Origin of the sequence: Streptomyces sp. enrichment culture (assembly GCF_964272855.1) — a bacterium.
In the GTDB taxonomy this organism is placed as follows: Bacteria; Actinomycetota; Actinomycetes; order Streptomycetales; family Streptomycetaceae; genus Streptomyces.
In genome coordinates this window covers 1,376,405-1,432,752 of sequence record NZ_OZ186847.1, presented here as the reverse complement: position 1 = coordinate 1,432,752, position 56,348 = coordinate 1,376,405, and the positions used below count along the sequence as shown (strand labels likewise).

49 protein-coding genes, 1 tRNA gene, 4 pseudogenes and 1 riboswitch (1 of these 55 cut by a window edge) are annotated in these 56,348 nt (G+C 73.4%); of the genes and pseudogenes, 33 read left to right on the top strand and 21 right to left on the bottom strand.

Annotation, left to right across the window (positions count from 1 at the left end; all coding sequences use genetic code 11):
* From ACSU6L_RS06180 to ACSU6L_RS06150, 7 genes and pseudogenes are all read left to right on the top strand, one after another.
* Positions 1–6 (top strand) — tRNA-Leu (locus ACSU6L_RS06180); it begins 79 nt to the left of the window's first position.
* A gap of 69 nt (positions 7–75) precedes the next feature.
* The gene (locus ACSU6L_RS06175; protein WP_437054328.1) at positions 76–558 is read left to right on the top strand and encodes an AAA family ATPase; all 483 of its coding nucleotides are present in this window, start codon (positions 76–78) and stop codon (positions 556–558) included.
* 149 nt (positions 559–707) lie between these two features.
* Positions 708–1,814: a Ku protein gene (locus tag ACSU6L_RS06170; protein ID WP_437054326.1), complete on the top strand. Its 1,107-nt coding sequence runs from the start codon at positions 708–710 to the stop codon at positions 1,812–1,814.
* A gap of 113 nt (positions 1,815–1,927) precedes the next feature.
* Positions 1,928–2,776, top strand: coding sequence for an MBL fold metallo-hydrolase (locus tag ACSU6L_RS06165; RefSeq protein ID WP_437054324.1), 849 nt, complete (start codon positions 1,928–1,930; stop codon positions 2,774–2,776).
* A gap of 151 nt (positions 2,777–2,927) precedes the next feature.
* Positions 2,928–3,959, top strand: coding sequence for a hypothetical protein (locus ACSU6L_RS06160; RefSeq protein WP_437054322.1), 1,032 nt, complete (start codon positions 2,928–2,930; stop codon positions 3,957–3,959).
* Between the two features lie 166 nt (positions 3,960–4,125).
* Positions 4,126–4,382 (top strand): annotated as a pseudogene (locus tag ACSU6L_RS06155) (DUF6895 family protein); the annotation flags it as partial.
* A 58-nt stretch (positions 4,383–4,440) separates the two neighbouring features.
* A pseudogene (locus ACSU6L_RS06150) lies at positions 4,441–5,217 on the top strand (serine hydrolase domain-containing protein); the annotation flags it as partial.
* Between the two features lie 47 nt (positions 5,218–5,264).
* On the opposite strand, the gene ACSU6L_RS06145 reads toward ACSU6L_RS06150, so the two are convergent.
* Positions 5,265–6,635: a carbohydrate-binding protein gene (locus ACSU6L_RS06145; protein ID WP_437054320.1), complete on the bottom strand. Its 1,371-nt coding sequence runs from the start codon at positions 6,633–6,635 to the stop codon at positions 5,265–5,267.
* Between the two features lie 224 nt (positions 6,636–6,859).
* Positions 6,860–7,978, bottom strand: a pseudogene (locus ACSU6L_RS06140) (alkaline phosphatase D family protein); the annotation flags it as partial.
* A gap of 248 nt (positions 7,979–8,226) precedes the next feature.
* Here ACSU6L_RS06140 and ACSU6L_RS06135 point away from each other — a divergent pair.
* The 13 genes from ACSU6L_RS06135 to ACSU6L_RS06075 all read left to right on the top strand — a co-directional run bounded on the left by ACSU6L_RS06135 (position 8,227) and on the right by ACSU6L_RS06075 (position 24,166).
* Positions 8,227–9,570, top strand: a complete 1,344-nt coding sequence (locus ACSU6L_RS06135; RefSeq protein WP_437054318.1) for a hemolysin family protein — start codon at positions 8,227–8,229, stop codon at positions 9,568–9,570.
* Positions 9,567–10,580, top strand: coding sequence for a hemolysin family protein (locus ACSU6L_RS06130; RefSeq protein ID WP_437054316.1), 1,014 nt, complete (start codon positions 9,567–9,569; stop codon positions 10,578–10,580). The genes ACSU6L_RS06135 and ACSU6L_RS06130 overlap by 4 nt, the downstream gene beginning before the upstream one ends.
* A 199-nt stretch (positions 10,581–10,779) precedes the next feature.
* Positions 10,780–12,117, top strand: a complete 1,338-nt coding sequence (locus ACSU6L_RS06125; protein ID WP_437054314.1) for a hemolysin family protein — start codon at positions 10,780–10,782, stop codon at positions 12,115–12,117.
* Positions 12,114–13,133 carry a hemolysin family protein gene (locus ACSU6L_RS06120; protein WP_437054312.1) on the top strand — a complete coding sequence of 340 codons (1,020 nt, stop codon included), beginning with the start codon at positions 12,114–12,116 and terminating at the stop codon, positions 13,131–13,133. Before ACSU6L_RS06125 ends, ACSU6L_RS06120 begins: the two co-directional genes overlap by 4 nt.
* Positions 13,134–13,279: 146 nt before the next feature.
* Positions 13,280–14,866 (top strand): ABC transporter substrate-binding protein, encoded by a 1,587-nt coding sequence (locus tag ACSU6L_RS06115; protein WP_437054310.1) that lies wholly within the window; start codon positions 13,280–13,282, stop codon positions 14,864–14,866.
* Between the two features lie 20 nt (positions 14,867–14,886).
* On the top strand, positions 14,887–15,855 hold the full coding sequence (locus ACSU6L_RS06110) for an ABC transporter permease (RefSeq protein WP_437064786.1): 969 nt from the start codon (positions 14,887–14,889) through the stop codon (positions 15,853–15,855).
* A gap of 100 nt (positions 15,856–15,955) precedes the next feature.
* A complete protein-coding gene (locus tag ACSU6L_RS06105; protein ID WP_437064784.1) occupies positions 15,956–16,756 on the top strand; it encodes an ABC transporter permease in 801 nt (266 codons plus the stop codon).
* A gap of 107 nt (positions 16,757–16,863) precedes the next feature.
* A complete protein-coding gene (locus ACSU6L_RS06100; RefSeq protein ID WP_437064782.1) occupies positions 16,864–17,790 on the top strand; it encodes an ABC transporter ATP-binding protein in 927 nt (308 codons plus the stop codon).
* On the top strand, positions 17,783–18,466 hold the full coding sequence (locus ACSU6L_RS06095; RefSeq protein WP_437054308.1) for an ABC transporter ATP-binding protein: 684 nt from the start codon (positions 17,783–17,785) through the stop codon (positions 18,464–18,466). The genes ACSU6L_RS06100 and ACSU6L_RS06095 overlap by 8 nt, the downstream gene beginning before the upstream one ends.
* A gap of 235 nt (positions 18,467–18,701) precedes the next feature.
* Entirely contained in the window at positions 18,702–20,591 is a 1,890-nt protein-coding gene (locus tag ACSU6L_RS06090) for an ATP-binding cassette domain-containing protein (protein ID WP_437054305.1), read from the top strand.
* Positions 20,592–20,724: 133 nt separating this feature from the next.
* Complete coding sequence (locus tag ACSU6L_RS06085) at positions 20,725–20,949, top strand: hypothetical protein (protein WP_073942680.1); 225 nt, start codon at positions 20,725–20,727, stop codon at positions 20,947–20,949.
* Between the two features lie 43 nt (positions 20,950–20,992).
* The gene (locus ACSU6L_RS06080; RefSeq protein WP_437054303.1) at positions 20,993–21,655 is read left to right on the top strand and encodes a hypothetical protein; all 663 of its coding nucleotides are present in this window, start codon (positions 20,993–20,995) and stop codon (positions 21,653–21,655) included.
* Between the two features lie 69 nt (positions 21,656–21,724).
* On the top strand, positions 21,725–24,166 hold the full coding sequence (locus ACSU6L_RS06075; RefSeq protein WP_437054301.1) for a WD40/YVTN/BNR-like repeat-containing protein: 2,442 nt from the start codon (positions 21,725–21,727) through the stop codon (positions 24,164–24,166).
* 76 nt (positions 24,167–24,242) lie between these two features.
* On the opposite strand, the gene ACSU6L_RS06070 is transcribed toward ACSU6L_RS06075, so the two are convergent.
* The 5 genes from ACSU6L_RS06070 to ACSU6L_RS06050 all read right to left on the bottom strand — a co-directional run bounded on the left by ACSU6L_RS06070 (position 24,243) and on the right by ACSU6L_RS06050 (position 27,676).
* Entirely contained in the window at positions 24,243–25,097 is an 855-nt protein-coding gene (locus ACSU6L_RS06070; RefSeq protein WP_437054299.1) for an energy-coupling factor ABC transporter ATP-binding protein, read from the bottom strand.
* A complete protein-coding gene (cbiQ, locus tag ACSU6L_RS06065; RefSeq protein ID WP_437054297.1) occupies positions 25,094–25,843 on the bottom strand; it encodes a cobalt ECF transporter T component CbiQ in 750 nt (249 codons plus the stop codon). Before cbiQ ends, ACSU6L_RS06070 begins: the two co-directional genes overlap by 4 nt.
* Positions 25,844–25,849: 6 nt before the next feature.
* Positions 25,850–26,203, bottom strand: a complete 354-nt coding sequence (locus ACSU6L_RS06060; RefSeq protein ID WP_437054295.1) for an energy-coupling factor ABC transporter substrate-binding protein — start codon at positions 26,201–26,203, stop codon at positions 25,850–25,852.
* A complete protein-coding gene (locus tag ACSU6L_RS06055) occupies positions 26,203–26,910 on the bottom strand; it encodes an energy-coupling factor ABC transporter permease (protein ID WP_437054293.1) in 708 nt (235 codons plus the stop codon). The genes ACSU6L_RS06060 and ACSU6L_RS06055 overlap by 1 nt, the downstream gene beginning before the upstream one ends.
* A 31-nt stretch (positions 26,911–26,941) precedes the next feature.
* Positions 26,942–27,126: riboswitch (cobalamin riboswitch) on the bottom strand.
* Between the two features lie 82 nt (positions 27,127–27,208).
* Positions 27,209–27,676 carry a winged helix-turn-helix transcriptional regulator gene (locus ACSU6L_RS06050; RefSeq protein WP_437054292.1) on the bottom strand — a complete coding sequence of 156 codons (468 nt, stop codon included), beginning with the start codon at positions 27,674–27,676 and terminating at the stop codon, positions 27,209–27,211.
* A gap of 115 nt (positions 27,677–27,791) precedes the next feature.
* Here ACSU6L_RS06050 and ACSU6L_RS06045 point away from each other — a divergent pair, with 115 nt between their 5' ends.
* Entirely contained in the window at positions 27,792–28,286 is a 495-nt protein-coding gene (locus ACSU6L_RS06045) for a PaaI family thioesterase (protein WP_437054290.1), read from the top strand.
* 197 nt (positions 28,287–28,483) lie between these two features.
* Here the strand turns inward: ACSU6L_RS06045 and ACSU6L_RS06040 are convergent, their stop codons facing one another.
* Entirely contained in the window at positions 28,484–29,575 is a 1,092-nt protein-coding gene (locus tag ACSU6L_RS06040) for a glycerophosphodiester phosphodiesterase family protein (protein WP_437054288.1), read from the bottom strand.
* A gap of 290 nt (positions 29,576–29,865) precedes the next feature.
* Between ACSU6L_RS06040 and ACSU6L_RS06035 the strand changes: the two genes are divergently transcribed.
* On the top strand, positions 29,866–30,531 hold the full coding sequence (locus ACSU6L_RS06035; RefSeq protein WP_437054286.1) for a hypothetical protein: 666 nt from the start codon (positions 29,866–29,868) through the stop codon (positions 30,529–30,531).
* Between the two features lie 16 nt (positions 30,532–30,547).
* On the opposite strand, the gene ACSU6L_RS06030 is transcribed toward ACSU6L_RS06035, so the two are convergent.
* Positions 30,548–31,264 (bottom strand): TetR/AcrR family transcriptional regulator, encoded by a 717-nt coding sequence (locus ACSU6L_RS06030; RefSeq protein ID WP_437054284.1) that lies wholly within the window; start codon positions 31,262–31,264, stop codon positions 30,548–30,550.
* A gap of 154 nt (positions 31,265–31,418) precedes the next feature.
* Between ACSU6L_RS06030 and ACSU6L_RS06025 the strand changes: the two genes are divergently transcribed.
* Complete coding sequence (locus tag ACSU6L_RS06025; protein ID WP_437054282.1) at positions 31,419–32,642, top strand: saccharopine dehydrogenase family protein; 1,224 nt, start codon at positions 31,419–31,421, stop codon at positions 32,640–32,642.
* A gap of 62 nt (positions 32,643–32,704) precedes the next feature.
* On the opposite strand, the gene ACSU6L_RS06020 is transcribed toward ACSU6L_RS06025, so the two are convergent.
* The 6 genes from ACSU6L_RS06020 to ACSU6L_RS05995 form a co-directional block, all read right to left on the bottom strand.
* A complete protein-coding gene (locus ACSU6L_RS06020; protein WP_437054279.1) occupies positions 32,705–33,385 on the bottom strand; it encodes a GntR family transcriptional regulator in 681 nt (226 codons plus the stop codon).
* Between the two features lie 46 nt (positions 33,386–33,431).
* A complete protein-coding gene (locus tag ACSU6L_RS06015; protein ID WP_437054277.1) occupies positions 33,432–34,433 on the bottom strand; it encodes a proline racemase family protein in 1,002 nt (333 codons plus the stop codon).
* A 12-nt stretch (positions 34,434–34,445) separates the two neighbouring features.
* Positions 34,446–35,384, bottom strand: coding sequence for a dihydrodipicolinate synthase family protein (locus ACSU6L_RS06010; protein WP_437054275.1), 939 nt, complete (start codon positions 35,382–35,384; stop codon positions 34,446–34,448).
* A gap of 234 nt (positions 35,385–35,618) precedes the next feature.
* The gene (locus tag ACSU6L_RS06005; protein ID WP_437054273.1) at positions 35,619–37,094 is read right to left on the bottom strand and encodes an FAD-dependent oxidoreductase; all 1,476 of its coding nucleotides are present in this window, start codon (positions 37,092–37,094) and stop codon (positions 35,619–35,621) included.
* On the bottom strand, positions 37,087–37,422 hold the full coding sequence (locus ACSU6L_RS06000) for a (2Fe-2S)-binding protein (protein ID WP_437054271.1): 336 nt from the start codon (positions 37,420–37,422) through the stop codon (positions 37,087–37,089). Before ACSU6L_RS06000 ends, ACSU6L_RS06005 begins: the two co-directional genes overlap by 8 nt.
* Before the next feature lie 59 nt (positions 37,423–37,481).
* Positions 37,482–38,651, bottom strand: a complete 1,170-nt coding sequence (locus ACSU6L_RS05995) for an NAD(P)/FAD-dependent oxidoreductase (RefSeq protein ID WP_437054269.1) — start codon at positions 38,649–38,651, stop codon at positions 37,482–37,484.
* A 78-nt stretch (positions 38,652–38,729) separates the two neighbouring features.
* Between ACSU6L_RS05995 and ACSU6L_RS05990 the strand changes: the two genes are divergently transcribed.
* From ACSU6L_RS05990 to ACSU6L_RS05975, 4 genes are all read left to right on the top strand, one after another.
* Positions 38,730–39,470 (top strand): nucleotidyltransferase domain-containing protein, encoded by a 741-nt coding sequence (locus ACSU6L_RS05990; RefSeq protein ID WP_437054267.1) that lies wholly within the window; start codon positions 38,730–38,732, stop codon positions 39,468–39,470.
* Between the two features lie 493 nt (positions 39,471–39,963).
* Positions 39,964–42,039, top strand: a complete 2,076-nt coding sequence (gene fusA, locus ACSU6L_RS05985) for an elongation factor G (RefSeq protein WP_437054265.1) — start codon at positions 39,964–39,966, stop codon at positions 42,037–42,039.
* A gap of 284 nt (positions 42,040–42,323) precedes the next feature.
* Positions 42,324–44,240, top strand: coding sequence for a discoidin domain-containing protein (locus ACSU6L_RS05980; RefSeq protein ID WP_437054263.1), 1,917 nt, complete (start codon positions 42,324–42,326; stop codon positions 44,238–44,240).
* Positions 44,241–44,774: 534 nt separating this feature from the next.
* Entirely contained in the window at positions 44,775–45,149 is a 375-nt protein-coding gene (locus ACSU6L_RS05975; RefSeq protein WP_437054261.1) for a hypothetical protein, read from the top strand.
* Here the strand turns inward: ACSU6L_RS05975 and ACSU6L_RS05970 are convergent.
* The 4 genes from ACSU6L_RS05970 to ACSU6L_RS05955 all read right to left on the bottom strand — a co-directional run bounded on the left by ACSU6L_RS05970 (position 45,136) and on the right by ACSU6L_RS05955 (position 48,780).
* Positions 45,136–45,900: an amino acid ABC transporter ATP-binding protein gene (locus ACSU6L_RS05970; RefSeq protein WP_437054259.1), complete on the bottom strand. Its 765-nt coding sequence runs from the start codon at positions 45,898–45,900 to the stop codon at positions 45,136–45,138. The genes ACSU6L_RS05975 and ACSU6L_RS05970 overlap by 14 nt on opposite strands.
* The gene (locus ACSU6L_RS05965; protein ID WP_437054257.1) at positions 45,897–46,817 is read right to left on the bottom strand and encodes an amino acid ABC transporter permease; all 921 of its coding nucleotides are present in this window, start codon (positions 46,815–46,817) and stop codon (positions 45,897–45,899) included. The genes ACSU6L_RS05970 and ACSU6L_RS05965 overlap by 4 nt, the downstream gene beginning before the upstream one ends.
* Positions 46,814–47,698 carry an ABC transporter substrate-binding protein gene (locus tag ACSU6L_RS05960; RefSeq protein WP_437054255.1) on the bottom strand — a complete coding sequence of 295 codons (885 nt, stop codon included), beginning with the start codon at positions 47,696–47,698 and terminating at the stop codon, positions 46,814–46,816. Before ACSU6L_RS05960 ends, ACSU6L_RS05965 begins: the two co-directional genes overlap by 4 nt.
* A gap of 305 nt (positions 47,699–48,003) precedes the next feature.
* Positions 48,004–48,780, bottom strand: a complete 777-nt coding sequence (locus ACSU6L_RS05955; RefSeq protein WP_437054253.1) for a CDP-alcohol phosphatidyltransferase family protein — start codon at positions 48,778–48,780, stop codon at positions 48,004–48,006.
* A 109-nt stretch (positions 48,781–48,889) separates the two neighbouring features.
* Here ACSU6L_RS05955 and ACSU6L_RS05950 point away from each other — a divergent pair, with 109 nt between their 5' ends.
* The 5 genes and pseudogenes from ACSU6L_RS05950 to ACSU6L_RS05930 all read left to right on the top strand — a co-directional run.
* On the top strand, positions 48,890–49,867 hold the full coding sequence (locus ACSU6L_RS05950) for a zinc-dependent alcohol dehydrogenase (protein WP_437054251.1): 978 nt from the start codon (positions 48,890–48,892) through the stop codon (positions 49,865–49,867).
* A gap of 73 nt (positions 49,868–49,940) precedes the next feature.
* Positions 49,941–50,339 (top strand): 6-pyruvoyl trahydropterin synthase family protein, encoded by a 399-nt coding sequence (locus ACSU6L_RS05945; protein WP_437054249.1) that lies wholly within the window; start codon positions 49,941–49,943, stop codon positions 50,337–50,339.
* Positions 50,336–51,523: a glycosyltransferase family 4 protein gene (locus ACSU6L_RS05940; protein ID WP_437054247.1), complete on the top strand. Its 1,188-nt coding sequence runs from the start codon at positions 50,336–50,338 to the stop codon at positions 51,521–51,523. The genes ACSU6L_RS05945 and ACSU6L_RS05940 overlap by 4 nt, the downstream gene beginning before the upstream one ends.
* Positions 51,524–51,588: 65 nt before the next feature.
* The gene (locus tag ACSU6L_RS05935) at positions 51,589–52,524 is read left to right on the top strand and encodes a class I SAM-dependent methyltransferase (protein ID WP_437064780.1); all 936 of its coding nucleotides are present in this window, start codon (positions 51,589–51,591) and stop codon (positions 52,522–52,524) included.
* A pseudogene (locus tag ACSU6L_RS05930) lies at positions 52,521–53,327 on the top strand (lysylphosphatidylglycerol synthase transmembrane domain-containing protein); the annotation flags it as partial. The gene ACSU6L_RS05935 and the pseudogene ACSU6L_RS05930, both read left to right, overlap by 4 nt.
* A 167-nt stretch (positions 53,328–53,494) precedes the next feature.
* Here ACSU6L_RS05930 and ACSU6L_RS05925 read toward each other — a convergent pair.
* A complete protein-coding gene (locus ACSU6L_RS05925; protein ID WP_437054245.1) occupies positions 53,495–54,274 on the bottom strand; it encodes a creatininase family protein in 780 nt (259 codons plus the stop codon).
* Between the two features lie 57 nt (positions 54,275–54,331).
* Between ACSU6L_RS05925 and ribA the strand changes: the two genes are divergently transcribed.
* Positions 54,332–54,994 carry a GTP cyclohydrolase II gene (ribA, locus tag ACSU6L_RS05920; protein WP_437054243.1) on the top strand — a complete coding sequence of 221 codons (663 nt, stop codon included), beginning with the start codon at positions 54,332–54,334 and terminating at the stop codon, positions 54,992–54,994.
* A 98-nt stretch (positions 54,995–55,092) separates the two neighbouring features.
* Here the strand turns inward: ribA and ACSU6L_RS05915 are convergent, their stop codons facing one another.
* Positions 55,093–56,346: a serine hydrolase domain-containing protein gene (locus ACSU6L_RS05915; RefSeq protein ID WP_437054241.1), complete on the bottom strand. Its 1,254-nt coding sequence runs from the start codon at positions 56,344–56,346 to the stop codon at positions 55,093–55,095.
* Positions 56,347–56,348 lie beyond the last annotated feature (2 nt).

Genomic DNA, 56,348 nt, shown 5'->3' with positions numbered 1-56,348 from the left:
CGGACACAGATCACGAAATGGTGGTCGGGAGCGATCCCGGCCACCATTTCGTGTCTTCGTGTCATGGTGGCTGGTATGACGACGGGACTGGATGTCGCGGTGCTCGTCGGGCTGCAGGCGTCCGGGAAGTCGACCTTCTACCGGCGGCGGCTGTCCGGCCGGTACGCGCTGGTGAGCAAGGATCTCTTCCCGCGAGGCGCCCGCAACAAGCAGCGGCGGCAGATGCGGCTGGTGGCGGAAGCCCTGGCGGCGGGCAGGCCCGTGGCGGTGGACAACACCAACCCGTCCCCGGAGGAGTGGACCCCGCTGGTGGAGGCGGCCCGCGCCCACGGTGCCACGGCGACGGCGTACTGGTTCCCCCCGGACCTCACCGGGTCGCTGCGCCGCAACGCCGCCCGCGAGGGCCGCGACCGCGTGCCCGACGTCGGTGTCCTCGCGACGCTGACGCGTCTGCGTGAGCCGTCGCCCGACGACGGCTTCGATGCCGTGCTGGAGGTGCGGTTCGACGGGCGCGGGGACTTCGACGTGCGGGCGGCCGGGGAGCGCAGCCACCAGTAGGCCCGGCCGAGCCCGGTTCCCGGCCCTCTCGCCCACAGCTTGCCCCGTGCGGCCCACCCGGCGCGCGCCCGTGGGAAGGGTGGGCCAGCGTGGAGGGCAGGCAGGGAGCACCCGTGCGGGGTGCTCCGGGAACCCTGAGGAGCGGACGGATGGCCCGGGCGATGTGGACCGGCGTGATCACGTTCGGGCTGGTCAGCGTGCCGGTCGGCCTGTACGCGGCGACCGAGGAGCACGCCGTCCGCTTCCACCAGCTGCAGCGCGGCACCTCCGACCGCATCCGCAACCGCAGGGTCAACGAGCGCACCGGCGAGGAAGTCGCCGGTGACGACATCGTCAAGGGCTTCGAGGTGGGGGAGGGCGAGTACGTCGTCATCGAACCCGACGAACTGGACGAGATCGCGCCCGGCCGCTCCCGGACCATCGAGATCTCCGACTTCGTCGAGCTGGAGGAGATCGAGTCGGTCTACTTCGACCGCACCTACTACGTCGCCCCGCGCGGTGGAGAGTACCTGAAGGTGTACGAGCTGCTGCGCGCGGCGCTGGCCGAGTCCGGCAAGGTGGGGATCGCCACCCTCGTGATGCGCGGCAGGCAGTATCTGACCGCTCTGCGGGCGGAGGCGAAGGTGCTGGTCCTGCAGACCCTGCACTGGGCCGACGAGGTCCGCGACCCCGGCCGGGAGCTGCCCGAACTGCCCTCGGGCCGCGCCGGGCGCGGCAAGGAGCTGGACATGGCGCTGCAACTGGTCGAGGCGCTGAGCGGGCCGTGGGACCCGTCCCGCTATCACGACACCTACCAGGAGAAGGTCCGGGAACTGGTGCGGGCGAAGGCGGAGGGGCAGGAGATCACGCCCGCGGCGACCGACGTCATCGACCTGATGCAGGTCCTCCAGGGCAGCATCGACCGCGCACGTGACGGCGGCGGCCGGCGGAAAGAGCGCGGCGAACCCCAGGCGGCGGCGTCCCGCAGGAAGACGCGGAAGCCGAAGGAGACCGGTGGGAAGGCCGGTACGTCCCGCGCTTCGAAGAGTCCCGGCGTGGCTTCGAAGAGTCCCGGTGCGGCCTCGAAGAATCGCGGCGTGGCTTCGAAGGGCTCCGGCAGCGCGTCGAAGAGCGAGCTGGGCAAGCTGAGCAAGGCGGAGCTGTACCAGCGGGCCACCGATCAGGACGTCGCCGGCCGGTCGAAGATCAGCCGGGATCAGCTGATCGACGCGCTCGCCCGAGCCGGGCGCCGAAGAAGGAAGACGGCGGCGGCCTGAACCAGGGCGCCGCCCACTCACACTGACGAACCGACGCGGCGACCGACGGTTGGCGGCCGACGGCCGGCGCAGACCCGAATGATCACGCCCGACAGGGGGTACTCCGTGTGCCCGTGGACGACGACATCACCGACGGCGCGGTCGATCTCCACTTCATCGGCAACGCGACCGTTCTACTGCGCTACGGCGGGCTCACCCTGCTCACCGACCCCAATTTCCTGCACCGCGGAGAGTACGCGTATCTCGGTTACGGGCTGCTGAGCCGCCGCCTGACCGAGCCGGCGCTCGGCGCGGACGAGCTTCCACCGCTGGACGGGGTCGTCCTGTCGCACCTGCACGGTGACCACTGGGACCGCCGGACCAACAGGCGGCTGGACCACACCGTGCCCGTGCTGACCACGCCGCACGCCGCCCGCCGTCTCCGGGTCGTGCACCGCTTCCCCCGCACCGCGGGGCTGCGCACCTGGCAGGGGCTCACTGTCCAGCACGGCGACGCGCAGGTCCGGGTGACGGCGCTGCCGGGACGCCACGCGGGGCATCCCGTGCTGCGCGGCCTGCTGCCTCCGGTGATGGGCAGCATGCTGGAGTTCGGCCCCGTGGGAGGGCCGGTCCGGCTGCGGCTGTACATCTCCGGCGACACGCTGGTCTACGACGGCCTCGACGAGATCGCCCGCCGTTTCCCGGCCGCCGACCTGGCCGTTCTGCACCTGGGCGGCACACGCCTTCCCGGTGGCTTCGTGGTGACCATGGACGGTGTCCAGGGCGCGGAACTGGCCCGGCGCCTCGACCCCCGCCGCATCCTGCCGATCCACTACGGGGACTACACGGTGATGCGGTCGCCCCTGTCCGCGTTCCTCACCGAGACGGAGGCCATCGGACTCGGCGACCGCCTCGTCCACTGCCACCACGGCGAACGCGCACGGATCAGCCCCGCACGCGGGGCGGCGCCGACGGTCCTCTGAACCGGTCCCCCGAACGCCGGGACCGCCGACGAACGCGCCCCGCCCGACGGCTGTGTGTCCGGCAGGGCTACAGTCGGTCGGCCGCCGACGCGCGGCGCGGCTGGAACTCAGGGGATCGGACGGGAGCACAGTGGTGGCGCCGAGAAGACGAGTGAGCATCGGGATCGCCACCGGGGTGGTCGTGCTGGCGGTCGTCGGGTGCACGATGGCCGTCGTCGGGGACGACGGCCGGCGGTTGCATTCCCGTGCCTCGTACGACCCGTTCCGCGGCTCGGCCGCCGCTGAGGAGTGGGTCGCCCACGGCGACCACGCCGCCGTCATCCACGTCACCGGGGAGAAGGCGGGGGAGCCCGACCCGAGGGACGGCGACTACATCCCCCGGACGGTCACCGCGAACGTCACCGGGGTCGTCTGGTCGCGGCCCGGGGCGCCCCGGCTGCCAGAGCGGATCACGCTGCGGGTGACCGGCTGGTACGGCACCCTCTGGGGCGGCAGGGAGGAGGCCGCACGCCAGGGGGCGTCCCGTCTGGAGCCCGGTCACACCTACCTCGTGGGGCTCGCCGGCCTGGAGCGCGGGGTGGAACTGATCGGTGACGACGCGGCCCTGCCCTACGACGCGGGGACCTTCGGCCGGGGCGAGTTCGAGGGCCGCTCCATCGGCCCCGACGCGTATCGCCGGGCCGTCCGGGGGCTGCCCGAGGACGCGGTCGCCGAGTTCGCCGTCGGGGAGACGTACAACCGCCGGACCCTGCGGGACGTTCAGCGGCTGCTGGAGAGCACTTCGCCGCTGAACGTCTACCGGCAGGCGGCGTTGGACGGCCTGTACGCCGACCTGAACCTGGACCGCGAGCCGGACGACCACGCGGACGAGGGGGTCGGTGACCTCCCCGGGCGGATCCGCCGTCAGGTCTCGGGGCTCGACTCCGGCACCGACCACTTCCTGTCGGTCGTCTGCCGCGGGCGGGGCACGGCCGTCAAGGTCCGACTGACCGTCAACGGGACGACGGACACCCGCGAACTGCCGTGCAACACGGGCAACGAGCTGATGGCCGTCAAGCGGCCGCGGGGCGAGGTGACGTTCGAGATCGCCTCCGTGGGGACCGACGCGGGCGCCGTCGCCTGGAACGTCTCGGAGGCCCCCGGCGGCGCCGGTACGCGACAGCCCGACGGGCGCCCGGAGTAGAGCGTTCCGGACATGTGGTGACGGCCGCTCGGGGGTCGAACTCGTCCCGACGGCGCACCGGTGCCGGACACTCGGGCGTGGTCTCCGCCACGAAGGGCAGACCACACCGGAGGCAAGGTTCTGCACCGCGCCCCGGTGCTGTTCGGCACCCCGCCCGACGTCGCGGGAACGCTGGGACCTGCTCGGCGAACTCCTCGTCGTCGACGCCTGCCTGTCCGGCCCCAGCCTCGACGAGCGCGCCTGGGAGAGCTTCGCCACCGCCCAGCGCTCCGACGGCGCCATGCCCGCCGTACGGACCATGCCCGAGGGGGCGGTCCCGACGAGGTGTTCGACGTCGTCTACCACCCGACGCTGGTCGCCGCCTTCGCCTCCGTCATGGCGACCTCACGCGTCCTCACCGAGCTGGCCCGGCCCGCGTCATGAGCGACGGGACCACGCCCTGGCCGGGCGACCCCGACGACCTCCAACTCGTCCGGCGCGCCTGCTGACGGGCGGCGAACCGGCCGCCGCCTCCCTGGACCCCGGCCGGCGCGACGGCCGGGACCCGGTGACGCCGGCCCACCTCGTCACGCACACCGCGGGACTGCCCGCCCTGCCCCGCGACTTCCACGTCCGCGGCCTGCCCGCCTGGCGCACCAACCCCTACGCCCGCTACCCGGCCGACCGGGTCACCGGCGCCTTGCTGCGGCACCGGACCGGGCACCGGCCCGGCACCCGCTGGCACTACTCCGACTTCGGTGTCGCCGTGCTCGGCCACGCCGTGGCCGCGGCGACCGGCACGCCGTGGGAGGACCTCCTCGCCGCGCACGTGCTGCGCCCGCTCGGACTGCACGGCACCGCGCTGCGGGCGGCGGACGACCCGGGGACCGACGCGGCCGGGGGCGCCGGGGACGGGCGTACGCCCGTCCCCGCGTTCGACGCCGGCGGATTCACGGCGGCCGGGGCGGTCCGGGCCACCCCGCACGACCTGCTGACCTTCCTCGAAGCCCATCTCGACCCGAACGGCGTGCCGCGGGCGGTGCGCACACCGGTGCTGCGCCGGGGGCTGGGGCACCGGCATGTGGACACCGTGGCCCGGTTCCGGCATCCGGCGCCGGGCGGACCGATGTACTTCCACTGCGGCGCGACCCTCGGCCAGCAGGCGTTACTCGGTTTCCGGCCCGACACCGGCACGGCTCTGGCCGCGCTGTGCACCCGCCGCTTCCGGCACCGCGACCCGTTCGTGACCACGGCGTACGGCCTCCTCACGGAGCCATGACACGAGGTCCGGTCCGGGGGACCCCCCCCGCACCGGACGCACGCCTCCTAGAGGCGCTGCCAGAGAGCCGGTGTCGTCTCCGGCGCCCACCCGCCCTGCGCCTGGTGCGGCTGAAGGCACTGGTACCGCACTCCCGCGTGGGTCACGGTCGAGCCGATCGCGTAGACACGGCCCGTGGTCCACGCGTCGACCGCGTTGTCCTGCGGGGTGGGCGCGCTCTGCGCGGCGGCCGTCTTCAGGGTGAGGCCGAAGCCGTCGAGGATCGGGTTCACCGGCTGGAAGAAGGTGGTCCCGCCGGTGGCGCAGTCGCCGCTCCCGCCGGAGGTCACGCCCTGCGCCTGGACGCCCGCGACGTAGGGGCCGCCGGAGTCGCCCGGCTCGGCGCACACCGTCGTCCGGGTGAGGCCGTCGACGGTGCCCTCCGGGTAGCTGACGCTCGTGCCGTGCTGCTCGACCGTCCCGCAGTGCCACCCGCTGGTCGACCCGGAACGGCACACGGACGCCCCGACGAGCGCCTGGACCGACCCCGTGACCTGCACCTTCTGGCCGCCCGCCGCCTTCACGTCGGGGGTCGCGGTCCAGTTGCCGTTGACGCCCACCCACGCCATGTCCCGGCCGGGGAACGTGGAGCTCCGGAACGTGCCCTGGGCGGCCTGGTTGAAGCCGGTGGTGACGGCGCCCGGCGAGCCGCAGTGGCCCGCGGTGACGAAGCCCTGCTGCTCGCCCTTGGTGACGGAGAAGCCTACCGAGCAGCGCGAGGCGGCGTCGATGTAGAAGGCGTCACCGCCGGTGATGTTCTCGTACAGCCGCGGCCGGTTCGCCGTCACCCGCACCGTGACCCACCGCGGGTCCAGCCCGGACACCTTGACGAAGCCGTCGCCGGAGGCCTGGTCGGTGGCCTCCAGCACGACCCGGTTGCCGGGCACGTCGACGTACCACAGCGGTGTGTTCCGGGTGTCGGTCAGCAGGGACGCCTTGTCCAGCTGGGCCTTCACGGCACGCAGCCGGGCCAGCGGGTTGGTGACGACCGCGGCCTTCGCGCCGCCGGCCTCGATCGCCGGCACGTCCCTGGCGTCGGTGGTCGCGACGGTCAGCTCCTCGGCGGCCGAGCCCCGCACCCAGGCACCGGCGAACCGCTCGCCCAGCGCGTTGCGCAGCCGGCCCGCGCGGGTGCCGGCCTCAGCCTCGTTGACCAGCCGTGTCCGCGCCTGGGCCGGCGTCAGCCCGAGGTCGCGTTCCAGGGCGAGCAGCATCTCCTTGGACGGCTTGGCGGCGCCGAGCGTCTGCGCCGCGCTGGGGGCGGGCCCGGCGGCGGGCGCGGGATCGGCCCCGGCGGCGGACGGGAGTCCGGCGAGGACCAGTGCGCCGAGGACGCTGAGGGCGGCGCGAGGCCGGGTGACGGTTCGTCTGCGGGCCATGCGGGCTGTCTCCTTCGCTCGAGGGGAGGGGGCAGGGGCGGGGCGGAAGGGGAAGGGGGAGGGGGAGGGGGAGGGCAGGACGGGGTAGGCCTTGCCCCGCCGGTCGGCGGCGATGTCGTCGGTGACGTGCTTTCGCGCTTTTGGTGCGGCGCGGGGCGCCATGTGCAGTAGGCCGTGTCAGGGGGTGCGGCGGGTGAACGGGAGGGCGGCGGCCTCATGGAGAGGGTGAGGGTGCGCGCCGGGTCGTCCGACTCGGGGCCCGGAACGCTGGGCCGGTCGCCGTAGGCCTGGTCGGAGCGGTACTGCCGGGTGTCGAGCACGTCGAACTGGGCGAGGGTGCCCCAGCGGAGCCGGCGGTACAGCCGCGCGTCCGGGCCCTGCGGCAGCTGTGCGGCGCGCAGCGGCTGGTTCTCCCAGTACGCGCGGTAGGCGGCGGCCCGCCGCAGCAGGAACTGCTCGGGCGGGGACGTCGTTCTCGGCGACGGAGTTCGCGTAGTTGTTCTCGGTCTCGTGGTCGTCCCAGGCGACGACGAAGGGGTGGGCGGCGTGGCAGGCCCGCAGGTCCGGGTCGCTCTTGAACAGCGCGTACCGCATCCGGTAGTCCGCCAGGGTCGTCGTCTCCCGGTCGAAGACGTCCGGGAGCGTGCCGGCGGCGTACCCGCGCTCCCCGGCGGAGGAGTCGACGGGGTACTCGTACAGATAGTCGCCGAGGTGGAAGACCAGGTCGACGTCCTCCTGCGCCAGATGCCGGTGGGCGGTGCAGAAGCCGTCGGAGTACGCCTGGCAGGCGACCGCGGCCAGCCGGACCCGCGGCGTGGCGGCACCCTGGGCGGGTGCGGTGCGGGGCGGCCCGCCGGACTGATCCAGGTGCCGGTGCGGAACCGGTAGTAGTAGTGGGTGTCCGGGTCGATGCCCTGAACGTCGACGTGCACGCTGTGCGCGTACTCCGGGTGGGCGACGGCGGTGCCGGTGCGGACCACGATGGCGAAGAACTCGTCGACGGCCAGCTCCCATTCCACGGTGATCCGCTGCTGCCCGAGCCCGCCGTCGGGCTCGTAGGGCGTGGGCGCGAGCCGGGTCCACAGCACCACCGAGCCGGGCAGCGGGTCGCCCGAGGCGACGCCCAGGGTGAACGGGTCCTAGGTGCTCCGGGCGGCGTCGAGCCGGGGCGCGGCCATCGCGCCCCTGGCCGGCAGGCCGGTGCCGAAGGCGAGCGCGGTGGCCGCGGCGGCCACGGTGAGGAAACGACGGCGGGCGAGATGCGGGGCGGCGGAACGCCAGACGGCGTCGGCGGGGGCGGAAGGATGCTCGGGCAGGCCTGGGTGACGGCCTGTGGGCGCCATCTGATGTCCTCTCATCACGCGGATCGTCACACGGAGTCACGCGGAGTGCACATGCTGAGCAGGCAAGAAGTGCAATTCGTGGGTGGCTTGCGAGTGACGTGGTCCCGCCTTTGCGAGTCCTTTACAGTGGACGCGCAAGCAGGTGACCCTATGAGAAGGAGCGACGGACCCCCGATGGGTGAGCCTCCCAGTACCAGCCGTGCCCTCCCCCGCCGGACTCCCGGAGCCGAGGGAAAGGGGGTGGCACGGTGACCGAACTCCTGCTGCTCCTGCTCGCCCTGCTGCTCACGCTGGCCTGCGCGGTCTTCGTCGCCGCCGAGTTCTCGCTGACCACCGTCGAACGGGCCGACCTGGAGCGGGCCGTGGAGGCGGGCGAGCGCGGCGCCGACGGCGCGCTGAAGGCCGTACGCCGGCTGACCCTGCAACTCTCCGGCGCCCAGCTCGGCATCACCGTCACCTCTCTGGTCATCGGCATGCTGGCGGAACCGTCCCTCGCCGCACTGCTGCGCGGACCGCTGCGCGCGGCCGGCCTGGGCGGCGCCGCCTCGCCGGTGGCGACGCTGCTCGGTGTGGCCGTGTCGACCGTCGTGCTGATGGTGGCCGGTGAACTGGTGCCGAAGAACTGGGCGATCTCCCGTCCGCTGGCCGTCGCCAAGGTGGTCGCGGGTCCGCAGCGCGGCTTCACCGCCGCGTTCGGCCCGTTCATCCGCCACCTCAACGACACCGCGAACCGTGTCGTACGCCGCTTCGGCCTGGAGCCCGCCGACGAACTGGCCTCCGCCCGCACCCCGGACGAACTGGTCGCGCTCGCCCGGCACTCGGCCGCCGAGGGCGCCCTGGAGGCGGACTCCGCCGAGCTGTTCGTGCGCACCCTGCACCTGGGCGAGCTGACGGCGGAGAACGTGATGACACCGCGCGTCGACGTCAGGGCTCTGGAGGCGCACGCGACTGCCGCCGACGCCGCCCGCCTCAGCCACGCCACCGGACTGTCCCGCTTCCCCGTCTACCGCCACACCCTCGACGAGGTCGTCGGCACCGTCCACATCCGCGACGTCCTCGCCCTGCCGCCAGGGCGTCGGGCCGCCACCCCCGTCACGGAACTGACCACCGAGCCGCTGCTGGTGCCCGACAGCCTGCCCGCGGACCGCCTGCTGGAGCGGCTGCGCGCGAGCCGCACCATGGCCGTGATCATCGACGAGTACGGCGGTACGGCCGGGGTGGCCACCGTGGAGGACATCGTCGAGGAGGTCGTCGGCGAGGTCCGCGACGAGCACGACCCCGTCGAGCCCCCCGGCCTGCTGCCCGCCCCGCACACCGGGGACGGCCGCGCGGTGTGGGAGGCGGACGGCGGCGTACGCCTCGACCAGCTCGCGGAGACCGGGCTCGCCGCGCCCGACGGGCCGTACGAGACCCTGGCCGGACTGATCGCTACCCGGCTCGCCCGCATCCCCGTCAAGGGCGACACCCTCGACCTCGACGGCTGGCGGCTGGAGGTCCTGGAGGTCGACCACCACCGCGCCGACCGGATACGCGTCACCGGCCCGGCCGGCTCCGCCACCCTCCCCGCATCTCTCACCAAGGACGCGCGATGACCGCCCTGCAGCTCGCCGTCGGCGCCCTCACCCTCCTCACCAACGCCTTCTTCGTCGGCGCCGAGTTCGCGCTGATCTCCGTGCGCCGCAGCCAGATCGAACCCCGCGCGCAGGCGGGCGACACCCGGGCCCGGATGACCCTGTGGGGTCTGAAGCACCTCTCCGCGATGATGGCGACCGCCCAGCTGGGCATCACCGTCTCGTCCCTGGTGCTGGGCGCGGTCGCCGAGCCCGCCATCGCCCGGCTGCTGGAACCCGGCTTCGAGGCGGTCCACCTCCCGCACGGCCTGGTCCACCCCGTCGCCTTCGTCGTCGCCCTGGCCGCCGCCACCTATCTGCACATGCTGATCGGCGAGATGGTCCCGAAGAACGTCGCCCTGGCCGCCCCGGTGGGCACCGCCCTGCTGCTCGGCCCGCCGCTGGTCGCGCTCACCCGCGCGCTGCGGCCGGTCGTGTTCGGCGTCAACGCCTTCGCCAACGCCCTGCTGAGGCTGCTGCGCGTCGAGCCGAAGGACGAGGTCGCGTCCGTCTTCACCGACGACCAGCTGGCCCGCATGGTCGTCGACGCCAGCGAGGCCGGACTGCTCAGCCCCGCCGACGGCCGGCGGCTGCGCGACGCGCTGGAGCTGGGCGCCCGGCCGGTCGGCGAGATCCTCGTCCCGGCCCGCGGCATGCGCACGGTCGACGCCTCGATCACCCCCGCCCGGCTGGAACGGGTGGCCGCCGAGGCCGGATTCTCCCGCTTCCCCGTCACCGGACCCGGAGGCACCCTGCTGGGCTACCTCCACATCAAGGACACCCTCGGCGTCACCGACCGTGACCGGCCCTTCCCGCGCACCGCCCTGCACCGCGTCACCCGGGTGCGGATCGACACCCCGCTCGACGACACCCTCACCGCGCTGCGCGCCGACGGCGGCCATCTCGCGGCCGTGGTCGGCGAGCGCGGCCAGGTGATCGGGTTCGTGACCATGGAGGACGTGCTGTCCGAGCTGGTCGGCCCCGCGGCCTGAGGCATCCGCGGGACCGGACACACCCGCCGGGACGGCCCGGCGGGTGCGGGAACAACGTTCCGGCCGGAATCGTTGTCCGGATATCCACCGAGATGAGGAGTCACTGCTTGTCCGCCAGATCGACGGACCCCTCGGGGCACAGTCCCCGACCATCCCGCCAGGAACCTCCTGAGCACGGCACGCGGCGGGGTGGTGTTCGATGAGTGCCGTGGAGGCCTGGCTGGGCGTGCTGGCCGTGTTCGTGCTGACCGCGGGCACCGGCTACTTCGTCGCCCAGGAGTTCGCCTACGTCTCCGCCGACCGGCTCGCCCTCGCGAGGGACGCCGAGGCCGGGGACCGCGGGGCCGCCCGCGCCCTGAAGGTGCTGGAGCGCCTGTCGTTCATGCTCTCCGGCGCCCAGCTCGGCATCACCGTCACCGGACTGGTCGTCGGCTTCATCGCCGAGCCGTCCGTCTCCGCGCTGCTGCGGCCCGCGCTGACCGGCGTCGGCATCCCCGACGGCGCCGTCACCGGCATCTCCGTCGTGCTCGCGTTCGTGCTGGCCACGGCCGTGCAGATGGTGCTGGGCGAGCTGGCCCCGAAGAATCTCGCCATCGCCGTGCCGGAACGCCTCGCGAAGACGCTGGCCGCCTCGACGCTCGGCTATCTGAAGGTCGTCGGACCGGTGGTGCGGATCTTCGACGGGGCGGCGAACCGGCTGCTGCGCAAGGCGGGCATCGAACCCGTCGAGGAGCTCCACCACGGCGCCACCCTGGAGGAGCTGGGCCACCTCATCGGCGAGTCGCACGAGCAGGGCCACCTGCCGCGCGGCACCGCCGACCTGCTCGACCACGCCCTGGAGTTCTCCGAGCGGACCCTCGACGAGGTGATCGTGCCGCGCGCCGACGCCGTCTTCGTCCGCAGGGACGCCACCGCCGCCGAGGCCGTCGACCTCATCGGCAGGCACGGCCACTCCAACTACCCCGTCCTCGGCGACCACCCCGACGACGTCGCGGGCGTCCTCGGCGTCCGCGAGCTGATGGCGCTGCCCGCCGGCCGGCTCGCCGGGACCACGGCGGGCGCTCTCGCCCGGCGGCCGCTGCTGCTGCCGGACACCCTGCCGCTGCCGGACGCCGTGGAGCGGATGCGTGAGCGGGACGACGAGTTCGCCGTCGTCCTCGACGAGCACGGCGGCGTCGCCGGCCTCGTCACCTACGAGGACATCGCCGAGGAACTGGTCGGCGACATCGCCGACGAGTCCGACACCGTCACCCAGGTCGCCGTCGCCGACGGCGCCGGCTGGCTGGTGGACGCCGGACGCCGCCTGGACGAGGTGGCCGAGGCGACCGGTGTCGCACTGCCCGAGGAGGACGACTACGACACCGTGGCCGGTCTGGTCGTCGACCGGCTGGGCCGCTTCCCGGCCATCGGCGACCGGATCACGGTTCAGCTGCCCGACGGCGGCGGCGCGGTGATCGACGTACGCACCCTCGACCGGCACGTCCCGGAGCGGGTCCGGATCGAACGGCTCGCCCCGGCCACGGAGGAACAGGCATGAGTTTCCCGACGGCGCTCTTCGTCACCGTCCTGCTGCTGATCGGCAGCGGCTTCTTCGTGGCGGCCGAGTTCGCGCTGGTCGCCGCCAAACGGCACCGCATGGAGAAGGCGGCGGCCGAGGGGCGGCGCGGCGCCGGGGCGGCGCTCGCCGGCATGCGTGAGCTGTCGCTGATGCTGGCCGGCGCCCAGCTCGGCATCACCGTGTGCACCCTGGGCCTCGGCTCGGTGTCCAAGCCCGCGATCTCCCATGAACTCGATCCGCTGCTGCACCGGCTCGGCCTGCCGAGCGCGGTCAGCTACGGCGTCGCGTTCGCCGTGGCCATGATCGTCGTGGTGTTCCTGCACATGGTGGTCGGCGAGATGGCCCCCAAGTCGTGGGCGATCGCCCACCCGGAACGCTCGGCGATGCTGCTGTCCCCGCCCTTCCGGGCCGTGGTGAAGGCCGTACGGCCGCTGATCCGGGCGCTGAACGCGCTCAGCAACGGTCTGCTCCGGCTGTGCCGGGTCAGCCCGCGCGACGAGCTGGCCTCCGTGCACAACCGGGAACAGCTCACCCACCTGGTCACCGAGTCCGAGCGGCTCGGCCTGATCAGCGCCACCGACTCGGAGCTGCTGACCCGTTCGCTGACCGAGCCGGAGACCCCGGTGCGGGACCTGCTGGTGCCGGCCGCCGCGATCAACTCGGTCGACGGGGCCGCCGACGCCGACGAGATCCTGCGGCTCGCCGCCGCCGGCGACCGCACCCGGCTCCTCGTCCGCGAGCACGGCGCCGTCCTCGGCTCGGTGCACGCCCGCGACGCCCTCGTGGCCCGCGCCCGGGGCCGCAGCACCAGCGCCCGCTCGCTGGCCCGCCCGGTGCCCGAGCTGACCGAGGACGCCACGGTCGCCGACGCGATCGACCTGCTCCGCAGGCGCCGCGCCTCCCTCGCCGTGGTCCGCGACCCCTCGGGCCGGCTCACCGGCCTGGTGAGTCTGGACGACCTGCTGAGCCGCTTCCTGCGCCCGCGCACGGTCTAGATCGTCTCCCGCCCCCGCGCCCGCCCTTGATCATCGGGTGTTCCGGCTGGTCGGGGCGGGGGCGGACTGGTACCGAAGGGCCTTCGTGACCTTTAATTGCCATCGATATGCAACAACGACATGGTGGCGGTAGGGGTGTGAGGTCCATGACGGCCCGTCGGATACGAGGTGCCGCCGTCACGGCGGCGTTGACCGTCGGGGTCGCCGCGTGCTCGGCGCCCGGCGACCCGGCGGGCGACGGCAAGGCCGCCGAGTCAGTCGTGATCGGCGTCGCCACCGAGCCGGAGACGCTCAGCCCGCTGCTGGGCTACGGCAAGGACGGCAACTCCAAGATCTTCGACGGGCTGCTCGCCCGGGACGCCGACCTGAAGCTGAAGCCGGCCCTGGCCACCGCCCTCCCGGAGATCGCCGACGACGGCCGCACCTACACCTTCACCCTGCGCGACGGCGTGAAGTTCAGCGACGGCGAGCCGCTGACCGCCGACGACGTCGTCTACACCTACGAGACCGTCCTCGACGCGAAGACCAACAACACCGCCAAGAGCGAACTGGCCGCCGTCGACAGCGTCCGCGCGAGCGGCGACGACAAGGTCGTCTTCACCCTGAAGTACCCGTACGCGCCGTTCGCCGCCCGCACGGTCCTGCCCATCGTCCCCGAGCACATCGCCGGGAAGCAGGACCCGAACTCCGGGTCCTTCAACACCGAGCCGGTCGGCACGGGACCGTACGTCCTCACCCGGTGGAGCAAGGGCGAGAAGCTCACCTTCAACGCCAACCCGCACTACTGGGGCCCCGCGCCGAAGGTGAAGTCGTTCACCATGGCGATCGTCGCCGACGACGACGTGCGCGCCACCCGCCTGCGCTCCGGCGACCTCGACGGCGCCGTCCTGCCGCCGAACCTCGCCGCCACCTTCGAGGGCGAGAACGGCAAGCGCACCTACGAGGCGAGGTCCTACGACTTCCGCGCCGTGACCCTGCCCACCGGGAACCCCGTCACCGGCGACCGCGCGATCCGGCAGGCCCTCGACGCCGCCGTGGACCGCGAGGCCATGGTCGACAAGATCCTCGACGGCGCGGGCCGCCCGGCGTACGGGCCGCTGCCCGCCGACGACCCCGCCTTCGCCGACGGCATCGAGCGCACCCGGGACCTCGGCAGGGCGAAGAGGATCCTCGACGAGGCGGGCTGGAAGGCCGGCGACGACGGCATCCGCGCCAAGGACGGCCGCCGCGCCGCGTTCACCCTGCTGTACCCGTCCGGCGACAAGGTCCGCCAGGACCACGCGCTCGCCTACGCCTCCGACGCGAAGAAGGCCGGCATCGACGTCGAGGTGGAGAGCGCCACCTGGGAGGTCATCGAGCCGCGCATGGGCGAGGACGCGGTCCTCGCGGGCTTCGGCAGCGTCGGCGACCCCGACTTCGGCCTCTACACCCTGCTGCACTCCTCCCTCGCCGGCGACGGCTTCAACAACATGGCCCGCTACCGCGACCGGACCGTCGACGAAGCCCTCGACACCGGCCGCCGCACCCGCGTCCCCGCCGAACGCGAGGCCGCCTACGACAAGCTCCAGCGCGCCCTGGTGAAGGACCCCGGCTACACCTTCCTCACCCACATCGACCACCTGTACGTCCTCGCCGACCGCTGGGACGGCCTGACCACCCAGCTGGAGCCGCACGAGCACGGCTTCGCCAGCGGCCCCTGGTGGAACATCGAGGACTGGCAGCCCGAGCGATGACCACACCGCCCTGGGGAGCGATGGCACGGCTGGCCGGACGACGGGCCCTGTACGCGGGGCCCGTCCTCCTGGCCGTCACCTTCGGCGTCTTCGCGATCGCCGCCGCCTCCCCGTTCGACCCCGTCAAGGCCTACGCCGGCACCGCCGCGCTCGGCGCCGACCAGGAGACCCTGGACCGGCTCCGCGGCAACCTCGGCGTCGACGAGCCGTTCCCGGCCCGCTGGTGGGACTGGCTGACGTCCGCGCTCACCGGCGACCTCGGCCACTCCAGCGTGCTGCGCCAGCCGGTGACACAGGTCATCGGCGAACGCCTGGTGTGGTCCGCGCTGCTGTGCGCGGTCGCGTTCGCCGTCGCCGTGCTGCTCGGCACGGTCCTCGGCGTGCTCGCCGCCCGCCGCCCCGGCTCCCTCCTGGACCGGGCCGTCACCTCGCTCGCCTACCTCCTGGAGGCCGCCCCGGTCTTCTGGATCGCGCTGCTCGCCGTCTGGCTGTTCGCCCTGCAATGGGACCTCCTCCCGGCCGGCGGCCTCACCGACCCGGCCAGCGAACACGTCACCTTCGGGCAGGTCACGAGCCACCTGGTGCTGCCCGCCGGGGTCCTCGCCGTCTCCCAGCTCCCGTGGTTCACGCTGTACGTCCGCCAAGGCGTCGGCGACGCCCTCGCGGAGGACCCGGTGCGCGGCGCCCGCGCCCGCGGCCTCGGCGAACGCACCGTGCTGCTCGGCCACGCCCTGCGCTCCGGCCTGCTGCCGGTGCTCACCCTGATCGGGTCCCGGGTGCCCGAACTCATCACCGGCGCCCTGCTGGTGGAGAGCGTCTTCAGCTGGCCGGGCATCGCGGCGGCCACCGTCCAGGCGGCCACGGCCGTCGACTTCCCGCTGCTGGCCGCCCTGACCACGCTGGCCACCGCCGCCGTCCTCGTCGGCAACCTGCTCGCCGACCTGCTCTACGGACTGTTCGACCCGAGGGTGAAGCTCAGTGACATGTGACGCCCCGGCACCCGCCGGACCGAAGTCCCCGCCCCCGGCCGAGCCCGCGTGGCGGTCGTACGGCGGCAGGCGCCGCGCCACCCGTGCCCTGCGGGTCCGGATGTCCGCCGTCGTGCTGGCGGTGACCGTCCTCGCGGTGCTGCTCGTGCCGCCGCTGGTCCGGCTCGACCAGCAGGCCGTCCAGCTGGCCGACAAACTCCTGCCCCCGTCCCTCGCACACCCCTTCGGCACCGACGACGTCGGCCGCGACCTGCTGCTGCGCTGCGTCCACGGGCTGCGCGTCTCGCTGCTCGTGGGCCTGGCGGCCGCCCTCACGGCCACCGTGATCGGCACCGCCGTGGGCGCCCTCGCCGGAGCGCTCGGCGGCTGGGCCGACCGGGCCGTCATGCGGGTCGTCGACACCCTCTCGTCCGTCCCGCACCTGCTGCTCGGCATCTTCGTCGTCGCCATGTTCCGGCCCGGCGTCTGGCCGGTGGTCGTCTCCGTCGCCGTCACCCACTGGCTGTCCACCGCCCGGATCGTGCGCGCCGAGGTGCTGTCCCTGCGCTCCCGCCCGTTCGTCGACGCCGCCGTCAGCGGGGGAGCGACCCGGTGGCGGGTCACCGTACGGCATCTGCTGCCCGCGGTGCTGCCGCAGGCCGCGCTCGCCGCCGTGCTGATGGTGCCGCACGCCATGTGGCACGAGTCCGCGCTGTCCTTCCTCGGACTGGGCCTGCCCGCCCACACCGCGAGCCTCGGCACCCTCATCCAGGGCGCCCGCGGCTCCCTGCTCGCCGGGCAGTGGTGGCCGACCCTGTTCCCCGGCCTGTTCATCATCCTGCCCACCCTCGCCATCGCCGGGCTCGCCGGCGCCTGGCGGGAGCGGATCAATCCCCGCCGCCGATCGGAGCTGATGCTGTGAACGCGGACAAGGCCCCGAACGAACTCGCTGCCGCGCGGGAGGGCGGCGGTGCCGCGACCGGCCGCTCGCCCGTCCTGTCGGTGCGCGGACTGTCGGTGCGGTTCCTGATGCCCGGCGGACGCCGGGTCGCCGCCGTCAGCGGCGCCCACTTCGACGTCGCGGCCGGCGAGTGCCTGGCGCTGATCGGGGAGAGCGGCTGCGGCAAGTCCGTGCTCGCCTCCGCCCTCCTCGGCCTGCTGCCCGGCAACGCCCAGACCGCCGGGCAGGCGATGCTCGGCGACCTCGACCTGCTCGCCGCCGACGAGCGGACCCTGGCCCGCACCGTGCGGGGCCGCCTCGTCGGCCTCGTCCCGCAGAGCCCGGCCGCGCACCTCACCCCGGTGCGCACCGTCCGCTCCCAGCTGGCGGAGACCGTCGCCGCGCTCACCTCGGTCCGCGGCCGGGACGCGCTGCGCGCCGCCGCGGAGCGGGCCGCCGAACGCGCCGCGTTCCCCGCCGACCACCTCGACCGGTACCCGCACCAGCTCTCCGGCGGTCTCGCCCAGCGCGCCGCCACCGCCCTCGCCCTCGTCGGGGACGCCCCGCTGCTGCTGGCCGACGAGCCGACCACCGGCCTCGACCGCGACCTCGTCGACCGCACGGTCGACGAACTGCGGCGGCACCTCGACACCGGGGCCGACGCCGGCACCGGCCGGGCCCTGCTGATGATCACCCACGACCTGGCCGCCGCCGAACGCGTCGCCGACCGGGTCGCGGTGATGTACGCGGGCCGCATCGTCGAACTCGCCGACGCCGCCGCCTTCTTCGGCGCACCCGGCCCCAGCCACCCCTACAGCCGCGGCCTGCTCGACGCCGTGCCCGACCGCGCCTTCACCCCCATCCCCGGCATGCCCCCCGAGCTCGGCGCCCTCCCCGACGGCTGCGCCTTCGCCGCCCGCTGCGACCGGGCCGACGACCTGTGCGCCACGCTGCCGCAGCTCACCGGCACGGCCGCCTGCCACCATCCGTACGTCCCCGAGGACCTCCGTGCTTGAACTGCGCGACATCACCGCCGGATACGACCGGCAGGCCCCCGCGGTCCGCGACGTCTCCCTGGCCGTCGCCCCCGGCGAGGCCGTCGGCCTGCTCGGCCCCAGCGGCTGCGGCAAGTCCACCCTCGCCCGGGTCGCCGCCCTGCTGCACCGCCCCGACGCCGGGACCGTCGTCCTCGACGGCACCCCCGTACGCCGGTGGCGGCACCGGGCGCCCCGCTCCCAGCGCACCGCCTTCGGCGTCGTCTTCCAGCAGGCCCGGCTCTCCGCCGACCCCCGGCTGTCCCTCGCCGACCTGATCGCCGAGCCCCTGCGCGCCACCGGCCGGCGGGCCGAGGCACCCGAGCGGGTCGCCGGCCTCGCCGCCACGGTCGGCCTGACCGCGGACCTGCTGACCAGACGGCCGCACGAGGTCAGCGACGGCCAGCTGCAACGCGCCTGCCTGGCCCGCGCCCTGGTGCTGCGCCCGCGCTGGCTGGTGTGCGACGAGATGACCGCGATGCTCGACGCCTCCACCACCGCCGCCCTGGTCGCGGTCGTCGAGGAGTACCGCGCCGCCACCGGCGCCGGCCTGCTCGCCGTCGGCCACGACCCCGTCCTGCTGCGCCGCTGGTGCGACCGCACGGTCCACTGGCACGACCTCCGCGCGGACGGACCCGCACCCGCGAAGACCGGGTGAGCGGAGCGCACACCGGGCTGAAAACCCACCGGTCACACCCGCCACGAGCACCGGCGTTTCGGTCACCCACGGTCCGCGCGGAGGCCGTGCGGCACCGCGCCCGGCGCCGCGGCGCCCCCGGAACACGGGCCCGCGCGTCGTCCGGAATCGAGCGCGTTCGATTCGCCCTCCGCCTCGTTGAGCCGGGCACCGCCGGACCATCCAGGTGCGGCGCCGACCCAGAGGAGGGACGCAGGTGACCGATTCCGACACCGCGACAGAGAACTCCGGCACACCGCCCCCTCCACCGCCGGCCCCGATCGACTACTCGGGGCAGTTCGGCAGGAACCCGCTGGAGGACGCCGGCTTCCGCAAGATGTGCGGGCGGCTGCCGTCCGTGCTCGGCCAGACCGCGCGCATGGCCTGGGCCGTCGACCGCTCCGCCGTCCTGCTGCTGCTCGGCTGCCAGGTCCTCACCGGCGTCGCCGCCGCCGGCGTCCTCGGTTTCACCGCGCGGGCCATGACCCACCTCCTCGGCACCGGCGTGGTGCCCGAACGCCTCCAGGCCGCCCTGCCCGACCTGGTGATCGTCGCGGCCGCCGCCGCGGCGGGCCGGGCCGGCAGCGCGCTCGCCGCCTACGCCGACGGCCGCATCACCCCGCGCCTGACCACCGAGGCCGACGTCGCGCTGGTGTCCGCCGTGTGCCGGGTCGAGACCTCCGCGTACGGCGTCGACGGATTCGCCGACCGGCAGGAGGCCGCCGAGGTCGGCGTCGTCCGCACCACCTACATGGTCAGGGACGCCCAGCGGTTCATGGCCTCCCTCGTCCGCATGACCGCCGCGGCCGGCGTCATCGGCGCCCTGCACTGGCTGATGCTGCCGCTGCTGCTGCTCGCCGTGCTGCCCGCCGGCCTCGGCGCGGTGCTGTCCGCCGGCGTCGACTACGCCACCCATTACCTCAACGTCGGCGACCGCAACGTCCGCGGCATGATGCGCTGGTGGGCCACCAACCCGCGGCACGGCGACGAGGTGCGCGCCAACGGGATGACCGGCTACCTCGTCCACTGGTACCGCGCCCTGTCCGAACGCATCGACCGGCGCACCCTGACCGCCGCCCCGCGCATGCTCCGCATCGTCCTCGCCACCTCCGCGCTCGGCGGGGTGTTCCTGCTCGTCACCTGGGCCGCGCTCGCCTGGCTCGCCGCGACCGGCCGGGTCGCCCTGCCCGTCGCCGCCACCGCCGTCGTCGCCGTGCAGACCACCCTCGCCGCGCTCGGCCAGCTCGTCCAGCACGGGGCGGCGATGTTCCACACCTCCCTCTACCTCGCCGACATGCGCTCCTTCCTCGACAAGGCCGCGGAACTCGCCCCGAAACGAGGTGACTCGACCATCCCGGAGCGAGTGGACGAGATCCGGCTCGACGAGGTCGTCCTGCGCTACCCCGGCAAGGACGAGCCCGCCGTCGACGGCATCTCCCTCACCCTGCGCCGCGGCGAGATCGTCGCGGTCGTCGGCGAGAACGGCTCCGGCAAGTCCACCCTGACCAAGCTCCTCACCGGCATCCTCCTGCCCGACAAGGGCCGCGTCCTGTGGGACGGCGTCGACCTGGCGCGGGTGCGGCCGGACGCGGTGTGGCGGCGCACCGCGCTCGTCCCGCAGAACTTCGCCTGCTGGCCGCTGCGGGCCCGCGAGAACGTCACCCTCGGCCAGCCCCGCACCTACGACGACGGGCCCGTCTGGGACGCCGTCGACGCGGTCGGCATGCGCGACGCCGTCGAACGGCTGCCCCGGCAGCTCGACACCCTGCTCGCCCGTGAACTCTTCGGCGGCGTCGAGCTGTCCGGCGGCCAGTGGCAGCGCCTGGTGTGCGCCCGCGCCCTGTACCGCCGCACCCCGCTGCTCATCCTCGACGAGCCCACCTCGCAGATGGACCCGCGCGGCGAGCACCGGATCTTCCTCGAGATCAAGCGCATCGCCGCGCAGCGGATGACCGTCGTCGTCACCCACCAGCTGGAGAACACCCGCCTCGCCGACCGGATCGTCGTGCTGCGCGACGGCCGCGTCGTCGAGCACGGACACTACGACGACCTGGTCCACGCGGGCGGCCTCTTCGCCGAACTCGTCGCCCTCGCCAAGGACCGGTGACGCGGGCCCGCCACCGGTTCCCGTGAGATGCGGACGCGTCCCCACGGGAGCACCATGAGAAGGGGAGCCACGCCCGGTCGGGCCCCGACCGGCGGTGCAAGGTCTCAGGTCTCGGGTCTCCCGTGGGGACGACATGTTCCAGCTCATCCGCACCATCAGCGGCATGGACCTGGCGGCCCGCCAGGCGCCCGTGTTCGCCGTCTCGTTCGTGATCGCCGCCCTGTTCTACAAGTTCGGGAACTTCGCGCTGGAGGCGGTGGCGTTCCTCGCCACCTGGTTCGTCCTCGACGCGCTGGTCGAAGGCGTCCGCTCGGCGCTGCGGCACTTCTGGAAGGTCCGCCCGCAGCACGGCGGGTAGGGCACCGGAACGGCCTGCGGTGACCGGGGAGTTCCCGCGTGGCGTGGCCGACGCGCAGGGGGCGCGGGCCGTGGTGCACGACCGGCGGGGCACACTCGTCGCGCTCGATCCGAGGACCGGGCGGGTGGCCTGGCGCGCCGGGCACGGGCTGCGGCCCTGCGCCCTCGTGGCCGGGACGGTCGTCGCCGTGCGGATCGACGCGCCCGGCGAGCCGGGCGAACCGCTCGTGGTCGTGCTGCTCGACGCCGACGACGGCGTCCAGCGGTGGGCGTCCGCGCCGCTCGCCCTGCCGCCGTGGGCGCGCCCCGCCCTGCACGACACCGACGCGTTCACCCTGGACGCCGAGCCCGGGCACGACCAGGTCGTCCTGCGCTGGACCGCGCGCTCCGGCTACCGGGGCGGCGCCGCACCCGGCCCGGACCGGGTCGCCACCGCCACGCACGAGGCACGCGGAGCCGTACGCGTCGACCTGCGCGGCCCCCCGTCGGTGACCCCGCTGCCCGAACCGCCCCCGGCCCCGGAGACGGGGGAGGGGCCGCCGAACGCCGTCCGGGTCGGCGACCTCACCGTCGAGCTGGCCGTACGCCCCGCCCCGAGCGGCGCCGCCGTGGTGCTGCGGGGCACCAGACCGCCCGCCGACGCGCCCGTGTGGGAGGTCGTGCTGGACGAGGCACCCCCGCCCCGCGCACCCCCGCTCCGCCCGTGACCGCCGCCGGCCCCGGAGCCTTAACCCCGCCCCCACCCCACCGAGTCACCGAGTCCCCGAGGAGCCACCATGACCGTCTCCGACGAAGAACTCGCCCGCGCCAAGCACATCAGCGTCGAACAGGTCGTCCGGCTGCGCGAGGTCCGGGGCGCCACCAACGAGACCCTCGACGGGCTTTCCGAGGCGTCGGTGCACTACGCGCTGCGCCGCCTGGAGTACCCGGACATGCCCACCGCCCGCGGCATGTTCCGGATGGAACAGGAACGCGGCGACGACGGACGGGTGCCCGCGCACGCCCTCGGCAGCGCCCTGGAGCAGCTGTGGGCCTCGCTCGCGGTCGCCCGGCCCGCCCCGGTCACCGCCGGAGTGCCGACGAGCCGCGCCGACGCGCGGGGCAGAGCGGGCCCCTCGCCCACGGCCGGCATGTCCCTGGCCGCCTGGGAGTGGCTGGGCCCCGGCAACATCGGCGGACGCACCCGCGGCATCGTCATCGACCCGGACGACCCCGAGCGCATGTGGGCGGCGAGCGCGGGCGGCGGCGTCTGGCACACCGAGGACGGCGGCGGGGAGTGGCAGCCGGTCGACGACTTCCTCGGCAACCTGGCGTGCGCCTGCATCGCCATGGACCCCGCCCGCCCCGCCACCCTGTACGTCGGCACCGGCGAGGGCTTCTCCAACGGCGACGCCCTGCGCGGCAACGGCCTGTTCGCCACCACCGACACCGTCACCTGGACGCCGCTGCCCGCCACCCGGACCCCCGACTTCGCCTTCGTCAGCAGGATCGCCGTGTCGTCGACCGGCGAGGTGCTGCTGGTCGCCACGAACAGCGGGGTCTTCCGCTGCGCCGACCCCGGACGCGCCACCTGGACGCCGGTGCTGACGGGGCTTCCCGTCGCGGACGTGAAGTTCGACCCCGCCGACGACGCCAGGGCCGTCGCCGGGTCGATGCGGGACGGCGAGGCGTGGTTCAGCCGGGACGGCGGCCTCACCTGGGTGGCGGCGGGCCGCGGCCCGTGGTCGGGCCGGGTGGAACTGGCCTACGCGGCCGCCGACTCGGACGTCGTGTACGCGTCGGTGGAGATGACCAACGGCGAGATCTGGCGGTCGACGGACGGCGGCGAGACGTACGAGCCGCGCAAGACCCTCGACCCGGAGGGCCGCGCCGCCGCCTACCTCGCCGAGCAGGGCTGGTACGACAACGTGCTCTGGGCAGGGGACCCCACCGACGCCGACCTGCTGCTGGCCGGCGGTGTCGACCTGTGGCGCAGCACGGACGGCGGCGACCGGCTCGCCGAGATCAGCACCTGGTGGGACCGCGGCTCGGTCCACGCCGACCAGCACGCCGTCGTCTCCCACCCCGGCTACGACGGGGTCACCAACCGGACGGTGTTCTTCGGCAACGACGGCGGTGTGTTCAAGGCCGCCGACCTGGCCCAGGTGGGCACCGAGGCGCAGCCGCCGTTCGTGCACGGCTGGACCGAACTGGTCAACAACTACGGCGCCACCCAGTTCTACGCCGGCGCGGGCAGCACCACCACCGGGAAGATCATCGGCGGGGCGCAGGACAACGGCACCCTCTGCTTCGACCCCGCCCGGGGCACGGAGGACTGGCGGGAGATCTTCGGCGGCGACGGCGGCTGGTGCGCCGCCGACCCCGGCGACGAGAAGGTCTTCTACGGCGAGTACGTCTTCCTGAACATCCACCGCAACACCGACGGCGGCACCACCGACGACACCCGCGGCGACCGCTACATCAGCGGCCAGTTCCTCAACCCGGTCACGGGGGAGTGGGACTGGAAGCCGGTGCCCTTCCGCATCCCGGACGCCAAGAACCGGCAGGCGCTGTTCATCGCCCCGTTCGTGCTGGACCCGAACAACCCCGAGCGGCTGCTGGCCGGCGGCCGTTCCCTGTGGGTGACGGACGACGCGAAGAAACGCAACACGACGACGTCGGGGCCGAGCTGGCGGTCGGTCAAACCCAGCGCGGGCTCGCCCATCAGCGCCCTCGCGGTGGCGCCGGGCGACTCCGACGTGATCTGGGCCGGCCACACCGACGGCCTGGTCTTCCGCACCACCGAGGGCACGGCCGCCACCCCGGCCTGGGACCGCGTCGGCGTGACCGGCACCCGCCGCCTGGAGCCGCGCCGGTACTGCACCTCCCTGACCGCGCACCCCGACGACACCGACATCGTGTACGCCGCGTTCGGCGGGTACGAGACCGGCAACCTGTGGGTGACCCGGGACGGCGGCGTCGAGTGGACCGACCTGTCGGCGACCCTGCCCGCCGTGCCGGTCCGGGCCCTCGTCCTGCATCCAAGGCGGCCGCGCCTGCTCTACTGCGGCACCGAGGTCGGCCTGTTCGCCAGCGAGGACGAGGGCGCCACGTGGTCCCCGACGAACGAGGGCCCGACCAACTGCTCGGTGGACGACCTGTTCTGGATGGACGAGACCCTCGTCTGCGTCACCCACGGCCGCGGCATGTTCCGCATCGACCTGTCCGGCGTGCCCTGAGCCGCCACCGCCGGGCCGCCGGGCCCAGCCGATGCCCCGTATGGACGGCACCCGCGGGCGGGGGCGGCGCCGGGTCTCAGTCGTCGCCCGCTGTCCGTGCCGGGACGAGCGCCGCCAGCTCCTCCGCGGTGCGCGGGCCGTCCGCCGGGTCGGGCAGCAGGCCCTGCGCGCTCAGCAGCCGGGCCGCCGCCACCCCCCACGGCAGCCGCAGGCCGGCCTGCCGCAGCAGGTCGGTGCGGGCCAGCAGCTCGGCCGCCGGACCGGTCCGCACACCGGCCGGGGTGAGCAGGGCCGCGTCGTCGGCCCAGCGCAGCGCCAGGTCCACGTCGTGGGTGGCCATCACCACCGTCGTACCGCCCGCCCGCAGCCCGCCGAGCGTCGCCAGCAGCCGCTCCTGGCCGTCCGGGTCGAGTCCGGCCGTCGGCTCGTCGAGGATCAGCACCCGCGGCCGCATGGCGACCGCGCCCGCGATCGCGGTCCGCTTGCGCTGCCCGTACGACAGCAGATGGGTGGGCCGGTCGGCCAGCGCGGTGATGTCCAGGGCGGCCAGCGCCTCGTCGACCCGGGACCGCACCTGGGCGTCCGGCAGCCCCAGGTTCAACGGCCCGAACGACACGTCCTGCGCGACGGACGCGGCGAACAGCTGGTCGTCCGGGTCCTGCACCACGAGCTGGACGGTCGTCCGCAGCCGCGTCAGCCCCTTGCGGTCGTAGCCCACCGGCTCGCCCTCGACCGTCAGCCGCCCCTCGCGCGGCCGCAGCCCGCCGCTGAGCAGCCGCATCAGCGTCGTCTTCCCGCTGCCGTTGCGGCCGAGCAGCGCCAGCGCCCGCCCCTCGCACACCTCGAAGTCGAGCGCGCTGAGCACGGCCGGGCCGTCCTCGTACGCGAAGGACACGCCCCGCAGGGCGACCAGGGCAGGGGCCTCGCTCATGTCAGCGGCCTTTCCAGTACGAAGGTGAGCGCGGCCAGCGCCGCGAGCAGGGCGCAGCTGGCAGCCGTGAACCGGGCGGAGACCCGGGCCTCGGGAACCAGCACGCGCAGGGTGCCGTCGTAGCCGCGCCCGGCGAGCCCCGCCTGGAGGCGTGCCGCCCGGTCGAAGGCCCGCACGAAGGCGGTGGCGCCGAGTCCGGCCAGCGAACGCCACGTCGCGGCCCGCGTGGTGTGGCCGAGCCGGGCGGCCTGCGCGTCCCGGATCAGCCGCACCGACTCCAGCAGCAGGAAGCTCATCCGGTACGTCACCAGGGCGACGTCCACGACCGGCGCGGGCACTCCCGCCCGCACCAGCCGGGGCAGCAGGTCGGACATCGGCGTGGTGAAGGCGAACAGCAGCACCCCCAGCGAGGCGGCCGAGGTGCGCAGCAGCAGCTCCCCGGCGCGGGCCGGGCCGGAGGGGGCGAGCGCCACGAACCCTCCGGGCCCGCCCACCTGAACCAGCAGCGTGGCCGCGCCGCTCACGCAGAACCCGAGCGGCACCCGGTACGCCCGCCACAGCCGGCGCCCGGGCACGCCCGCCGGGCCGAGCAGCACCACCAGCGCCGTCAGCAGCACCAGCGCCGCGCCCGGCCAGGGCGGCAACGCGATCGCGAGCACGGTGAGACCGAGCCCGAGCACGGCCTTGTCCACGGGATGACGGCGGCGCCAGCGACTGCTGTGCGCCGCCGCGTCGATCGGCAGCACGGGCGCTCAGACGCCGGGCTCGCCGGTACCGCCCGGGGCGGCGTCCTGCCGCGCCAGGGCGCGCTGTTCGCCCTGCCGTCGTCCGCGCCGCAGCCCGAAGTAGTAGGCGAGGACCCCCGCGCCGATCGCCGCCTGGAGGGAGAACAGCGCCGACTCGATCTCTCCGGACGGCGGCTCGTACAGGGGCGAGAACCAGGGCTCGTAGTCCGGGTCGAGTTCGGTGATCGCCGTCTCGGCCTCGCCGTCGGAGCCGGTGAAAGGCTCCTCCTTGTGGTCGCCGAGGCCGAGGACGAGCGGCAGGACGGCGAGCGCCGCCACGGCGAGCAGCAGCAGCAGGTTGATCCTCGTGCTCTTCTTCATCACGCCACCGCCTCGGAACCGGTCTTCGCGTTCTCGGCCCGCTTGCCGGCCACCAGCACGCCGAGCCGGGTCAGTTCGCCCTTGCTGGACTGCACCAGCAGCCGCATCACGAGCACCGTGAGCAGGCCCTCGCTCACGGCGAGCGGGATCTGGGTGACGGCGAAGATGGCGCCGAACTTGCCGAGCGCGCCGAGGAACCCGCTGCTCGGGTCGGGGAAGGCGAGGGCCAGCTGGACGCTGGTGACGCAGTACGTGGACAGGTCGGCGACGAACGCGCCGAAGAACACGGAGACCATCAGCGGCACGTCGTACCGGCGCAGCAGCGCGTAGACGCCGTACCCGGCCCAGGGGCCGACGATCGCCATCGAGAACACGTTGGCGCCGAGGGTGGTCAGGCCGCCGTGGGCGAGGAGCAGGGCCTGGAAGAGCAGGGTGATGGTGCCCAGCACCGCCATGATCGGCGGGCGGAACAGGACGGCGCCCAGACCGGTGCCGGTCGGGTGGGAGCAACTGCCCGTCACGGACGGCAGCTTGAGCGCGGACAGGACGAAGGTGAAGGCTCCGGACGCGCCGAGCAGCAGGGTGCTCTCGGGGTGTTCCCGGACTTCACGGGTGAGTCGTCGGACGCCGTGGACGACGAACGGGGCGGACGCGACGCCCCAGGCGACCGCGTGCGCCGGAGGAAGAAAACCCTCGGCTATGTGCATGGCTCGAACAGACCCTCTCCAGCACCTCGTGGATGGTTGACGCGCCTTGGCCGGTCTCCTGGCTTACGGGTGACACCGCCCGAACTCCGCCTTCCCGGGTCCCGGAGGACCCAGTGGCTGCCCGTGAGGGCTGGAGCCGGACTTCCCGATCACAGTGGCGAGGGCCGCACCGGCATCACACCGGATTTCCCGTTCACCAAGGCGTGGTGACAGTAATGCCCGGCTCGGGGTGGTGACAAGCGGCGCCCGGGGGCGCCCACCGGCACACCGGCGCACGCCCCGCGAGCAAGCGCGCAGTTCAGGGTCGCGGGCGGGCCGCTGGGCCGGGACGTACCGTGACCTCGGTGGGAGCGAGCGGAGCGCGGTCGCCGGAGCACTCGACGACGACCCGTACGGGGGTCCCGCAGTCGCGGTGCGCGACGTCCAGGACCGGGCCGTCGGGGTCGGCGAGATGTGTCTCACCCCACTGCCGCAGCGCCATCAGTACGGGCCACAGATCCCGGCCCTTGGGGGTCAGCCGGTACTCGTGCCGGGTCCGGCTGCCCTCCTCCCGGTAGGGGACGGTGTCCAGGATCCCGGCCGCGACCAGCTTGCGCAGCCGGTCGGAGAGGACCGCCTCGGACAGGCCCACATGGCGGCGGAAGGCGTCGAAACGGCGGACCCCGTTGAACGCGTCACGCAGGATCAGCAGCGTCCACTTCTCGCCGACCACGTCGAGGGCGCGCTGGACCGTGCAGTTCTCCGTGCTGATCTCCAGCCACTCCATGCCCTCATCGTAGCCCCTGGCTTCGTCATTGACAGTCAGCTCGCGCGCGGGCTAGCTTCGGCGGGCTGGCTGGCTTCATCGGGTGAAGCCAGGAGTCGGAGGAGGAAACGACGCCATGGGACGGTCACGCACGTACGAGTGGGAGGACCCCGCGACCTCGGCAGCCGCCGTCGGCCGGGGCACGGGGCTGGACTTCCTCCGCGACGTCGTCGCCGGACGCCTGCCCGCGGCACCCCTCGCGGCCACCCTCGGCTTCACCCTCGACGAGGTCGACCACGGACACGCGGTCTTCTCCCTGCTGCCCGGCGAGGAGCACTACAACCCCATCGGCAGCATGCACGGCGGCGTCTACGCCACCCTCCTCGACTCGGCCGCCGGCTGCGCCGTCCAGTCCACCCTGCCGCAGGGCACGGGCTACACCTCGGTCGACCTCGCGGTGAAGTTCCTCCGCCCGGTCACCGTCGACACCGGCCGCGTCCGCGCCGTCGGCACCGTCCTCAACGGCGGCCGCCGCACCGCACTCGCCGAGGCCCGCCTCCTCGACGACAAGGACCGGCTGCTCGCCCATGCGACGAGTACGTGCATGATCTTTCCGGTGCCGCGGGGGTGAGGATCCGCTGGTGGCTGGTGGCCAGGGCCAGTGGTCGGTGCCTGGTGCGTGGTGGCCGGTGCCTGGTGGCCGGTGCCTGGTGCGTGGTGGCCGGTGCCTGGTGGCCGGCGTCCGCTGGTGACAGGCGCCGTCGGGCGCCGTCCGGCGCCGTCGGGCGCCGGGCCGCCGACCGGACCGAGCCGGCCCCGTGTCGTCCCTCACCGGTGCCGGCCCCGCGGGTGGTACTGCTTGGGCAGCCGCATGCCCCGCTCGGCCATCAACGCCCGCACCCGGTCGGGGTAGTTGGTGATGACGCCGTCCACGCCCAGGTCCATCAGCGCGGCGACCGTGCCCGGGTCGTCGCAGGTCCACGGGATCACCTTCAGCCCGCGCGCATGGGCGTCGGTGATCATCGTCCGGTCGGGGTAGAAGCGGAAGCCCGGGTCGCCGATCTTCCCGTTCTGCGGGAAGCCGTAGTTGGGTGAGAGGGCCCGGAGTCCCGGGACGGTGGCGGCGGCCCGCACGAAGTCGCCGCCGTAGTCGTCGGCGTCGATACCGCCCAGCCAGGGGGAGGCGCCTGGCTTGCCGACCTGGAGGAAGTCGTAGTTGGTGAGGGCGACCAGCGGCCAGTCCGGGGCGAGCCGGTGCATCGCCTTCAGCGCGCCCCAGTCGAAGGACTGGATGGTGACCTGGTCCTCGATGCCCGAGGCGCGGATCTCCTCGAACACCCGCCGCACGAACAGCTCACGCGGCGCGGTCTGCTCGGGCGCGCCCGCCTCCACCTTCGTCTCGACGTTGAGCGTGACCTGCCGGGCCCTGTACCGCTTGACCAGGTCCAGCACGTCCCGCAGCTCCACCATCCGGGCACCCGCGATCCGCTCCTGCTCGGGGTGACCGGGCAACTGCTGGTAGCCGCAGTCCATCGTCCTGATCTGGGCGAGCGTCAGATCCTTGATGAACTTGCCGACGTACGGGTACTGGGGATCGCCGGGCACGACCGGCCCCGTGTCCCGGCACTTCTGCGCGCTGACCTGCCGGTCGTGGGTGACCACGACCCTGCGGTCCTTGGTGACCTGGGTGTCCAGCTCCAGCGTCGAGACCCCGAGGCGCAGCGCCTTGGCGAACCCCTCCAGAGTGCTCTCGGTGGTCATGCCGAGGCCGCCGCGGTGGGCTTGGAGGTCGAAGCGCGCCGGGTGGGGGAGGCCGCCGGGGCCGTGCGCGGGGGTGGCGTGTGGGGTGGCGTGCGCGGCGGTCGGGAGGGTGAGGGCCGGCACCAGGGCAAGGGAGGCAAGGAAGTGTCTGACGGACATCGAGACCTCTCTCGTTCGTCGAACGGACGCCCTGGGACGCTAGTTCGGCCCCGGTCGCACCCCAAGGCCGCGCGAGTGAGGGAGCCGTGAACGGTCGGGAAACCCGGCGGAGCCGGCTGGACTCCGTACTGTGGCGGCCGGTCATCATCGGTACGCGGTGGGCGGTACGCGGTACGCGGTGGGAGGTATGCAGTACGCGGCATACGGTATGCGACATGCGGTGTGCGGGCCGCAGAACACAGAACACAGAACACAGAACACAGAACGCGAAGACAACACACGGGGGACATATGACGATTCACCGTCCGGGGCTGCCGGACGACCTTCCGCCGGGTGACGAGCTGTGGGCGCGGTGGGCGCTGCTCGCGGCCGTCGAGGCGACCACCGAGGACGAGCAGCGCGGCGGCGGCTACCGGACCGGCCGCTGGATCGACGACGAGGGCCTGCACTGGGACGACTCCGGCTGCACTTGGTGGACCATGTCCAGGATGGGCGGGGGCCGGTTCGTCCTCTACGGCGAGGACGAGTCGAGCGGCGTCAAGTGGCACGAGCCGCCGATCGACATGCTCGCGGGCGGCCCGGACTGGCTGCCCTACGAGGAGCTGCGCGACCGGCTCGAGGGGAACGAACTCGGCTGCGTCTACTGGTTCGAGAACGGGTCCTGGGCGCGGGCGCCGTACCCCGACGACCTCGGGGACGACGGCCTGGACTGCGGCCTTGGCTGGGTCGTCGACCGGGGCCGCGTGCTCGGGGAGCTGGCGGACCGCGTCGACGACACGGCCGGCGGACCGACCGCGGACGGTTTCCTGGCCGACGCCGAGGCACACCGGCTACGGCCGGAGCCGCTGCTGCGGCGACTGCGTCCCGCCCACCCCGGGGACGATCCGCTGGACCTGCCGGCCGTCGCCAGGGCACTCGCCCTCGCGGGCCTCACCGGGCAGGCCGCCACCCGTTAACCACCCCCGCCACCCGTTAGCCGGACCCGGCACCCGTCCGCGCCAGCTGTGCCGCCGTGTGCTCCAGCAGCATCTCCAGTGCGGCCGGGTAGGCGCTGTGGGGCATGCGGCGGGCGAGCAGGTGCGCGGTGGCCGCGATGTTCGGATGGGACTCGGCCGGCAGCCGCGCGTACGTGGACTCCCACATCCGCTCGTCCGCCGTACGGGCCTCGTCCGTCAGCGCGAGCGAGCCCGCGTCCAGCGCGGCGAAGGCGAGGCTCTGGTCGATGAACGCGTGGTAGACGCGGACCGCCGCCGGGTCGGGCAGGCCGGCGCCGCGCAGGATGCCGAGGATCGTCTCGTCCACCGCGATCTCGCGCGGCCTGCCGGTGACGCGGCTGGCGGTGAGCACGGCCGCCTGCGGATGGGCGAGGTAGGACGCGTGCACGGCGAGGCCCAGGGCCCGGAGATCGGCTCGCCAGTCCCCGGTCGCCTCCCAGCCGGCGAGCGCCTGTCCCATCAGCTCGTCCCCGATGGCCCTGGTCAGGTCGTCCATTCCGGCGAAGTACCGGTAGAGGGTGCTCGGATCGGCACCCAGGGCGGCGCCCAGACGGCGCGCCGTCAGCCCGGTGCTGCCGTGTTCGCGCAGCACGCGCAGGGCGGTGCGCACGATGACCTCCTCGGACAGCACGGTGCCGCTCCGGGTGGGCCGCCGCCGTCGGCGTGCCGTCTCCGGCACCACTGCCTTGGTCATGTCCGCCTCCTCCTCCTGCTCCTCGCGCTGCGGCCGCCGTCGTGCCCAGGGCCGAACGGCCGACCTTATGCCAACAGGGTTGACCTTACATCGCGCCATCCCGTTGCATCGGTCGTGCCGGAGGCGGTCGCCTCCCGGACGAAAGGTGTGTGACATGCGAGTGCTTCTCGTGGGCGCGGGCGGTGTCGGAACCGCCGTCACCCGGATCGCGTCCCGCCGGGACTTCCTCACCCACATGGTGGTCGCCGACTACGACCTGTCCCGTGCCGAGGCCGCCGTCGCGGCGCTGGGTGCCGAGGAGGGCCGGTTCGACGCGCTGCGGCTGGACGCCTCGGACCCGGAGGCGGTGCGCCGGGTGCTCGTGAAGCAGCGCTGTGACGTGCTGCTCAACGCCACCGACCCACGCTTCGTGATGCCGCTGTTCCAGGCGGCCCTGGAGGCCGGCACCCACTACGTGGACATGGCGATGTCACTGTCGGCGCCGCACGCCGACCACCCGTACGAGCAGTGCGGGGTGAAGCTGGGCGACGAGCAGTTCGCGCTGGCCCGGCGCTGGGAGGAGGCGGGCCGGCTGGCCCTGGTCGGCATGGGTGTCGAACCCGGCCTGTCCGACGTCTTCGCCCGCTACGCGGCCGACGAGCTGTTCGACGACATCGAGGAGATCGGCGTCCGCGACGGCGCGAACCTGACCGTCGAGGGCTACGACTTCGCCCCCTCCTTCAGCATCTGGACGACCATCGAGGAATGCCTCAACCCGCCCGTGGTCTATGAGAAGGACCGCGGCTGGTTCACCACCCCTCCGTTCAGCGAGCCGGAGGTCTTCGACTTCCCCGAGGGCATCGGCCCGGTGAAGTGCGTCAACGTGGAGCACGAGGAGGTGCTGCTGATCCCCCGCTGGGTGGACGCGCGCCGCGTCACCTTCAAGTACGGGCTCGGCGACGACTTCATCGCCAAGCTGAAGACCCTCCACGAGCTGGGGCTGGACTCCACCGCCGACGTCACGGTGCCCGGCGGGGACGGGCCCGTACGGGTCTCCCCGCGCGACGTCGTGGCGGCCTGCCTGCCCGACCCGGCCACCCTCGGCGACAGGATGACCGGCAAGACCTGCGCCGGCACCTGGGTCAAGGGCACCAAGGAGGGTGCGCCCCGAGAGGCGTACCTCTACCACGTGGTCGACAACCAGTGGTCGATGCGCGAGTACGGCTCACAGGCCGTCGTCTGGCAGACGGCCGTCAACCCCGTCGTCGCCCTCGAACTGCTGGCCACCGGCGCCTGGACGGGCCGGGGCGTCCTCGGCCCGGAGGCCTTCCCGCCGCGTCCCTTCCTCGACCTGCTCACCGAGTACGGCTCCCCGTGGGGCCTGCGCGACCAGGGCTGAACGGTTCAGCCCCGGCTCCCAGCGGAACTCCCTCGGGCTCCCCGCAGAGCGCCTTCGGGGTCTCAGCCCGGCGCGGCCCACAACCCCCGTACGTGCCCCAGGTGACGCGTCATCACCGTCCGCACCGCCGGCGCGTCCCCGGCCAGCAGCGCGTCCAGCAGCTCCAGATGCTCCTCGGCGGAAGCGCGCAGCCGGCCCGCCTCGGCCAGCGCGGTCAGGCCGTAGAGGCGGGAGCGGCCCCGCAGATCGCGGACCACCTCCACGAGGTGGCCGTTGCCCGCGAGCGCGAGCAGTCCCAGGTGGAAGCGGGTGTCCGCCTCGACGTACGCGATGAGGTCGCCCGCCGCCGCGGCGGTGACGATCTCCTCGGCGGTCGGCCGCAGGGCCTGGAGCGCGGCCGGTTCGGCGGTGCCGGTCAGCCCCACCACGGTGGGTATCTCGATGAGCGAGCGAACGTGCGTGTACTCGTCGAGCTGCCGCTCCGACACGGCCGTCACCCGGAACCCCTTGTTGGGCACCGCGTCGACCAGCCCCTCCTTCACCAGGTCCAGCAACGCTTCCCGCACCGGCGTCGCGGAGACGCCGAACCGGGCGGCCAGCGCCGGCGCCGAGTACACCGCGCCCGGCCGCAGCTCACCCGCGATCAGCGCGGCCCGCAGCGCGTCGGCGACACGCTCGCGGTAGCTGCTCCGCTTCCCGCCGAGGACGGGGAGGACGGGGTCGGGGGTCGGCTGAGCGGGCATGGGGTGTCTCCAGCAGAGCGAGCGGTCGGCAGCGGTCGTACGACGATCAGAGCACGAACCCGGCGGGGAACGGGTCGGTGGGGTCCAGCAGATACTGGGCCGTGCCCGTGATCCAGGCGCGCCCGGTGAAACTCGGCAGCACCGCCGGGATCCCCGCCACCTCGGTCGTGCCCAGCAGCCGCCCCGTGAACCGGGTCCCGATGAACGACTCGTTGACGAACTCCGTGCGCAGCGGGAGTTCCCCGCGCGCGTGCAGCTGCGCCATGCGGGCACTGGTGCCGGTGCCGCAGGGGGAGCGGTCGAACCAGCCGGGATGGATGGCCATCGCGTGCCGGGAGTGACGGGCGGTGGAGCCGGGGGCGGCCAGGTACACATGGTGACAGCCGCGGATCGACGGATCCGCCGGATGCACCGGCTCCTCCTCCGCGTTGATCGCCTCCATCAGCGCGAGACCGGCCTGAAGCAGCTCGTCCTTGCGGTCCCGGTCGAAGGGCAGGCCCAGCTCCGCCACCGGCAGGATGGCGTAGAAGTTGCCGCCGAACGCCAGGTCGTACGTCACCGTCCGCCCGTCCGCGAGCGTCGCCTGACGGCCCAGGCCCACACAGAACGACGGCACGTTCCGCAGCGTCACGGCCCGCGCCGCGCCGCCCTCGACGGCGACCTCGGCGACCACGAGCCCCGCCGGGGTGTCCAGCCGGATCGTGGTGACCGGTTCCGTCACCTCCACCATGCCGGTCTCCACCAGCACGGTCGCCACCCCGATCGTGCCGTGCCCGCACATCGGCAGATAGCCGGAGACCTCGATGTACACCACGCCCCAGTCGCAGTCGGGGCGGGTCGGTGGCTGCAGGACGGCACCGCTCATCGCCGCGTGCCCGCGCGGCTCGTTCATCAGCAACCGCTTGACGTCGTCACGGTGTTCACGGAAGTACAGCCGCCGCTCGTTCATCGTCGCGCCGGGGAGGGTGCCGATCCCGCCGGTGATCACGCGGGTGGGCATGCCCTCGGTGTGCGAGTCGACGGCGTGCAGGACCAGTCTGCTGCGCATGCGGGCCTCTCCTTATGCCAGTCCGGCCGCGAGGGCCTTCTCCGTGGCCGCGCGGACGGCGGCCTCCTGCTCGGGCAGCAGCGGCATCCGCGGCGGGCGGACCGGGCCGCCGTACCGGCCGGCGAGATCCATCGACCGTTTGATCGCCTGCACGAACTCCACGCGCGAGTCCCAGCGCAGCAGCGGATGCAGCCGCCGGTACAGCGGCGCCGCCGTGCCGAGATCCCCGGCCACCGCCGCGCGGTACAGGTCGGCACACGCGCGCGGCAGTGCGTTCGGATACCCCGCGACCCAGCCGTTCGCGCCCGCCACGGCCAGCTCCAGCAGCACGTCGTCGGCACCGATCAGCAGATCCAGCTCCGGGGCCAGCTCGGCGATCCGGTACGCGCGGCGCACATCGCCGGAGAACTCCTTCACCGCGCGGATCCAGCCCTCGCCGTGCAACCGGGCGAGCAGTTCCGGCACCAGGTCGACCTTGGTGTCGATCGGGTTGTTGTACGCCACGACCGGCAGACCCGCCCGCGCCACCTCCGCGTAGTGGGCGAGCACCGAACGGTCGTCGGCACGGTACGCGTTCGGCGGCAGCAGCATCACCGCCGCACAGCCCGCCTCACCCGCCTGCTCGGCCCAGCCCCGCGCCTCCGCCGAGCCGTACGCGGCGACGCCGGGCATCACCCGCTCCCCGCCGATCGCCTGCACGGCCGTCTCCACCACCCGGGCGCGTTCTTCCGGGCTCAGCACCTGGTACTCGCCGAGCGAGCCGTTCGGTACGACACCGTCGCAGCCGTTCTCCACCAGCCAGACGCAGTGCTCGGCGTACCGGTCGTAGTCCACGTAGAGGTCGGCGCCCAGCGGCAGCGCGGTGGCGACGAGGAGGCCGCGCCAGGGGTGGGGTGGGGTGGTGGGAGCGGGAGCGAGGGCGGTGGCGGGGGTGATCGCGCTGACTGTCATGGGGGGTGCCCCTTCAGGGAGGTTTGGCATGGCAGTGGCGGGTTGGTTGGCTCAGGGGGTGGGAGGCTCCGGGGTTCGGGAGTGCGGGAGTTCGGGAAGTCCGGCGGTTCGGGGAGTTCAGGGAGTCGCAGGAGGCTGGAGAGTGTTAGGGGGCTGTGGGAGTCCGGGGAGTTTTTGGGTCTCCGGGGTCTCCGGGGTTTCAGAGAGTTCCGGGAGTTCCGGGAGTTCCGGAAGTCACGGTGGCTCTCCGGGAGTTCGGGGACTCCCGGGCGGCCTCCGGGAGCCCCGGGACTCCGCGGGGGCGGGCCGGGTGACGTCCTCGGCGAGCACACCGAGCGGCACCGGCCGGGTCGGCACGCGCCGCGCCGGGTCCGGCTCGCACCCGGCGACCCCGGCTACGCCGGGCCCGCACATCCGGCCCTGGCACCAGCCCATCCCGGCCCGCGTCAACAGCTTCACGGTACGCAGGTCGCCCGCGCCGAGGACGCCCACGGCCTCGCGGACCGCCCCGGCGGTGACCTCCTCGCAGCGGCACACCACCGTCTCGTCGGTGACCAGCTCCGGCCACCCGGCGGGCGGGGCGTACACCGCGTCGAGCGCCGCGGAGAACCGGCGCAGCCGCCCACGGACGCGGGCGGCCGGCGCCCACGCGCGCGGGTCGGGAACGCCGCCCCGCAGCCGCGCGGCGATCGACCGGCCCGCGATGTGCCCCTCGGCGAGCGCGAGCGCTGCGCCACCGACGCCGGTGGCCTCACCGGCCGCCCACACGCCCGGGACGTCAGTGCGCTGCTCGTCGTCGACGTGGACGGCCGTGCCCGCCAGGCGGCAGCCGAGCGCGTCGGCCAGGTCGGTGTGCGGCAGCATGCCGTGCCCCACGGCGAGCGCGTCGCAGACGATACGGCGCCGGCTGCCCGGCCGCTCCCGCCCCTCGGCGTCGAGGGCGGCGACGGTCACCGAGTCGATCCGCTGATCACCGTGCGCGGCCACGACGACGTGACCGCTCATCGGGCGGATGCGGTGACGCGCGAGCCGTGCCGCGAATCCGGCGCCTTCGACGAGCTTCGCGGGCTCGGCGGCCACGGCACGGGCATGCCGTACGAAAGCTTCGGGGGCGGCGGACTCGACCAGCGCCGCCACCTCCGCGCCCGCCGCGGCGAGCCCGGTCGCCACCGGCAGCAGCAACGGCCCGGTGCCGGCTACGACCACGCGACGCCCGGGCAGGACCAGCCCGCCCTTCAGCATGGCCTGCGCCCCACCCACGGTGACCACACCGGGCAGTGTCCAACCGGGGAACGGCAGCACCCTCTCGTAGCCGCCGGTCGCGAGCAGTACGGCGTCCGCCCGCACGGCCTCGGACTCCTCCTGCACGGACCCGAGCAGCGCGTGCACGACGAAAGCCCCGTGCCCGTACGGCTGCCGCTCGACCGACCAGACATGACGCTCCGACAGATGAGTGATCCGCCCGGCGGCCCGGTGCGCGGCGAGCCCGTCACGCAGCCGCTCCCAGGTGCGCCACTGGTGGTGCAACCGCTCCGGACGGCTCACCCGCAGCGCGGGCGCGACCTGCCGGTAGAACTGCCCGCCCGGTTCCGCGCCGGAGTCGAGCAGCAGCACGCGCACGCCTCGGGCGGCCGCCGCGAGCGCCGCCGCCAGCCCGGCCGGACCGGCCCCCACCACGGCGACACGCGGCTCGGCGGTCCCCTCACGCATCGTGCCCCGTCCCCCGCTGCGTACGGACATCGGCACCGGGCTCGGCCGGTACCAGACAGGCACGCTGGTTGGGCCGGCCGTCGACGGTCACCAGGCAGTCGAAACAGACACCGATACCGCAGAACACGCCTCGCGGACTCCCCGATCCCCGTGTGGTCCGCCAGGCGGTGATCCCGACCGACCAGAGTGCCGCGGCGACGGTCTGACCGGGCAGCGCCTGGATCTCCTGGCCGTCGAAGGTGAGGGAGAACGGAGGATCGGGGTTGGCTCGGACGAGGTCGAGGGGGAGTGCGCGCGTACGGTGTATGCGATATCCGAAATGCTCCATACGGCCTCCCGAACGCCTCATAAGGTCTACCGAACGCTTCATACGGGCTACTGAATGCTTCATGCGGGCTCCTGTGTGAACCGATCCGGCCGGAACGGCGAAAGATCCAGCTCCGGCTGCCTCCCGGCCGGCACCTGCCCGGTCAGTACCCGCGCGATCAACTGCCCGGTAGCGGGCGCCAGCCCGATGCCCGCGCCCTCGTGCCCGCAGGCATGCAACAGCCCCGGCATCCGAGGATCGGCGCCGATCGCCGGCAGATGGTCCGGCAGATACGGGCGGAAACCGATATACGTCCGCATCACTCGCACCCCAGAGAGAAACGGGAACAGCCGCACCGCGCCCGCCGCCAGTGCCCGTACGACCGGCAGCGAGAACGAGCGGTCGAAGCCGACCCGCTCCCGGCTCGCGCCGATCAGCACCGGTCCCGCCGCCGTCGACTCCACCACCGGCGAGGTCTGCAGGGCCGCGGAGTCGCTGGCGACATCCGCCACATAGTCGGCTGCGTACACCTTGTGCCGTACCGCATACCGCGGCAGCGGCTCGGTCACCAGGACAAAGCCGCGCCGGGGAAGGACCGGAAGCCGGACGCCCGCCAGCGCGGCCAGTTCGCCGCCCCAGGTGCCGGCGGCGTTCACGACGGCCGGAGCGTGCAGCTCCCCCTGATCGGTGCGTACGCCGCGCACCGTGCCGTCGGCTGTATGCAGTACACCGGTGACCGTCGTCCCCGTGAGCAGCCGCGCACCCGACGCGCGGATCAGATGCGCGGCGGCCAGGGCGGGCATCACCTGGGCGTCCTGGGGGTAGTACACGCCGCCCGCGAGACCAGGTGCCAGGCGCGGTTCCAGCTCGGCTAGGCGTTCGGCGTCGAAGGTCACCGCCTCCACGCCGGCGGCGCGTTGGGCAGCGGCCAGCTCGGTGAGGGCGGTGAGTCCCCCGGGCCCGGAGGCCACGACCACCCCGCCCTTGGGCTCGTACTCGATCGCCGGACCGAACTCCTCGGCCAGTTCCGCCCACAAGCGCAGGGAACGGAGCGCGAGCCGGAGCTCCGGGCCGGGCTCCTTGTCGGACACCAGGAGATTGCCCTCACCCGCACCCGTGGTGCCGCCGGCCACCGGGCCGCGGTCGACCAGGGTGACGTCGAGACCCGCGCGGGCCGCGTACAGCGCACAGGCGGCGCCCACCATGCCGGCGCCCACGACGACGACGTCGCAGCTCGGTTGCTTGGCCACGCCAGTAATATGTCACATGGCGCATCGCGCGGGGAGAGGGCGGAAATACGTGTGAGGCGATCGGGGGGACGCTGCATCATGACGCGGGTGACTGTGTACAACATCCTGCTGTCCGGAATCGTCGGCTCGACCGCGTACGGCCTCGCCCACGAGGACTCCGACGTGGACCGGCTCGGCGTGTTCGCCGCGCCCACCGAATCCCTGCACGGACTGCACGGGCCGAAGGAGTCCCACGTCTCCACGGCGCCGGACCGCACCCTGCACGAGGCCGCGAAATGGTGCCGGCTCGCCCTCGGCGGCAACCCGACCGTGACGGAACTCGTATGGCTGCCGGACGAGTTGTACGAGGTGCGCACCCCGCTTGGTGACGAGCTGATCGACATCCGCGGCACGCTGCTGAGCGCCCGCCGGGTGCGCGACGCCTATCTCGGTTACGCCACCCAGCAGTTCAGAAAGCTGCAGAACCGTATCGCCGCCGACGCGACCGAAACGCCCAGCCGCAGACGCTCCGCCAAACACGCCCGCCACCTCAAGCGGCTGTGCCACCAGGGATTCGAGCTGTACGCCACCGGCCGACTGACCATCCGGGTGGAGGACCCCGAGAGCTACCACCGGTTCGGCGAGGAGGTCGCCGCCGACCCGTCCGCCGCGCTGCCCCTCCTCCGCCACTACGAGTCCGCCTTCGGCCGGACACGCAGCGTCCTGCCCGACCAGCCCGACGAGGGCGCGGCCGAGGCCTGGTTGCGACGGGTGCGGGCGCACTTCTACACGCCGGAGGCGCCGGTCCACGCACCCGAGGGGTCGACCGAGGCCGGCTGAGGAAAAAACTCGGTGACCTCGCCCGCCCGCCTTCCCTACACTCGCCGAGTGATCGCGCATCGCCACGAGACGGCGGTGCGGACGGCGGTACGCCGCCGTGTGAAGCCAGTCGAGCGAGGGGAGCCGGGCCGTGCGAGACCGCACCGCTGTCATCGTTCCCCCCTCCCGCTACGAGGTGATCCTGGTGTCCACGGCCGCCCGGTGCCCGCTGCGCGGCCGGCACCGGATGCCGTGACGAAGAGAACAGGACTGGAGCGGGCGCGATCGGCGCCTTCCGATACCTGAGGGCCAATCAGTCGACGACCATGGCTGACCGTTGAACAGCTGGCGGAACAGCTGACCGGTCAGCTGACTGTCGACAGTCGACCATCAATAGCCGACCACCGGCAGTCGACAGTCGACAGTCGACAGCTGACGGCCGCCCACCGCCCCCGCCTTCTCACGGCTCATCGCGCTGCCCTTCCGCACACCACACTTCGAAAGGCCATGGGCCGTGCGCAGCAACCTCGACAGCCTCACCACCGTCCGCAACCTCGGCATCCTCGCCCACGTCGACGCGGGCAAGACCACCCTGACCGAGCGGATCCTGTACGCCACCGGAACCACCCACAAGCGCGGCGAGGTCCACGACGGCACCACCGTCACCGACTTCGACCCGCAGGAGCGGGACCGCGGCATCACCATCTTCGCGGCGGCGGTCAGCTGCGCCTGGGCCGGCCACCGCGTCAATCTGATCGACACCCCGGGCCACGTCGACTTCGCCGACGAGGTGGAGCGGTCGCTGCGGGTGCTGGACGGGGCGGTCGCCGTGTTCGACGCCGTCGCGGGCGTCGAGCCGCAGAGCGAGTCGGTGTGGCGGCAGGCGGACCGGCACGGCGTGCCGAGGATCGCCTTCGTCAACAAGATGGACCGCGTCGGCGCCGACCTGGACGCGGCCGTCGCGTCGATACGTGACCGACTCCACCCGGTGCCGCTCGTCGTGCACCTCCCGGTCGGTACGGAAGACGGCTTCCGGGGTGTCGTGGACCTGGTCCGGATGCGTGCCCTGATCTGGGACGAGCACGGCGAAGGCGCCGTGGAAGGGCCGGTGCCGGCGGAGCTGCTGGAGGAGGCGCGGCGGCATCGGCGGACGCTGGAGGAAGCGGTGGCCGAATTGCACACAGGCGCGCTGGACGAATTCTGTATGCGGTCGACGGTGTCCACCGGAACGCTCGTCGCCGCCCTGCGCGAGCTGACACACAGTGGTGACGGCGTGGTCGTGCTGTGCGGCTCGGCGTACCGCAACCGCGGCATCGAACCGCTGCTGGACGCGGTGGTGGCCTATCTGCCGTCGCCGGTCGACGTGCCGCCGGTACACGGTGTCCAAGAGACGGACGACGGTATACGAAATCCCGTCCCCGAGCGGTCCGCCGACCCCCGAGCCCCGTTCGCCGCCCTCGCCTTCAAGGTCCACGCCACCCCCACCGGCCGGCTCACCTACCTCCGCGTCTACTCCGGAACGATCGAGAAGGGAGACACCGTGTGGGACGCGACCGCCCGCCGCACCGAGCGGATCGGCCGGATCCTGCGGGTGCAGGCCGACCGGCACGCCCCGCTGGAGCGCGCGACGGCCGGTGACATCGTGGCCGTCGTAGGGCTGAAGTCCACGCGGGCAGGCGCGACGCTGTGCGCGCAGGACGCGCCCATCGTTCTCGAGCCGCCCAATGTCGCCGACCCGGTGGTCTCCGTGGCGGTCGAGGCACGCCGTACCGGTGACACCGAGCGGCTGGCGACCGCGCTCGCCCGGCTCGCCGAGGAGGACCCGTCACTGGTGGTGCGGACCGACCCGGAGACCGGCCAGACGGTGCTGTCGGGCATGGGCGAGCTGCACCTCGAGGTCGCCGTGGAGAAGATCCGGCGGGACCACGGACTGGAGGTCGGTATCGGACGGCCGCGAGTCGCCCACCGGGAGACGGTCGTGCACGGGGTGACCGGACACGTCCACCGGCACGTCAAACAGGACGGCGGCGCGGGCCAGTTCGCCCACGTCGTGCTGGACGTCGAGCCGCTGCACGCCGAGCCCGGCGGCACGGGATTCGTGTTCCGTTCGACGGTGGTCGGCGGGCGGGTGCCGCAGGAGTACGTCCGGGCGGTCGAGGCGGGCTGCCGGGACGCGCTGGCCGAGGGGCCGCTGGGTGGTCACCCGGTGACCGGCATCAAGGTGACCCTCACCGACGGGGCGACCCATGTGAAGGACTCCTCCGAGATGGCGTTCCGCACGGCAGGCCGCGCCGCCCTCCTCAATGCCCTGCGCGCCTCGGCGATGGCGCTGCTGGAGCCGGTCGCCGAGGTCACGGTGACCGTCCCGGAGGACGCCGTGGGCGGTGTCCTCGGCGATCTCGCCGCGCGGCGCGGCCGGGTGACCGACTCGGCGGTCCGCGGGGGCGCGGCGGTCGTCATGGCGACCGTCCCGCTGGCCGAACTCTTCGGCTACGCCACCCGGTTGCGTGGTCGTACCCAGGGCCGGGGCACCTTCACGGCCCGCCCGACCGGGTACGCGCCCGCCCCGGTGAGCGCGCATACACGGTAGCCGTACAAGCCGACGGTTGAGTGCTGGCCGACGACCGACGTCCGACGACCGGTGACCGGTGACCGGTGACCGATGACGGATGAGGGCTGACGGCCCCCTCCCGCGCCCGGGAGGGGGCCCGACCCGTCCCAACCCGTCAATGACGGCGGCACGGTTCGCGAATCAACGTTCAAACCCTTGACGCGCAAGCAAGTTGACGTTTAACTCACGGCCTAAATTAAGCCCTGAGGACGCCTCCGGACAGACAGCCCGGCAGGCCCCCGCCCCCACCCAGGGAGAGCCGCATGCCATCACGCACCCCCGCCACAACACGCGTCACCTCACGAACCTCCCGCACTCTCCTGACCGCCCTCGCCGCCCTCACCCTCCTCGCGGCGAGCCCGGCCCTCACGGGGCCGGCCACCGCCGCGCCCGAAGCCGTCCAGGCGGCCGCCGCGTGGGACACGGACCGCGCGGCCGCCGCCTACGCCGCGAACCCGGCGGCGGTCACCGCCTCCGGCAGCGAGAACGGCGCCACCGCCCCCGGCCTCGCCTTCGACGGCAACCCCGGAACCCGCTGGTCCAGCGACTTCGCCGACGACGCCTGGATCCGCCTCGACCTCGGCACGACCCTCCGCGTCGACCGCGTGACCCTCGACTGGGAGGCCGCCTACGGCAAGAGATACGTCCTGGAGATCTCGAAGAACGGCACCGACTGGACCCCCTTCTACACGGAGACCGCCGGCACCGGAGGAACGGTCACCGCACACACGTACCCCCAGGAGGTGACGGGCCGCTACATCCGCCTGCGCGGCCAGGAACGCGCCACCCCCTACGGCTACTCGCTCTACTCCTTCAAGGTCTACGGCGGCGAACCGGCCCCCGCGTCCACCACCCGCGCCAACCTGGCCCTGAACCACCCGGCCTACTCGAACTACTACCAACACGTGGGGAACTCACCGGCGTTCGTCACCGACGGCGGCTGGCCGGCGAACCTCAAGGACGACACCACCCGCTGGTCCAGTGACTGGAACAAGGACCGCTGGATCTCCGTCGACCTGGGCGCGGCGTCCACGATCGACACCGTGGACCTGTACTGGGAGGCGGCCTACGCCGTCGACTACGAACTCCAGGTCTCCGACGACAACCGCACCTGGCGCACGCTGTACCGGCCGACCGCGGCCGAGGTGGCCGCCCGCCGCGCCGACGTCAAGTCACCGGCGGAGGCCACGGGCCGCCACGACAACGTCAGGCTCCCGCAACCGGCCACCGGCCGCTACGTGCGCATGCTCGGCAAGGAGCGCCGCTCCTTCCACAACCCGGCCCCGTCGACCGCCCAGTTCGGCTACTCCCTCTACGAGTTCCAGGTCTGGGGCACCGGCGGCAGCGCCTCCGCCGCGTACCCGCCTCTCCCCGCCGACCAGGGAGGGACGTACCGGACGACGTTCTTCGACGACTTCACCGGCGCCTCCCTCGACCGCTCCAAGTGGCGTGTCGTACGCACCGGTACCGAGATGGGCTCGGTCAACGGCGAGGCACAGGCCTACGTCGACTCCGCCGACAACATCCGCACCGAGAACGGAAACCTGGTCCTGCGCGCCAAGCACTGCAAGGGCTGCACCCAGGCCGGCGGCGGGACGTACGACTTCACCTCGGGCCGCATCGACACCAACACCAAGTTCGACTTCACCTACGGCCGCGTCAGCGCCCGCATGAAACTCCCGGTCGGCGACGGCTTCTGGCCCGCCTTCTGGCTGCTCGGCAGCGACGTCGACGACCCGTCCGTCTCCTGGCCCGCCTCCGGCGAGACCGACATCATGGAGAACATCGGCTACGCCGACTGGACCAGCACCGCCCTGCACGGCCCCGGCTACTCCGCCGACGGCAGCATCGGCGCCCGCCAGACCTACCCGAACGGCGGCCGCGCCGACCAGTGGCACACCTACGCCGTCGAATGGACCCCGACGGGCATGCGCTTCTACGTCGACGACCGCCTGGTCCAGGAGACCACCCGCAACAAGCTCGAATCGACCCGCGGCCAGTGGGTCTACGACCACAACCAGTACGTCATCCTCAACCTCGCCCTCGGCGGCGCCTACCCGGCGGGCTGGAACAAGGTGACGAGCCCGTACTGGGGCCTGCCGCAGTCCAGCGTGGACCGCATAGCGGCCGGGGAAGTGCAGGCGGAGGTGGACTGGGTGAAGGTCGAGCAGAAGCGGTAGCGCGGGCCGACACTTCCTCTCGATGGCCGCTGCTGGCGTCCAGCGAAGAACGCCAAGCCGGTGCACCGGCCGACGCAACTACTGGACGCCGGCAGCGGTTGACCTCTGCTTCCTCTCGACCGCGCCGCCCGGTGAGTCGAGTGGCCGCAGCGTGTTCAAGCAGCCAGGGGACCCGAACGACCCGTTGTCCGGGTACAAGGAGGGCGGGATGAACGCCAAGGTGTACGAAACGTGAACGGCATCGACACGCGTCTCACATACGACAGCAGTCGCAATCCGCCGTTCACGGCCGTGACGTCGATGACCTGCAAGCCCTGGCCCCGCCGAGAAAGGCCCGCACCACATGTCCGCCGACCAGGCGTTCTGGGACGCCGCCGTGCGCCACCTGTACAGGGACGCGTTCGCTTCTATCGCCACCGGTCCGCGCCGCCACGAGGACTGGACACTCGATGTCCTCCTGCTGATGGCCCGAGCCGCGCCGGACCCCCGTGGCTGGGCCCGCGTCGACGACGCGGAGGCGGCCCCCCCGAGCGTGTGGGGAACCCCAGGTGGCCCTTCGCGGCCCACACTCCGGAGTACGTCGCGCCGCGCCTCGAGGAGATCGACCGGGACAGCGCCGAAAGCCTGCTCCTGGCCCTCACCGAGGGCGGCTGCACGCTGTCCAGCCTCCAGTACTTCGACGAGTCCCCGGACGAGCTGCGGGCGATGGCGCGCACGGTCCTCGCACGTTATGGAACCGACGCCACCTATCGCACCAACGTCACCAAGACCGGCAGCGCGCCCGGCACACTCGACTTCACGCTGGAGAGCCTGGGGTACAGCCCGATGAGCGTCTTCACGGAGGATTGCGGCCTCGTCGTGGTCTCGGACACCGAGGTCGGCCTGTTCTGGAACTTCAATGACCTGTGACTCGGCCCGCCTCCACGATCCGCCGCAGGAAGCGCCGTGTGCGCTCCTGCCGCGGGTCGCCGAAGACCTGCTCGGCGGTGCCGTGCTCCAGCACCACGCCCCCGTCCAGGAAGCAGACCTGGTCGGCGACCTCGCGGGCGAAGCCCATCTCGTGCGTCGCCAGCACCATGGTCATGCCGTCGCCCTTGAGGTCGCGCACGACGTCCAGCACCTCGCCGACCAGCTCCGGATCGAGGGCCGCGGTGATCTCGTCGAGCAGCAGCAGCCGGGGACGTACGGCGAGGGCGCGCGCGAGCGCCACCCGCTGTTGCTGGCCGCCGCTGAGCCGGTCCGGGTACTCGCCCGCTCTGCCCCCCAGCCCGAGCCGTTCCAGCGACTCCCGGGCCTGCTCCTCGGCTTGGCCGCGAGGGATGCGGTGCACCCGGCGCGGCGCGAGTGTGATGTTCTCCAGCACCGTCATGTGAGGGAACAAGTTGTACGCCTGGAAGACCACGCCGATCCGGCGCCGGACCGCGTTCTGGTCGACGCGCGGGTCGGTGATCTCCTCGCCGTCCAGCCAGATCGCCCCGTCGGTGACGTCCTCCAGGAGGCCGGCGCACCGCAGCAGTGTCGACTTGCCGGAGCCGGAGGCACCGATCAGCGCGGTCACCGTGTGCGGGGCGACCTCCAGGTCGACGTCCCGCAGGACGACCGAACCGCCGAAGGTCTTGCGGACGGACTCCATGCGCAGCACCGGCACATCGTCGCTCATGTCGTTCCTCCTTGCGCCCGACGGCGGTCCATCCGGGCCGTCACCCAGTCCGTGAAGCGGGTCATCGGAATGGTCAGGGCGACGAACACCAGCCCGGCCACGATGTACGGCGTGTAGTTGAGGCTGCGGCCCGCGATGATGTCGGCCGCGCGCACGGCGTCGACCGCGCCGCCGATCGACACCAGACCGGTGTCCTTCTGCAGGGACACCAGGTCGTTCAGCAGCGGCGGCACCTGGCGGCGTACCGCCTGCGGCAGTACCACGAATCGCAGCGCCTGCCGGTTGGTCAGGCCCAGGGAGCGGGCAGCGGCGCGCTGTGAGGGGTGCACCGACTCGATGCCGGCGCGGAACACCTCCGCCACGTACGCCGAGTACGTCAGCGTCAGCGCCGTGCCGCCGAGCAGCACCGGGTCGACGGTGACGCCCTGAAGGCGCAGCGCGGGGACGCCCAGGACCACGATCATCAGGTTGATGATCAGCGGAAGCCCGCGGAAGAAGTCCGTGTACGCCGCCGCCAGCACCCGCAGTGGGAAGAACACCGGGCCGCGCAGGGTGCGGGCCACCGCGATGAGCATGCCGAGGACCAGCACGGCGGCGCCGCACACCAGCAGGAGCCGCAGATTCAGCCAGAGCCCCTCCAGGACCTCGGGGAACGCCTCGCGCGCGTACTGGACGTCGAAGAAGGTCTCCTTGGTGCGCGGCCAGCCGGGCGCGTTGACGACGAGCAGGTAGAGGGCGGCTCCGGTGACCAGGGTGGAGAGGGCGGCGATCGCCGTGGCGCGGCGAGCGCGGGTACGCCGGTACCGCTCGCGCTCCAGCCGGCGCGGCGACGGGACGTACGGGCCCTCGACGGCACGCTTGTCGTGGTCTCCGTCGTTCGCGTCGTCCCGGCCGGGCTCGTCCTTGACGACGGTCACTTGAGCACCGGGGCGTCGACCGCGTCGGCCAGCCACAGCTGTTCGAGCTTCGCCAGGGTGCCGTCCTCGCGGAGCGCGTCGACAGCGTCCGTCACGCAGGCTGTGAGGGCGCTGCCCTTGTCCAGCGCAAGCCCGAACTGCTCCGCGGTGCCGCCCCGGTTCTCGAACTGGCCGATGATCTGCGCATCGGTCACCTCGGCGGCGGTGATGTAGAAGGCGGTCGGCAGGTCGACCACGATCGCGTCGACCTGGCCGTTCTTCAGCGCGGACTTGGCCTGGTCGTTCTTGCCGTAGACGGCGGCGTCCCGAGTCGGCTGCACGACGTCCTCGATGTAGGCGAGGCTGGTCGTACCGACCTGGGCGCCCAGCTTGAGGCCCTTGAGGTCCGCGACGCGGTCCGCCTTCGCGGCCTTGGAGTCCTTCAGCGCGATGACGGCCTGGCGCACGTCGTAGTAGCCGGACGAGAAGTCCACGGCCTTCTTGCGCTCGTCGCTGACGGAGACCTGGTTGATGTCGAAGTCGAAGGTCTTCTCACCCGGGGCGAACGCCTTGTTGAACGGCACGCTCTGCCAGACCACGGCGTCCTTGCCGTACCCCAGCCTCTTCGCCACGGCGTACGCGACGGCCGACTCGAAGCCCTTGCCGTTGGACGGGTCGTCGTCCTTGAACCACGGCTCGTAGGCGGGCTGGTCGGTGGCGATCGTCAGCTTGCCGGAAGTCTTCGTGGGGAGCTTGCCCGGGGTGCAGGAAGCGCCGGCCGAACCGGAGGGCTCGGCGGACGCGCCGTCCTCCGGCTGCGGGGCGCAGCCGACGGCGGTCGCGAGGAGGGCGACGGTGGCGCCGGCGAGGACGCGGCGCAGGACGCGAGGGGCGAGAGACATGGCGGGAGAGTGGCAGCGATCTCCCCGCTTTGTCGAGGGCGTTCCGTGATAATCCACATGATGGGAACGGGTGTTGCAGGTTCGTGAACGGGCGGGCAGGGGTCGGGACTGACGCCGGTGCGTGTGCACAGGATGGTGCTGTACGCGGGGAGTGGGGGACGCGCGTACGTGGTACGGGGCAGGCGGTGCCGAGGCCGCGGTGTGTGTTGCTCGCGCGCCCGCTCACCGAGTGCCCTGGGCCGTAGCCGCCGTGTCCGTACAGCAACTGGGTGATGGAGGGGCGGAGTTCCGGCCGGCCCGGCGCCTCACCCGGCGATCAGTTCGACGTCCTTCGCCACGTGCGAAGTCTCCCCAGCCGCCATCGTCCGGGACCGGGACGTCCGCCACAGCCACAGCACGTCCCGCCCGAACGACCACACCAGCAGGCCGAGTGCGAGCGCCACGACGCCCGCGTTGGCCACGTACGGCAGCAGTTCCGCGCCCGCGAGCAGCAGGAACACCCCCTGCACCGCCGCCACCGCCTTACGCGCCGTGCTCGGCGGCAGGGGTGCCGTCAGCCACGGCCACAGCCGCGCGGCGGCGACGAACGCGTACCGCATGCCGCCGATCAGCAGGACCCACGGGCCCAGGTCCGCCGAGACGTACACGCTCAGCACGAGGATGAGGAACGCGTCGACCTCCATGTCGAAGCGTGCTCCCAGCGCCGACGAGGTCCCGGTGCGCCGGGCGACCTTGCCGTCCACGCCGTCGAGGATCAGCGCCACCGCGGTGAGGGCGACGAACAGGGTGACCGGCGGTGAGCTGCGGAAGGAGTCGGCGACCAGGGCGGTCACCCCGCCGACCAGGGTGGCCCGGCCGAGGGTGACCCGGTTGGCGGGGCCGAAGGAGCTGAGCCGGGAGCGGTGTACGGCGCGGGAGAGGACGGCCCAGCTGGCGACGGCGAAGACGAGGCCGGTCAGCCAGCCCGCCGGCCCCATCCCGGTCGCCGACCCGAGCAGGGCCAGCAGCAGGATCTGCACGCCCGCGCCGAGCGCGGTCTCCTGCTGGACCAGTCGCGCACCGTATGTGTTGTTCAGGGCCACCGCGCATCCTCCGGCCGTAATGACAGAGTCGATCATCGCCGCGTACTGTGCGCGGCCTGTGCACATCTCGGTACGCGAACCACTGGCCGATCGTTCAGGAGGACCGCCGATGACACGAACCGCACATGCGTTCTGGCTCGCCTCCCCCGGGCAGGGGGAGATTCGCGAGGTGGAGCTGCCGGAGCCGGCCGAGGGCGACGTGGTGGTGCGCGCGCTGTGGTCGGGGGTGAGCCGCGGCACGGAGACGCTGGTGTTCCGCGGCGGGGTGCCGAGCAGTCAGCACGCGGCGATGCGGGCCCCGTTCCAGGAGGGCGACTTCCCGGCGCCGGTGAAGTACGGCTACCTCGGCGTCGGTGTCGTCGAGGAGGGTCCGGCGGAACTGGTGGGCCGTACCGTCTTCTGCCTGCATCCGCATCAGACCCGGTACGTCGTCCCCGCCTCCGCCGTCACCCCGGTCCCCGACGGCGTGCCGGCCGAACGGGCCGTGCTCGCGGGCACCGTGGAGACCGCCGTCAACGCGCTGTGGGACGCGCCGCCGCTGGTCGGCGACCGGATCGCGGTGGTCGGCGGCGGCATGGTCGGCTGTTCGGTGGCCGCGCTGCTGGCCCGTTTCCCCGGCGTGCGCGTCCAGCTGGTCGACTCCGATCCGGCCCGCGCCGAGACCGCGAAGGCCCTCGGCGTGGACTTCGCCGCGCCCGCCGACGCGCTCGGCGACCGGGACCTCGTCGTGCACGCCAGCGCCACCGAGCAGGGACTCGCCCGCTCGCTGGAACTCGTCGCCACCGAGGGCACCGTCCTCGAACTGAGCTGGTACGGCGACCGGAAGGTGAGCGTCCCGCTGGGCGAGGACTTCCACGCGCGGCGGATCGTGCTGCGCAGCAGCCAGGTCGGCACCGTCTCCCCGGCGCGCCGCGCCACCCGTACGTACGGCGACCGGCTCGCCCTCGCCCTCGAACTGCTCGCCGACCCGGCGCTCGACGCGCTCATCACGGGGGAGTGCGCGTTCGAGGACCTGCCGGACGTGCTGCCCCGGCTCGCCGACGGCCGGATCCCCGCGCTGTGCCACCGGGTGCGGTACCCGCGATAACCGCCGCTGAACACCGGAAGGCCGGCAGCCGTACTACCCGGCATCGATGCACCGCACCTGGAGGGTCGTTCCCTTGTTCAGTGTCACCGTCCGCGATCACATCATGATCGCCCACAGCTTCCGCGGGGAGGTCTTCGGACCCGCGCAGCGTCTGCACGGGGCCACGTTCCTCGTGGACGCCACGTTCCGGCGCGAACAGCTGGACGAGGACAACATCGTCGTCGACATCGGGCTGGCCACCCGGGAACTCGGTGCCGTCGTCGGCGAGCTCAACTACCGCAACCTCGACAACGAGCCCGACTTCGCCGGGACCAACACCTCCACGGAGTTCCTGGCGAAGGTCATCGCCGACCGGCTCGCCGAGCGCATCCACAAGGGCGCGCTCGGCGAGGGCGCCCGGGGCATCGCGGGCATCGCGGTCACGCTGCACGAGTCGCACATCGCCTGGGCGAGTTACGAGCGTGCCCTGTGACCGACGCGACCGTCGAACAGCGGGCGGCGGCGCTGCGCTACGTGCCCGCGCAGTCCGGCGCCCTGGCGAGCGCGGAGATCGTCCGGATGTCCCTGCGGACCGTGCACTTCGTCATGCCGGGCGGCGTCGACGACCCGGCCGTGCCGAGCGGCGGCAACGCCTACGACCGCCGGATGTGCCTGGACCTGCCCGGCTTCGGCTGGCAGGTCCAGCGGCATCTGGTGACGGGTACCTGGCCCCGGCCGGGCGCGGCGGACCGCGCCGAACTCGCCCGTACGCTGCGGCAGCTGCCGGACGGCGCGGTCGTCCTCCTCGACGGGCTGATCGCCTGCGGTGTCCCCGAGGTCGTCGTCCCCGAGGCGGAGCGGCTGCGGCCGGCCGTCCTCGTCCACCTGCCGCTCGGTGACGAGACGGGCCTGGCGCCGGAGGCGGCCGCCGAACTGGACGTCCTGGAGCGGGCGGTGCTGCGGGCGGTGCCCGCGGTGATCGCCACCAGCGACTGGGCGGTGCGCCGCCTGGTCTCCCACCACGGGCTGGCCCCCGACCGGGTCCACGTCGCCGCGCCGGGCGCCGACATCGCGCCCCTCGCGTCCGGCACGGACGGCGTGTCGCGGCTGCTGTGCGTGGCCGCGGTCACCCCGCGCAAGGGGCAGCACCGGCTGGTGGAGGCGCTGGCCGCGGTCGCCGAGCTGCCGTGGAGCTGTGTGTGCGTGGGCGGACTGACTCAGGACCCGGGCTACGTCGCCCGGCTGCGGTCCCTGATCGACGGGTACGGCCTGACGGGCCGCGTCCATCTCGCGGGACCGCAGTCCGGCGCCGCCCTCGACGCGAGCTACGCCGCCGCCGACCTGATGGTGCTCACGTCGTACGCCGAGACGTACGGCATGGCCGTCACCGAGGCGCTGGCGCGCGGCATCCCGGTGCTGGCCACGGACGTGGGCGGGCTCCCGGAGGCGGTGGGCCGCGCCCCGGACGGCGGGGTGCCCGGCATCCTCGTCCCGCCGGAGGACCCCGCGGCGCTCGCGGCCGAACTGCGCGGCTGGTTCGGCGAGGCGGACGTAAGGCGCCGGCTGAAGGCCGCGGCGCGGGGTCGCCGGGCGGCCCTGGACGGCTGGGCGACCACCGCCAAGTCCCTCGCCGGCGTGCTGAGCCGGCTCACCGACGTACCGCGGAGGGCGGCATGAGCGACACCGGGACGACGGCACAGCCGGCGGAACAGACGGTCGGCGGGATTCCGGCGCAGGTGAAGATGGCCGGGACGCAGGAGGTGATCCCCGGCGCCGGGCCCGCCGCCGCCCGCCCCGGCGAGCGTCCCACCGTACGGCTGCGGGAGGGCGGCGGCGCGGACGAGGAGCCGCCGCGTTACGCGCCCGAGTGGCTGGAGCTGCGGGAGGGCGCCGACGCGGCGGCGCGGGCGGGCGAGCTGCTGGACCCGCTGCGGATCCGGCTGGCGAACCTGCCCGGCCGGGCCGGCGGCCTCGTCGTGCACGACGTGGGCTGCGGCACCGGGTCGATGGGACGCTGGCTCGCGCCCCGGCTCGACGGCGCCCAGCACTGGGTGCTGCACGACCGCGACCCGTATCTGCTGCACTTCGCGGCCGTGGCCTCGCCGCGCTCCGCCGCAGACGGCAGCCGGGTCACGGTCGAGACCCGGCGCGGCGACGTCGCCCGGCTCACTCCCGAGGCGCTCGCCGGGGCGTCCCTGGTGACGGCGTCCGCGCTGCTGGACGTGCTGACCCGGGAGGAGGTGGACGCGCTGGCCGCGGCGTGCGCGGGCGCCGGGTGTCCCGCGCTGCTGACGCTGTCCGTGGCCGGCCGTGTCGACCTCACTCCGGGGGACCCGCTGGACGCGGAGATCGTGGAGGCGTTCAACGCCCACCAGCGGCGCACCGGGCTGCTCGGCCCGGACGCGGTGACCGTGGCCTGCGAGGCGTTCGACGCGCGCGGCGCGACGGTACGGGTGCGGCCCAGCCCGTGGCGGCTCGGTCCCGGCGACGCGGCACTGACCGCGCAGTGGCTGCGCGGCTGGGTGGGCGCCGCCGTGGAGCAGCGGCCCGAGCTGAAGGACCGGGCCGGGAAGTACCTGGCGGCGCGTCTGGCGGCCTGCGCCGCGGGGGAGTTGCGGGTGACCGTCCACCACAGCGATCTGCTGGCGCTGGCCCGCCCGACCGGCGGCGTGTCGTGAAGCCGTCCCGCGCGCTGCGCGCCCACCTCGGCACCGTCGTCGGGACCGTCGTCCTGGCCGTCGTCGTCTGGCGTCTGGGCACGGGGGTCTTCGTGGACGGGCTGCGGCGGATCGACGGGCCCGCGCTGCTCGCGGCGGTCGGCATCGGCGTCGTCACGACCGCCCTCAGCGCGTGGCGCTGGCAGCTGGTCGCCCGCGGGCTGGGGATCCGGCTGCCGTACGGCCCGGCCGTGGCCGACTACTACCGGGCGCTGTTCCTGAACGCGGCCCTGCCCGGCGGGGTGCTGGGCGACGTGCACCGGGCGGTGCGGCACGGGCACAGCTCCGGGGACCTCGGCCGCGGGGTGCGGGCGGTGGTCCTGGAACGGGCCGCGGGACAGGTGGTGCTGGCGGTGGCGGGCGCGGGGGTCCTGCTGACGGTGGCGTCCCCGGTCCGGTCGGAAGTCCGGCAGTTCGCCCTGCCGGCGGCGGTGGCCGCGCTGGGCGCGGTCGCGGTCGTCCTCGCCCTGCGGATGAACCGGGGCGCCGGCGCCCGGCGCCGGCGGGCGCTGGTGGCGGAGGTGCGTGCGGCGCTGCTGTCGCGCCGCAACGGGCCGGGCGTGGCGCTCGCGTCGGTCGCCGTCCTGGCCGGGCATGTTGCGATGTTTCTGCTCGCCGCGCGGATCACCGGCAGTGACGCGTCAGCGATGGTGCTGCTGCCGCTCGCGGTCCTCGCCCTGCTCGCCATGAGCCTGCCGCTCAACGTGGGCGGCTGGGGCCCGCGGGAGGGCGTCACCGCCTGGGCGTTCGGCGCCGCCGGCCTGGGCGCGGGCGACGGCCTCGCGGTCGCCGTGGTCTACGGCGTGCTGGGCTTCGCGGCGAGCCTGCCGGGCGTCCTCGTGCCGGTCGCCCGCTGGCTCGCGTCGCTGCGGGCCGCCGGTGCGACGGGCGCCGCCCGGACCGCCGTACCGGAGCCCGCCGCCGAAGGCCGCTACGCCCGGCTGCCGCCGTCGGAGGTGAGCAACTCGAAGTACGCGGTGAAGGAATCCACCAGACTCGCCAGCAGTTCCTTCCCCTTTTCCGCGGTGCCGAGGGAAGGCCGCCCGATGACTCCCGAATCGGTGTAGGCGGACATTCCGGTGGTGAGCAGATGACGCCGGTCGTCGGCTATGAAATCGGCGGTCCCATAACCGGGCCGGACGGATTCCGGATGGGCGTGCAGAAGGATGGAGGTCTCGATCTCGCCCGCGTGCATGTCGGTGAGCAGAGAGGTCGACACCCCGGCCCGCTCCCGCGCCGTCTCCCAGTCCTCCGGGGCCGGGAACAGTGCCATCCGCTCGCCGCGCGCGGAGGCTTCCTGGACGACGTTGCCGAGGACGTAATTGCCGCCGTGCCCGTTGACCAGGACCAGGGCGTCGACGCCCGAGCGGCGCAGCGAGTCCGCTATGTCGCGGACCACCGCGTGCAGGGTCGCCGCGGAGATGCTGACGGTCCCGGGCCAGGCCGCGTGCTCGTGGGAGCAGGAGATCGTGACCGGGGGAAGGAGGTGCACCGGGTGGGCGGCGGCGATGTCGCGGGCGACGGCGCAGGCGACGAGCGTGTCGGTGGCCAGCGGGAGATACGGGCCGTGCTGCTCGAAGCTGCCGACCGGAAGGACGGCGACCTGCCCGCTGACACCCGCCCCGCGTGCCCGTACGTCGTCGGTGGTGTCCTGCGGCAGCGGACCGTACGCCGGTCCCGGTCCTTGTGCCCGTATTCCCGAACCGCTCATCTTTTCCCGGCCTTTCGTCTGATGGTGAGGAAGTCGAAGATGTTGAGGAACCAGATCATGACAGAGAAAATCGGCGTGCTCGGCAAGAAGACCCCACAACGCACCGGTGTGGAACGCGTGGTGAATGCGCCATTGCCCACCGTGTACGGGAAATTCCAGGCGGTCGGCTATCTCGACCACGAGCGCGGTGACGAGCACGTCGCCCTCGTGTACGGCGATCCCGGCGCCGACGGCGTCCTCACCCGGCTGCACTCGGAGTGCCTGACCGGCGACGCGTTCGGCTCGCAGCACTGCGAGTGCGGTGACCAGCTGGCGTCGGCGCTGCGGGCGGTGGTCGCGGAGGGCGCCGGTGTCGTCGTCTACCTCAGAGGGCACGAGGGCCGCGGCATCGGGCTGCTGGGCAAGCTGCGGGCGATGGCGTTGCAGGCCGAGGGCCTGGACACGGTGGAGGCGAACGTCGCGCTCGGGCTGCCGGTGGACGCCCGCGACTACGGTGCCGCCGCCGGCGTGCTGAGGGACCTGGGGGTGCGTTCGGTGCGGCTGATGTCCAACAACCCGCGCAAGCGGGAGGCGTTGCTGCTGCACGGGATACAGGTCGCCGAGCAGGTGCCGCTGCTCATCCCGCCGTGCGAGAACAACATCACCTATCTGCGGACGAAGCGGGAGCGGCTGGACCACCACCTGCCCCATCTGGACGCGGTGGCGCACCTGTCTCGATGACGGGTGTGGGGGAGGGGGGGCCGATACCGGCGGTCCGTGACGGCCGGCCGCTCCCGGGCGGGGACCGGCGAACTCGCCCGTGACGGCGTCGTGTTCACCTACCGCGGTGACGACTGAGACACCGGCGTCACCGCCTCGTGCACCAGCCGCTTCAGGTCCGGGTAGACGGTGTGCGAGCGGCGCGGCCGCAGCTGCGTCATGAACTGCACGGTCAGGTCCCGGCTCGGGTCGACCCAGAACGTGGTGGTCGCCACCCCGCTCCAGCCGAACGTACCGAGCCCCGAGGGCGACCGGGTGCGGGACGGGTCGATCACCACCGACACGCCGAGCCCGAACCCGACGCCGTCGTTGCCGGGCTCGTCGTGGGCGGGGCGGCTGCCGAACGAGCGCAGATCGGCGCCGCCCGGCAGCTGGTTGCTGGTCATCAGGTCGACGGTCTCCGGCGTCAGCAGCCGTACCCCGTCCAGTTCGCCGCGGCGGCGCAGCAGCTCCATGAACCGGTGGATATCGTATGCGGTCGCCACCATACCGCCGCTGCCCGACAGGAAACGCGGCCGGCCGCGCAGCGGCAGCCCGGGGATCGGCTGGATCCCGTCGCCGTCCTCCTTCTCGCCGTACAGCTCGGCGAGCCGCCCCGCCTGTTCGTCGCTCACCTGGAATCCGGCGTCCGGCATGCCCAGCGGCCGGAAGACCCGCTCGGCGAGGAACACGTCCAGGGGCTGTCCCGACACCACCTCGACGATCCGGCCGAGCACGTTGCTGGCCACCGAGTAGTTCCACTGCGTGCCCGGCTCGAACTGCAGCGGCATCCGCGCGTACACCCCGACCGTGCCCGCCAGGTCCTTGCCCGGCGCCACCGACGAGTCCAGGCCCGCCTCGCGGTAGAGGGCGTCCACCGGATGCGAGTGGTAGAAGGCGAACGTCAGGCCCGCGGTGTGGGTCATCAGATGCCGGACCCGTATCGGCCCGGCGGCCGGGCGGGTACGGACGTCCGCGCCCGAGCCGCCGGCGTAGACGCGGGCGTCGGCGAACTCCGGCAGATGCCGGGCGACCGGGTCGTCCAGCGCGAGCCGCCCCTCCTCCACCAGCAGCAGCGCGGCCACCGAGGTGACCGGCTTCGTCATGGAGTAGATCCGCCACAGCGTGTCCGGCTCCACCGGGAGCCCCGCGGCGATGTCGCGGTGCCCGTAGGCGGTGAGGTGGGCGACCCGGCCGCCGCGCGCGACCGCCACCAGGAAGCCGGGCAGCCGTCCCGCGTCGACCTCACGGGCGAAATGCCGGTCCAGCCGCCCGAGCGCCCCCGCGTCCAGCCCCGCCTCGTCCGGTTCGACCTCTTGTCGCAGCAGTGCCATCG

Excerpts from the sequence above, each read along its gene's own strand:
- ACSU6L_RS06175 (WP_437054328.1), top strand. The coding sequence starts at position 76 with ATGACGACGGGACTGGATGTCGCGGTGCTCGTCGGGCTGCAGGCGTCC.
- ACSU6L_RS06170 (WP_437054326.1), top strand. The coding sequence starts at position 708 with ATGGCCCGGGCGATGTGGACCGGCGTGATCACGTTCGGGCTGGTCAGC.
- ACSU6L_RS06145 (WP_437054320.1), bottom strand. The coding sequence starts at position 6,635 with ATGGCCCGCAGACGAACCGTCACCCGGCCTCGCGCCGCCCTCAGCGTC.
- ACSU6L_RS06130 (WP_437054316.1), top strand. The coding sequence starts at position 9,567 with ATGACCGCCCTGCAGCTCGCCGTCGGCGCCCTCACCCTCCTCACCAAC.
- ACSU6L_RS06125 (WP_437054314.1), top strand. The coding sequence starts at position 10,780 with ATGAGTGCCGTGGAGGCCTGGCTGGGCGTGCTGGCCGTGTTCGTGCTG.
- ACSU6L_RS06120 (WP_437054312.1), top strand. The coding sequence starts at position 12,114 with ATGAGTTTCCCGACGGCGCTCTTCGTCACCGTCCTGCTGCTGATCGGC.
- ACSU6L_RS06115 (WP_437054310.1), top strand. The coding sequence starts at position 13,280 with ATGACGGCCCGTCGGATACGAGGTGCCGCCGTCACGGCGGCGTTGACC.
- ACSU6L_RS06110 (WP_437064786.1), top strand. The coding sequence starts at position 14,887 with ATGGCACGGCTGGCCGGACGACGGGCCCTGTACGCGGGGCCCGTCCTC.
- ACSU6L_RS06105 (WP_437064784.1), top strand. The coding sequence starts at position 15,956 with ATGTCCGCCGTCGTGCTGGCGGTGACCGTCCTCGCGGTGCTGCTCGTG.
- ACSU6L_RS06100 (WP_437064782.1), top strand. The coding sequence starts at position 16,864 with ATGCCCGGCGGACGCCGGGTCGCCGCCGTCAGCGGCGCCCACTTCGAC.
- ACSU6L_RS06085 (WP_073942680.1), top strand. The coding sequence starts at position 20,725 with ATGTTCCAGCTCATCCGCACCATCAGCGGCATGGACCTGGCGGCCCGC.
- ACSU6L_RS06075 (WP_437054301.1), top strand. The coding sequence starts at position 21,725 with ATGACCGTCTCCGACGAAGAACTCGCCCGCGCCAAGCACATCAGCGTC.
- ACSU6L_RS06070 (WP_437054299.1), bottom strand. The coding sequence starts at position 25,097 with ATGAGCGAGGCCCCTGCCCTGGTCGCCCTGCGGGGCGTGTCCTTCGCG.
- ACSU6L_RS06060 (WP_437054295.1), bottom strand. The coding sequence starts at position 26,203 with ATGAAGAAGAGCACGAGGATCAACCTGCTGCTGCTGCTCGCCGTGGCG.
- ACSU6L_RS06055 (WP_437054293.1), bottom strand. The coding sequence starts at position 26,910 with ATGCACATAGCCGAGGGTTTTCTTCCTCCGGCGCACGCGGTCGCCTGG.
- ACSU6L_RS06050 (WP_437054292.1), bottom strand. The coding sequence starts at position 27,676 with ATGGAGTGGCTGGAGATCAGCACGGAGAACTGCACGGTCCAGCGCGCC.
- ACSU6L_RS06045 (WP_437054290.1), top strand. The coding sequence starts at position 27,792 with ATGGGACGGTCACGCACGTACGAGTGGGAGGACCCCGCGACCTCGGCA.
- ACSU6L_RS06040 (WP_437054288.1), bottom strand. The coding sequence starts at position 29,575 with ATGTCCGTCAGACACTTCCTTGCCTCCCTTGCCCTGGTGCCGGCCCTC.
- ACSU6L_RS06035 (WP_437054286.1), top strand. The coding sequence starts at position 29,866 with ATGACGATTCACCGTCCGGGGCTGCCGGACGACCTTCCGCCGGGTGAC.
- ACSU6L_RS06030 (WP_437054284.1), bottom strand. The coding sequence starts at position 31,264 with ATGACCAAGGCAGTGGTGCCGGAGACGGCACGCCGACGGCGGCGGCCC.
- ACSU6L_RS06025 (WP_437054282.1), top strand. The coding sequence starts at position 31,419 with ATGCGAGTGCTTCTCGTGGGCGCGGGCGGTGTCGGAACCGCCGTCACC.
- ACSU6L_RS06020 (WP_437054279.1), bottom strand. The coding sequence starts at position 33,385 with ATGCCCGCTCAGCCGACCCCCGACCCCGTCCTCCCCGTCCTCGGCGGG.
- ACSU6L_RS06015 (WP_437054277.1), bottom strand. The coding sequence starts at position 34,433 with ATGCGCAGCAGACTGGTCCTGCACGCCGTCGACTCGCACACCGAGGGC.
- ACSU6L_RS06010 (WP_437054275.1), bottom strand. The coding sequence starts at position 35,384 with ATGACAGTCAGCGCGATCACCCCCGCCACCGCCCTCGCTCCCGCTCCC.
- ACSU6L_RS06005 (WP_437054273.1), bottom strand. The coding sequence starts at position 37,094 with ATGCGTGAGGGGACCGCCGAGCCGCGTGTCGCCGTGGTGGGGGCCGGT.
- ACSU6L_RS06000 (WP_437054271.1), bottom strand. The coding sequence starts at position 37,422 with ATGGAGCATTTCGGATATCGCATACACCGTACGCGCGCACTCCCCCTC.
- ACSU6L_RS05990 (WP_437054267.1), top strand. The coding sequence starts at position 38,730 with ATGACGCGGGTGACTGTGTACAACATCCTGCTGTCCGGAATCGTCGGC.
- ACSU6L_RS05980 (WP_437054263.1), top strand. The coding sequence starts at position 42,324 with ATGCCATCACGCACCCCCGCCACAACACGCGTCACCTCACGAACCTCC.
- ACSU6L_RS05970 (WP_437054259.1), bottom strand. The coding sequence starts at position 45,900 with ATGAGCGACGATGTGCCGGTGCTGCGCATGGAGTCCGTCCGCAAGACC.
- ACSU6L_RS05960 (WP_437054255.1), bottom strand. The coding sequence starts at position 47,698 with ATGTCTCTCGCCCCTCGCGTCCTGCGCCGCGTCCTCGCCGGCGCCACC.
- ACSU6L_RS05950 (WP_437054251.1), top strand. The coding sequence starts at position 48,890 with ATGACACGAACCGCACATGCGTTCTGGCTCGCCTCCCCCGGGCAGGGG.
- ACSU6L_RS05935 (WP_437064780.1), top strand. The coding sequence starts at position 51,589 with ATGGCCGGGACGCAGGAGGTGATCCCCGGCGCCGGGCCCGCCGCCGCC.
- ACSU6L_RS05925 (WP_437054245.1), bottom strand. The coding sequence starts at position 54,274 with ATGAGCGGTTCGGGAATACGGGCACAAGGACCGGGACCGGCGTACGGT.
- ribA (WP_437054243.1), top strand. The coding sequence starts at position 54,332 with ATGACAGAGAAAATCGGCGTGCTCGGCAAGAAGACCCCACAACGCACC.
- ACSU6L_RS05915 (WP_437054241.1), bottom strand. The coding sequence starts at position 56,346 with ATGGCACTGCTGCGACAAGAGGTCGAACCGGACGAGGCGGGGCTGGAC.